At 64.6% G+C, this 52,593-nt stretch carries 42 protein-coding genes and 1 pseudogene (1 of these 43 cut by a window edge); 33 read left to right on the plus strand and 10 right to left on the minus strand.

Features of this window, described 5'->3' with window-relative positions; all coding sequences use genetic code 11:
• Nucleotides 1-450, plus strand: the 3' portion of a protein-coding gene (locus tag V8683_RS01565) for an SET domain-containing protein (RefSeq protein WP_411187960.1). Its footprint begins 60 nt before the window's first position; 450 of the gene's 510 nt are visible here — the last part of the coding sequence; its start codon lies beyond the left edge, outside the window; it ends in the stop codon at nucleotides 448-450.
• Nucleotides 451-557: 107 nt separating this feature from the next.
• Here the strand turns inward: V8683_RS01565 and V8683_RS01570 are convergent, their stop codons facing one another.
• Together V8683_RS01570 and V8683_RS01575 are read right to left on the minus strand one after the other, a co-directional pair.
• Nucleotides 558-2,093, minus strand: a complete 1,536-nt coding sequence (locus V8683_RS01570; RefSeq protein WP_411187962.1) for a sensor histidine kinase — start codon at nucleotides 2,091-2,093, stop codon at nucleotides 558-560.
• Nucleotides 2,094-2,296: 203 nt separating this feature from the next.
• Nucleotides 2,297-2,983, minus strand: a complete 687-nt coding sequence (locus tag V8683_RS01575; protein ID WP_027793094.1) for a response regulator transcription factor — start codon at nucleotides 2,981-2,983, stop codon at nucleotides 2,297-2,299.
• Nucleotides 2,984-3,110: 127 nt separating this feature from the next.
• On the opposite strand from V8683_RS01575, the gene V8683_RS01580 reads away from it, so the two are divergent.
• Nucleotides 3,111-3,341, plus strand: a complete 231-nt coding sequence (locus V8683_RS01580) for a DUF3717 domain-containing protein (RefSeq protein WP_411187964.1) — start codon at nucleotides 3,111-3,113, stop codon at nucleotides 3,339-3,341.
• Between the two features lie 73 nt (nucleotides 3,342-3,414).
• Here the strand turns inward: V8683_RS01580 and V8683_RS01585 are convergent, their stop codons facing one another.
• Together V8683_RS01585 and V8683_RS01590 are read right to left on the minus strand one after the other, a co-directional pair.
• On the minus strand, nucleotides 3,415-3,720 hold the full coding sequence (locus tag V8683_RS01585) for a 4a-hydroxytetrahydrobiopterin dehydratase (protein ID WP_027793092.1): 306 nt from the start codon (nucleotides 3,718-3,720) through the stop codon (nucleotides 3,415-3,417).
• Nucleotides 3,721-3,905: 185 nt separating this feature from the next.
• Nucleotides 3,906-4,403: pseudogene (locus V8683_RS01590) on the minus strand (phenylalanine 4-monooxygenase); the annotation flags it as partial.
• 119 nt (nucleotides 4,404-4,522) lie between these two features.
• Between V8683_RS01590 and V8683_RS01595 the strand changes: the two are divergent.
• A complete protein-coding gene (locus V8683_RS01595; RefSeq protein ID WP_411190467.1) occupies nucleotides 4,523-5,014 on the plus strand; it encodes an Lrp/AsnC family transcriptional regulator in 492 nt (163 codons plus the stop codon).
• A 54-nt stretch (nucleotides 5,015-5,068) separates the two neighbouring features.
• Here V8683_RS01595 and V8683_RS01600 read toward each other — a convergent pair whose 3' ends face one another.
• Both V8683_RS01600 and V8683_RS01605 read right to left on the minus strand, forming a co-directional pair.
• Entirely contained in the window at nucleotides 5,069-5,593 is a 525-nt protein-coding gene (locus V8683_RS01600) for a class IV adenylate cyclase (protein WP_411187966.1), read from the minus strand.
• Nucleotides 5,594-5,822: 229 nt separating this feature from the next.
• Nucleotides 5,823-6,710, minus strand: coding sequence for a LysR family transcriptional regulator (locus V8683_RS01605; protein WP_411187968.1), 888 nt, complete (start codon nucleotides 6,708-6,710; stop codon nucleotides 5,823-5,825).
• A gap of 148 nt (nucleotides 6,711-6,858) precedes the next feature.
• Here V8683_RS01605 and V8683_RS01610 point away from each other — a divergent pair, with 148 nt between their 5' ends.
• The 26 genes from V8683_RS01610 (at nucleotide 6,859) to V8683_RS01735 (ending at nucleotide 36,737) form a co-directional block, all read left to right on the plus strand.
• Complete coding sequence (locus V8683_RS01610) at nucleotides 6,859-8,379, plus strand: CoA-acylating methylmalonate-semialdehyde dehydrogenase (protein WP_411187970.1); 1,521 nt, start codon at nucleotides 6,859-6,861, stop codon at nucleotides 8,377-8,379.
• Between the two features lie 38 nt (nucleotides 8,380-8,417).
• On the plus strand, nucleotides 8,418-10,139 hold the full coding sequence (locus V8683_RS01615; protein ID WP_411187972.1) for a GMC family oxidoreductase: 1,722 nt from the start codon (nucleotides 8,418-8,420) through the stop codon (nucleotides 10,137-10,139).
• 385 nt (nucleotides 10,140-10,524) lie between these two features.
• Nucleotides 10,525-11,304, plus strand: coding sequence for an ABC transporter ATP-binding protein (locus tag V8683_RS01620; RefSeq protein ID WP_411187974.1), 780 nt, complete (start codon nucleotides 10,525-10,527; stop codon nucleotides 11,302-11,304).
• A complete protein-coding gene (locus tag V8683_RS01625) occupies nucleotides 11,301-12,059 on the plus strand; it encodes an ABC transporter ATP-binding protein (RefSeq protein ID WP_411187976.1) in 759 nt (252 codons plus the stop codon). The genes V8683_RS01620 and V8683_RS01625 overlap by 4 nt, the downstream gene beginning before the upstream one ends.
• Before the next feature lie 133 nt (nucleotides 12,060-12,192).
• Nucleotides 12,193-13,410 (plus strand): ABC transporter substrate-binding protein, encoded by a 1,218-nt coding sequence (locus V8683_RS01630; RefSeq protein WP_411187978.1) that lies wholly within the window; start codon nucleotides 12,193-12,195, stop codon nucleotides 13,408-13,410.
• 119 nt (nucleotides 13,411-13,529) lie between these two features.
• The gene (locus V8683_RS01635) at nucleotides 13,530-14,414 is read left to right on the plus strand and encodes a branched-chain amino acid ABC transporter permease (protein ID WP_411187980.1); all 885 of its coding nucleotides are present in this window, start codon (nucleotides 13,530-13,532) and stop codon (nucleotides 14,412-14,414) included.
• Complete coding sequence (locus V8683_RS01640; protein ID WP_411187982.1) at nucleotides 14,414-15,385, plus strand: branched-chain amino acid ABC transporter permease; 972 nt, start codon at nucleotides 14,414-14,416, stop codon at nucleotides 15,383-15,385. Before V8683_RS01635 ends, V8683_RS01640 begins: the two co-directional genes overlap by 1 nt.
• Nucleotides 15,386-15,975: 590 nt before the next feature.
• Nucleotides 15,976-17,142 carry an ABC transporter substrate-binding protein gene (locus tag V8683_RS01645; RefSeq protein WP_411187984.1) on the plus strand — a complete coding sequence of 389 codons (1,167 nt, stop codon included), beginning with the start codon at nucleotides 15,976-15,978 and terminating at the stop codon, nucleotides 17,140-17,142.
• Nucleotides 17,143-17,316: 174 nt separating this feature from the next.
• Nucleotides 17,317-18,372: a branched-chain amino acid ABC transporter permease gene (locus V8683_RS01650; protein ID WP_411187986.1), complete on the plus strand. Its 1,056-nt coding sequence runs from the start codon at nucleotides 17,317-17,319 to the stop codon at nucleotides 18,370-18,372.
• Nucleotides 18,373-18,376: 4 nt separating this feature from the next.
• Nucleotides 18,377-20,164, plus strand: coding sequence for a branched-chain amino acid ABC transporter ATP-binding protein/permease (locus tag V8683_RS01655; RefSeq protein ID WP_411187988.1), 1,788 nt, complete (start codon nucleotides 18,377-18,379; stop codon nucleotides 20,162-20,164).
• The gene (locus V8683_RS01660; protein ID WP_411187990.1) at nucleotides 20,164-20,919 is read left to right on the plus strand and encodes an ABC transporter ATP-binding protein; all 756 of its coding nucleotides are present in this window, start codon (nucleotides 20,164-20,166) and stop codon (nucleotides 20,917-20,919) included. Before V8683_RS01655 ends, V8683_RS01660 begins: the two co-directional genes overlap by 1 nt.
• A gap of 219 nt (nucleotides 20,920-21,138) precedes the next feature.
• On the plus strand, nucleotides 21,139-23,097 hold the full coding sequence (mnmG, locus tag V8683_RS01665) for a tRNA uridine-5-carboxymethylaminomethyl(34) synthesis enzyme MnmG (protein ID WP_411187992.1): 1,959 nt from the start codon (nucleotides 21,139-21,141) through the stop codon (nucleotides 23,095-23,097).
• The gene (rsmG, locus tag V8683_RS01670; protein ID WP_411187994.1) at nucleotides 23,094-23,783 is read left to right on the plus strand and encodes a 16S rRNA (guanine(527)-N(7))-methyltransferase RsmG; all 690 of its coding nucleotides are present in this window, start codon (nucleotides 23,094-23,096) and stop codon (nucleotides 23,781-23,783) included. Before mnmG ends, rsmG begins: the two co-directional genes overlap by 4 nt.
• 65 nt (nucleotides 23,784-23,848) lie before the next feature.
• Nucleotides 23,849-24,619: a ParA family protein gene (locus V8683_RS01675; RefSeq protein WP_411187996.1), complete on the plus strand. Its 771-nt coding sequence runs from the start codon at nucleotides 23,849-23,851 to the stop codon at nucleotides 24,617-24,619.
• A 59-nt stretch (nucleotides 24,620-24,678) separates the two neighbouring features.
• Nucleotides 24,679-25,566 (plus strand): ParB/RepB/Spo0J family partition protein, encoded by an 888-nt coding sequence (locus V8683_RS01680; protein WP_411187998.1) that lies wholly within the window; start codon nucleotides 24,679-24,681, stop codon nucleotides 25,564-25,566.
• A gap of 34 nt (nucleotides 25,567-25,600) precedes the next feature.
• Nucleotides 25,601-26,740: an SLC13 family permease gene (locus V8683_RS01685; RefSeq protein ID WP_411188000.1), complete on the plus strand. Its 1,140-nt coding sequence runs from the start codon at nucleotides 25,601-25,603 to the stop codon at nucleotides 26,738-26,740.
• A 328-nt stretch (nucleotides 26,741-27,068) separates the two neighbouring features.
• Nucleotides 27,069-27,593, plus strand: coding sequence for an ATP synthase subunit I (locus V8683_RS01690; protein ID WP_411188002.1), 525 nt, complete (start codon nucleotides 27,069-27,071; stop codon nucleotides 27,591-27,593).
• Nucleotides 27,594-27,703: 110 nt separating this feature from the next.
• Nucleotides 27,704-28,552: a F0F1 ATP synthase subunit A gene (gene atpB, locus V8683_RS01695; RefSeq protein WP_411188004.1), complete on the plus strand. Its 849-nt coding sequence runs from the start codon at nucleotides 27,704-27,706 to the stop codon at nucleotides 28,550-28,552.
• Between the two features lie 114 nt (nucleotides 28,553-28,666).
• Nucleotides 28,667-28,957 carry a F0F1 ATP synthase subunit C gene (atpE, locus tag V8683_RS01700; protein ID WP_156954257.1) on the plus strand — a complete coding sequence of 97 codons (291 nt, stop codon included), beginning with the start codon at nucleotides 28,667-28,669 and terminating at the stop codon, nucleotides 28,955-28,957.
• Between the two features lie 195 nt (nucleotides 28,958-29,152).
• On the plus strand, nucleotides 29,153-29,623 hold the full coding sequence (locus tag V8683_RS01705) for a F0F1 ATP synthase subunit B (RefSeq protein ID WP_411188006.1): 471 nt from the start codon (nucleotides 29,153-29,155) through the stop codon (nucleotides 29,621-29,623).
• Between the two features lie 2 nt (nucleotides 29,624-29,625).
• Nucleotides 29,626-30,165 (plus strand): F0F1 ATP synthase subunit delta, encoded by a 540-nt coding sequence (locus V8683_RS01710; RefSeq protein WP_411188008.1) that lies wholly within the window; start codon nucleotides 29,626-29,628, stop codon nucleotides 30,163-30,165.
• A 59-nt stretch (nucleotides 30,166-30,224) separates the two neighbouring features.
• On the plus strand, nucleotides 30,225-31,766 hold the full coding sequence (gene atpA / locus V8683_RS01715) for a F0F1 ATP synthase subunit alpha (protein ID WP_411188010.1): 1,542 nt from the start codon (nucleotides 30,225-30,227) through the stop codon (nucleotides 31,764-31,766).
• An 84-nt stretch (nucleotides 31,767-31,850) separates the two neighbouring features.
• Nucleotides 31,851-32,732 (plus strand): F0F1 ATP synthase subunit gamma, encoded by an 882-nt coding sequence (gene atpG / locus V8683_RS01720; protein ID WP_411188012.1) that lies wholly within the window; start codon nucleotides 31,851-31,853, stop codon nucleotides 32,730-32,732.
• 70 nt (nucleotides 32,733-32,802) lie between these two features.
• On the plus strand, nucleotides 32,803-34,197 hold the full coding sequence (gene atpD, locus V8683_RS01725) for a F0F1 ATP synthase subunit beta (RefSeq protein ID WP_411188013.1): 1,395 nt from the start codon (nucleotides 32,803-32,805) through the stop codon (nucleotides 34,195-34,197).
• Between the two features lie 87 nt (nucleotides 34,198-34,284).
• A complete protein-coding gene (locus tag V8683_RS01730; protein WP_027793064.1) occupies nucleotides 34,285-34,710 on the plus strand; it encodes a F0F1 ATP synthase subunit epsilon in 426 nt (141 codons plus the stop codon).
• Between the two features lie 284 nt (nucleotides 34,711-34,994).
• Nucleotides 34,995-36,737 (plus strand): AMP-binding protein, encoded by a 1,743-nt coding sequence (locus V8683_RS01735; protein ID WP_411188015.1) that lies wholly within the window; start codon nucleotides 34,995-34,997, stop codon nucleotides 36,735-36,737.
• Between the two features lie 756 nt (nucleotides 36,738-37,493).
• On the opposite strand, the gene V8683_RS01740 is transcribed toward V8683_RS01735, so the two are convergent.
• Nucleotides 37,494-38,261 (minus strand): transporter substrate-binding domain-containing protein, encoded by a 768-nt coding sequence (locus tag V8683_RS01740; RefSeq protein WP_411190468.1) that lies wholly within the window; start codon nucleotides 38,259-38,261, stop codon nucleotides 37,494-37,496.
• A gap of 241 nt (nucleotides 38,262-38,502) precedes the next feature.
• On the opposite strand from V8683_RS01740, the gene hemE reads away from it, so the two are divergent.
• The 4 genes from hemE to V8683_RS01760 all read left to right on the plus strand — a co-directional run bounded on the left by hemE (nucleotide 38,503) and on the right by V8683_RS01760 (nucleotide 48,001).
• The gene (gene hemE, locus V8683_RS01745) at nucleotides 38,503-39,594 is read left to right on the plus strand and encodes a uroporphyrinogen decarboxylase (RefSeq protein ID WP_411188017.1); all 1,092 of its coding nucleotides are present in this window, start codon (nucleotides 38,503-38,505) and stop codon (nucleotides 39,592-39,594) included.
• Between the two features lie 478 nt (nucleotides 39,595-40,072).
• Nucleotides 40,073-42,361: a primosomal protein N' gene (locus tag V8683_RS01750; RefSeq protein ID WP_411188019.1), complete on the plus strand. Its 2,289-nt coding sequence runs from the start codon at nucleotides 40,073-40,075 to the stop codon at nucleotides 42,359-42,361.
• Nucleotides 42,362-42,795: 434 nt separating this feature from the next.
• Nucleotides 42,796-46,752: a trifunctional transcriptional regulator/proline dehydrogenase/L-glutamate gamma-semialdehyde dehydrogenase gene (putA, locus tag V8683_RS01755; protein ID WP_411188021.1), complete on the plus strand. Its 3,957-nt coding sequence runs from the start codon at nucleotides 42,796-42,798 to the stop codon at nucleotides 46,750-46,752.
• Nucleotides 46,753-46,852: 100 nt separating this feature from the next.
• Nucleotides 46,853-48,001, plus strand: a complete 1,149-nt coding sequence (locus tag V8683_RS01760; RefSeq protein WP_411188023.1) for a branched-chain amino acid ABC transporter substrate-binding protein — start codon at nucleotides 46,853-46,855, stop codon at nucleotides 47,999-48,001.
• Between the two features lie 157 nt (nucleotides 48,002-48,158).
• Here the strand turns inward: V8683_RS01760 and V8683_RS01765 are convergent, their stop codons facing one another.
• The 3 genes from V8683_RS01765 to V8683_RS01775 all read right to left on the minus strand — a co-directional run bounded on the left by V8683_RS01765 (nucleotide 48,159) and on the right by V8683_RS01775 (nucleotide 52,462).
• Nucleotides 48,159-49,871 (minus strand): thiamine pyrophosphate-binding protein, encoded by a 1,713-nt coding sequence (locus V8683_RS01765; protein ID WP_411190470.1) that lies wholly within the window; start codon nucleotides 49,869-49,871, stop codon nucleotides 48,159-48,161.
• Nucleotides 49,872-49,926: 55 nt separating this feature from the next.
• A complete protein-coding gene (locus V8683_RS01770) occupies nucleotides 49,927-51,315 on the minus strand; it encodes an L-serine ammonia-lyase (RefSeq protein ID WP_411188025.1) in 1,389 nt (462 codons plus the stop codon).
• A gap of 91 nt (nucleotides 51,316-51,406) precedes the next feature.
• Complete coding sequence (locus tag V8683_RS01775) at nucleotides 51,407-52,462, minus strand: alginate lyase family protein (RefSeq protein WP_411188027.1); 1,056 nt, start codon at nucleotides 52,460-52,462, stop codon at nucleotides 51,407-51,409.
• Nucleotides 52,463-52,593 lie beyond the last annotated feature (131 nt).

Raw genomic sequence — 52,593 nt, forward strand, 5'->3', positions numbered from 1 at the left:
GCGGTGTCGCTCGAAGCGGGCACGCGCCTGATCGAATACAAGGGCGAGCGCATCTCCTGGAAGGAAGCGTTGCGGCGTCATCCGCACAATCCGGACGAGCCGAATCACACGTTCTATTTCGCGCTCGACGAGGGCGGCGTGATCGACGGCAAGGTGGACGGCAACAACGCACGCTGGATCAATCACTCGTGCGCGCCGAACTGCGAAGCGGAAGAAATCGAGGGGCACGTGTATATCCACGCGCTGCGCGATATCGAAGCCGGCGAGGAGCTGTTCTACGATTACGGCCTCGTGATCGACGCCAGACAGACCAACAAGCTCAAGCGCGAATACGAATGCCGCTGCGGCGCACGCAAGTGCCGCGGCACGATGCTCGCGCCGCCCGAGAAAGACAAGGACAAGAAATCCGGTAAGTCCGGCAAGGCCGCGAAGGGCAAAAAGAAGAAATAAGCGCGGGCGTCAAGCCCGTTAAGCCTGTTGAGCCTGAAACGAACAAGGGCCGCATAAGCGGCCCTTGTTGCATTCGCGTGATGCGCGAGCGGCGCCAGGAGCATGCGTCAGGAGTCGACAGGCGCCTGGTTCGTGGTCCTCTTCGATGACGCGGCCGTCCGCTGTTCGTGTTTTTCGACCGCGGGCGCAACCGGGTTCGTTTCGGCATTCGGGCCTGGGCGGCCCGAGAGCGGTACACGCACGATGAAACGTGCACCGCCTTCCGCAGCGTCTTCGTAATGCACGCTGCCGCGATGGAGCGCCATGATGTCGTGGACGATCGCGAGACCGAGACCCGCGCCGCTATCGACGCCGCTTTCGGTTTGACCGTCGCCGCGGAAGAAGCGCTTGAACAGATCGGCCTGCTGCGCGAGCGGCACACCGCCCCCGTTGTCCTCGACGATGATCTCGGCCATCGACACGTCGTCGTCGACGGTCTGCGTCACCGTCACCGTGATGCGGCCGCCGTCGAGACGGGCGGGCGGTACGTATTTGAGCGCATTGTCGAGCAGGTTCGCGATGACCTCGTGCAGCAGCACCGGGTTGCCGCGCACCATCAACGGCCGGTCGTTCTCGGGCGCATCGAGTCGCTGGAAGCCGAGGTCGACGTGGCTCGCGAGCGCGCGCGGTACCCATTCCGCACCGGTCTCGAACGCGAGCGCGGCCATGTCGATATCGACGAAGCGCGCCGCCTGCTCGCCCGGTTCGGCACGCGCGAGCGAAAGTAGCTGATTCGACAAGCGCACGGCGCGATCGGCGGCCGCGCGCAACTCACGGACCGCATTGTTGACCTGCTGGGGTTCGCGCGCGTTGGCGGCCTGCTCCGCGTGCAGCTTCACGGCCGTGAGCGGCGTACGGAGCTGATGCGCGGCATCGGCGATGAATTTGCGCTGGGCGTCGAGCGCGGTCTTCAGGCGCCCGAGCAGCGCGTTCAGCGCGCCGGTGAGCGGGCGGATTTCGACGGGCACATAGGTCTCGTCCACGGGCTCGAGCGAAGTGTGGGTCTGGCGATTCAGCGAATCGGCGAGGTCCGTGAGCGGGTTGAGCTGCTGGTTCACGACGCGCCACACGATGACCCAGCCCGCGAGCAGCAGGAGCAAAAGCGGCATCATGATCGCGACGAGAAATTCGGCGGCGATCCGCAGGCGGTGATGCACCGGCTGACCGACTTCGATGACGATCGGATTGCCCGAGGGCTGCGGCACGCGCACCTGGGCCACGCGCACCGTTACGCCCTTGTACACGGTTTCGAACACGTAGGCGTAGTGCATGCGGCGCACGTTCGTGCCCTGCAGCGGCAGGTCGTGGTCGCCGGCAATCTCCGCATCTCCGTTGCTGATGCGATAGATGAGGTCCTCGACCGGGTCGGAGAACATGGCTTGCGCAAGCGGCGGCACGGTGATGGGCGCGTCGGGGCCGGCGATCTGGATCTGCTTGGAGATGGCCGTGGCGAGGTCGGCAAGCGAGCGGTCCACGACGTGCTGGGTGTACTGCCACGCGAGCCAGTAGGCGATCAGGCCGCTCATCAGCGCGAGCAGCGACAGCGGGGCGGCCAGGCGGCGCAGCAGCGTACGGCGCAGACTGTTAGCGGCCGGATGAGGCATGGTGGATTCGGGTCATGAATGAATCGAGTGCGCCGGGGTAAACGACACGGCACACCGCACGGCATGCCGTGCGGTAAGAATCCATTCATTGTACGCGGGCGGCCACCCGCGCGGCAGAGGAGGAGGGATTGGGCTGCGCCGCGCCGCAGCATGGCGGCGCGGTGGGGGCAGAGTAGTGGAGCGACAACCCCGCAGCCGCCGCGTCAGGCTGCCTGGCGGATTTCCTGCAGCAGGTAGCCGAAGCCGCGCACCGTGACGATTTCGACACGGCAGTTTTCGAGCTTCTTGCGCACGCGGTGCACATAGACTTCGATCGCCGTGTCGCCGAGATCTCCGCCGAAGTGCGTGAGGTGGTCTTGCAACTGCGCCTTGCTGACGACGCGGCCATGACGCAGCAGCAGCATTTCGAGCACCGCGAATTCGCGCGGCGAGAGCTCGAGCGGCTTGTCGTCGTTGAAGATGCGGCGGTCGACGCCCGAGAGGCGCACGCCGCCCAGCGAGACTTCGGGGCGCGGCACGTCGCCGTGCGGGCCGCTGCGGCGCATCACGGCACGGATGCGCGCTTCGAGTTCGGCAGGCTCGAACGGTTTGAGCATGTAGTCGTCGGCGCCCGAATTCAGGCCCTGAACACGGTCGTTCAGTTCGTCGCGTGCGGTGAGCACGATGACGGGGGTGTGGCGGTTGCTTTGACGGAAGCGCGACAGCAGCGTCATACCGTCGATGCCCGGCAGGCCGAGGTCGAGAATCACGAGTTCATGGCGGTTCTGCGCGAGGGCTTGCTCGGCGAAAATACCGTCGTGGACCATGTCGACCGTAAAGCCGGCTTGTTCGAGGCTGGACTGGATGCCGCGTGCGATGGGGCGGTCGTCTTCGATCAGAAGGAGTCGCATGGGATTCGCTCAAGTACAATGGGTTTAGCGTTTCAGGCACGCAGTTCGCGAAGCGCCGCTCATCTCACCTGATTCGCACAGCGGCTAAACGGCGCCGCGTGCGAGGGTTGCGCGAGTCACGACCAACATGTCCGATATTTCGATTACCGAACTCGAAGCCGCGATCAACTTCTGGCGCAACCGCTCGCCATCGAGCGGCGACGAACTCGCGTTGTGCAAGGAGGCTAGCGCGCTCTCCAAGCCGTATGCGCTGCTGATTGTACAGCGTCAGAACGCCATATCACCTGAACGTTTGGACACGTTGGCGCGAGCGGCCTGGGAATCTTACGTATCCCTCAAGAACGGCCTTCAGCCCTGAAGGTTTGAGCGACTGACGTCCTTCATTATGCTTTCATTTCCGGCTTTTCGCCGCGTTCTTGCCGCGTATTCATTCAAACGCTGAGCGGCCCGGGGGCGATCGAGTCGATAAAACGCGCGAGTGCGATATCGCGCGACGTGAGGCCATTGGCCTCGTGGGTGGAAAGCGTGATCTCGACGCGGTTGTAGACGTTGAACCACTCGGGATGGTGGTCCATCTCCTGGGCCTTGATGGCCACACGCGTCATGAAGCCGAAGGCTTCGTTGAAATCGGCGAAACGGAAAGTGCGCTGGATTGCGTCGCGGCCGGCCACGGCCTGCCAGCCATGCAGTTCGGCGAGCTGCGAGACGCGTTCTTCGGATGTGAGTCGATTGATCATTTCTGCACCTGTCATGAAGCGGGCCCGGCGCGCGCGCGGCGCGGCGGCCGGTCAGGAAGCCGCGGAAACCGGCGTGACGAGTCTGCACGCGGCGCTGTCATCGGCGGCTAATCAGACATTCTTTCACGGATGGCCGTAGGGTGCGAGCTATCCGGGCGGCGCTATTGACGTGAGGGCGAGGCGCTTCAGACGTCGCCTTCGTCGAGCCAGCCCGCGCCCGTGCCGCGCGTGAGGACGGGGTCTTCCGCGAGTACTTCGCTCGCGCCGAACGGCTTGGCGTCCAGCAGCGACGCCGGATCGGCGAGGCGCGCTGCGACGCCCGCGCCTGGCGCGTCGAATAGTTGCTCGAACGAATCGATCACGAAATAGGTCTTCTGGAACGTATCGATGCGGTAGCGCGTGCGCAGTACCCGGTCGAGATCGAAGGCGACGCGATTAGGCGCCGCGCTCTCTACGCTGTAGATCGACTCGCCCCTGCTCGACACGATGCCCGCGCCGTAGATCGTTACGCCGCCGGGCGCGCCGGCATCACGCATCAGCCCGAACTCCACCGTGTACCAGTAGAGGCGCGCAAGCGGCGTGAGCGCGCGCGGATCGCGTGCGTGCGCGGCCAGCGCTGTCTGGCCATAGGCCTCGATGGCATCGGCGAACACGGCGTTGGTGAGCAGCGGCACATGGCCGTACGGTTGCGAAGACGCAAGTGTAGAGCGAGCCGCACGCGGAATGCGCGCGTATTGGGCGTTATATCTTATGAATATGCAATAATCGCGCATCGATTAACGAATCAATGCGAAATCCCTTCATGCTCGAACTCGATCACTTCGATCTCGCGCTGCTCGACGTGTTGCAGCGCTATGGCCGCGCCACCCACCAGCAACTCGGCGAGCAGGTGCCCCTGTCGCCTTCGCAGATCGGCAGGCGGCTGCAGCGCCTCGAAGCGTCGGAGGTGATCGACGGCTATCGCGTCGTGCTGCGGCCCGAGAAGCTGGGCCTTGGTGTCACGGCGTTCACGAGCCTGAAGCTCAAACATCATGGCGATTCGATCATCGAGCAGTTCCAGCAGCAGATCGACGTGCTGCCCGAAGTGCTCGAATGCCATGCGGTGGTGGGCGACGCCGATTATCTGCTGCGGATCGTGGCGCCGGATCTGAACGCGCTGTCGTCGTTCGTGATGAAGAAGCTGATGCGCGTGCCCGGCGTGGACAGCGTGCGCTCGAACATCGTGCTCACGACGTTCAAGCGCAACGGGCCGCTGCCGCTCTCTCACCTGGAGCCGGGCGCGGGTTCGCCCTGACTCCGCGCTTCGATTTCGCGCTTTGGCCCCGAGTCTGGGGCCAAAGCACGCGGCTTACGCGCTAACCGGCGCGTTCAGCAGATCGACGTAGGCCACGGCCACGAGATCGCTTTCATCCACGCCGAGCTTCTTGAACATCGCGTGGGCTTCGGCTTCGCCACCCTGTTCGTCGTCTTCCGGGCCGAGCACGACCTCGAGCTCGACGAAATCGCCCAGGCCGTCCACGCGGTCCAGATGAATGCGCGTGCGGCCCGCCAGATAAACGTGGCGCTCCTTCGAGACGATGCCGCGCGTGGTCAGCGCCGTCGCCAGCAGCGAGTGCATGGCTTCCGCATTGGTGACCGGGCTGCGCGTGTAATACGAGGCCTTCGGGCCGTCGCGGTCGTCGCGCTGATAGAAGATCAGCTCGGGCGGCGTGCCGTCGTCGAACTGGCGCAGCTTCAGGCGCCCGCGCGGGACGTCGTAGAAGAAGTCCTGCTGGCGAAAGATCAGCGGAGCGTCGGTGGCGATCTGGGCGGCGCGCTCGCGCAGCGCGTCGAATTCGCGGGCACGGGCTTTGATTTCGATGTTGCGGGCCATGCAAAGCTCCTGTCGAACGAGAAAAAACGGGAAAAAAACAGGGGAAACGATGAGCGAGAGTCCAGGCTCGCCGCGCGGCTCGCGCGAGGTCGGCAGCGTAGCCGACTGTACGGTGCCAGGCTGGTTTCGCGTGGGCGAAAGCTCAATCTAGCAAATCTTGTGTGACGCTGCTGTTACACCGTGCCACCAGAAGGGACGTTGTGTGCGGCGGCGCCCTCATGAGCGGCGCTCATATCGCCCACTGCGTTTCGATCGCCTTGAGCGCGGCGGCAATGGCGGGCTCGTCGCGGCGCGAGGCGAGGGTGATGAACGTGAGCTCGGTGGGCACCGTCACGCCTTCGACGATGGTGAGCGCGTGGGCGTGCGCCTCCGCAAGGGCGATGGAGTCGCGCGCCAGCGTGAGCCCGACCCCCGACTTCACGAGGTCGAGCATCGACGGTTCCTGGTCCACTTCGGCAACCTTCACCGGTCTCGCGTCCGCGGCTTCGAACAGGCGCGTGAGCAGCCGGTTGTGGGCGGAAGCGGGCGGCGTCCAGATCCACGGGAAGGCGGCCAGCGCGCGCCAGTCGCCGGCGCCTTTCATGCGGTCTTTCCAGCCGGGGGGCGCGAGCACGCGGTACTGGAAGCGCGTGAGGGTGATCGCGTGGAAGCTGGCCGCATCCGGGCCGGGCTGGCCGATGTAATAACCCACGTCGAGTTCGCTCGCACGCACCTGATCGAGTACCCAGCCCGACATGCCATGGCGCAGCGCCGTTTCGATCTGCGGCCAGGTCTCCACGAGCTGCCGCAGAAAGCCGCCCAGGCGCAGGAACGCGGGATCGAGAATCGTGCCGATGCGCAGCCGGCCGCGCACTTCGTGACGCAATGCAGCAGCGGCGCGCTGCACGTCGCCCGCGGCCGCTAGCGCGCGCTCGGCGTGCGGCAGCAGCGCCTGGCCGTCGCGCGTGAGCGCAAGGCCGTGCGAGGCGCGCGTGAAGAGCGTCACGCCCAGCGCTTCCTGCAGATGCTTGATCTGCAGGCTCACGGCGGGCTGCGTCAGATGCAGGTGCCCGGCCGCGCGCGTCAGGTTGCCCTCGCGCGCGACCGTGACGAAGGCGCGGAGCAGGGTCAGGTCCATATCCTGATATTAACGCGTCTTATATCGCAATTGAGCATTAATCATTGGATCGCGATGCGCCCTCGCGATTACGCTTCCTGAATATCCCCGCGGGGCCGCGTGTTCGTAGCTTGCCGGCGCCGCCCACTCATCGACGGCAGAGGGACACATGGGCGAGACACATCTGAACGAAGCGGGCGTCCGCACGCTGACGCACTATGTCAATGGCAAGCCGCAAGGCGGCGCGAGCGAGCGCTACGGCGACGTCTTCAACCCGGCAACCGGCAAGGTCGCCGCGCGCGTGCCCCTCGCGACCGTGGCCGAGGTGGATGCGGCCGTCGTCGCGGCGAACGCCGCATTCTTGGCATGGAGCGAGATGGCGCCCATCAAGCGCGCGCGCATTCTGTTCAAGTTCAAGGATCTGCTCGACCAGCATCACGACGAACTGGCCGAACTCATCACGCGCGAGCACGGCAAGGTGTTTTCGGACGCGAAGGGCGAGGTGATGCGCGGCATCGAGATCGTCGAATTCGCGTGCGGCATTCCGAATCTGCTGAAAACCGACTTCACCGACCAGATCGGCGGCGGCATCGACAACTGGAACCTGCGCCAGCCGCTCGGCGTCGTGGCCGGCATCACGCCGTTCAACTTCCCGATGATGGTGCCGTGCTGGATGTTTCCGGTTGCGCTGGCTTGCGGCAACACGTTCGTGCTGAAGCCTTCCGAACGCGATCCGTCCGCGTCGCTGCGCCTCGCTGAACTGCTCAAAGAGGCCGGCCTGCCCGACGGCGTCTTCAACGTCGTGCACGGCGACAAGGTGGCGGTGGATGCGCTGCTCGCGCATCCCGACGTCACGGCGCTCTCGTTCGTCGGCTCGACGCCGATTGCCGAATACATCTACACGGAAGGCACGAAGCACGGCAAGCGCGTGCAGGCGCTGGGCGGGGCGAAGAATCATCTCGTCGTGATGCCCGACGCCGACCTCGACCAGGCCGTCGACGCGCTGATCGGCGCGGCTTACGGTTCGGCGGGCGAGCGCTGCATGGCGATTTCGGTGGCGGTGGCCGTGGGACACATCGCCGACGAGCTCGTCGAGCGCCTCACGCCGCGCGTGAAAGCGCTGAAGATCGGCAACGGCATGGACAGTGCGTCCGAGATGGGGCCGCTCGTCACGGGCGCGCATCGCACGAAAGTGAGGGGCTATATCGACGCCGGCGTGGCCGCGGGCGCGAAGCTCGTGGTCGACGGCCGCACGCACGCGGTCGATGGCCAGGACGGCTTCTTCCTCGGCGGCACGCTGTTCGACAACGTGCAGACCGACATGACGATCTACAAGGAAGAGATCTTCGGCCCCGTGCTTTCGGTGGTGCGCGTGCCCGATTTCGCGAGCGCGGTGGCGCTCATCAACCGTCACGAGTTCGCGAACGGCGTGTCGCTCTTCACGTCCGACGGCGGTGTGGCGCGTGCCTTCTCGCGGCAGATCAAGGTGGGCATGGTGGGCATCAACGTGCCGATTCCGGTGCCCATGGCGTGGCATTCGTTCGGCGGCTGGAAGCGTTCGCTGTTCGGCGATCATCATGCTTACGGCGAAGAGGGCGTGCGTTTCTACACGCGCTACAAGAGCATCATGCAGCGCTGGCCGGACAGCATCGCGAAGGGTGCCGAATTCACGATGCCGGTCGCGAAGTAGGTTCGCGTGCCGCATCGGACAAGAACCGGGAGACACAGATGCCCACCACGATGGAATCCTCAGGAGGACGTACGTCCTCGCGTCGCCTCGAAGGCGATTTCGACTATGTGATCGTCGGCGCCGGCACGGCGGGCTGCGTGCTCGCCAATCGCCTCACCGAAGATCCGGATGTTTCGGTGCTGCTCCTCGAAGCGGGCGGCCAGGACGATTACCACTGGATTCACATTCCCGTCGGCTATCTGTACTGCATCGGCAATCCGCGTACCGACTGGCTCTACAAGACCGAGGCCGAAGCGGGCCTGAATGGCCGCGCACTGTCGTATCCGCGCGGGCGCGTGCTGGGCGGATCGTCGTCGATCAACGGCATGATCTATATGCGCGGCCAACGTGAGGACTACGATGAGTGGGCGCGCGTGACCGGCGACGCGGCGTGGTCGTGGGACGCCGTGCTGCCCGTGTTCCGGCGCAGCGAGGACTATCACGGCGGCGCGAACGCGTTTCACGGCGCCGGCGGCGAATGGCGCGTCGAGAAGCAGCGGCTCAGCTGGAAGATTCTCGAAACGTTCGCGCAGGCGGCGCAAGAGCAGGGCATCGCCGCCACCGACGACTTCAATCGCGGCGACAACAGCGGCGTGGGCTACTTCGACGTGAACCAGAAGCGCGGCGTGCGATGGAATGCGTCGAAGGCGTTTCTGCGCGCGGCGATGAAGCGGCCGAATCTCACCACCATTACCGGCGCGCTCACGCAACGCGTGATCCTCGAAGGCAAGCGCTGCGTGGGCGTGGAGTATCGCGGCGGCGACGTCGACTACGTGGCGCGCGCGCGCGGCGAAGTGATCCTCAGCGCGGGCGCGGTGAATTCGCCGCAACTGCTGGAGCTATCCGGCATTGGCGACGCGCGCAGGCTCGCGAATCTCGGCATCGGCGTCGTGCAGGATTTGCGCGGCGTGGGCGAGAACCTCCAGGACCATCTGCAACTGCGCATGGCGTATCGCGTGAGCGGCGTGCGCACGCTCAATACGGCCTCCGCGCACTGGTGGGGCAAGCTCATGATCGGCCTGCAATATGCGCTTCTCCAGAGCGGGCCGATGTCGATGGCACCTTCGCAGCTTGGCGCTTTCGCGAAGTCCGATCCGAACGATCCCGCGCTCACGCGGCCCGACCTCCAGTATCACGTGCAGCCACTCTCGCTCGATCGGTTCGGCGAGCCGCTGCATCGCTTCAATGCCTTCACGGCGTCGGTGTGCAATTTGCGGCCGACTTCGCGCGGCAGCATTCATATCGTTTCCGGCGATCCCGCGGCGGCGCCTTCGATCGCGCCCAACTATCTGTCGACCGAGCACGATCGCCGCGTGGCCGCAAACGCCCTGCGCCTCACGCGGCGCATTGCGGCGTCGCAGGCGCTGGCACGCTACCGGCCCGAAGAGATCCTGCCGGGCACGGCGTTCCAGACCGAGGCGCAACTGCACGAAGCGGCGGGCAACGTCGGCACGACGATCTTCCATCCGGTGGGCACCTGCCGCATGGGCCGCGCCGACGACCCCGATGCCGTGGTCGATGCGCGCCTGCGCGTGCGTGGGGTAGAGGGACTGCGCGTGGTCGACGCTTCGGTGATGCCGTTCATCACCTCGGGCAATACGAACTCGCCGACGCTCATGATTGCGGAGCGTGCCGCCGCGATGATGCGCGCGGATCGTCGCGAGGGCGCCGGCGCGCGCACCAATGTGGAGGCCTCCGCACCGCTGACGACGACAGCCTGAGCGCCTGCGCGGTGCACTATCCAGGACGTACACCGGAATGTTCCGGTGCGCGCGCCGCTGCCTGTCCTGACTACCTGGGTGCGTTTTTTCGCATCGCGAATTCGCATGAAATGTGTCGCGATCATGAGGTCATCGTGCGCGTATCTCGCGTCATTCTTGCAAAGTCGATCCGGTCTGGCGGCACGCTTTACCCTAAGTGCAAATCCCAATGATTGCGCTGCATCATTGGCGAGACAATGCGCGAGAACGGGGGCGCGCAACATGCGCCGGTAGCGGACTTCAAGCGCCTTACAACTGGCGCGGCTTCATTGCTTCATCGGCATTCGTGCGGCGGCTCGCGCGAACAACGTGCAGAGTTACGCCATTACTTCGCGTGGAAGGGGACATGATTCTCGGCGACACGATTCTGGAGACGCGCGGTCTCACGCGTCAATTCAAAGGCTTCACCGCCGTGAACGGCGTCAACTTGCGCGTGTGCCGCGGCACGATCCACGCGCTGATCGGGCCCAATGGCGCGGGCAAGACCACCTGCTTCAATCTGCTAACCAAATTTCTCGAACCGAGCGCCGGGCGCATCGTGTTCAACGGCGTGGACATCACGCACGAGCGGCCCGCGCAGATCGCGCGGCGCGGCATCATCCGTTCGTTCCAGATCTCGGCGGTGTTTCCGCATCTCACGGCGCTGCAGAACGTGCGCATCGGCTTGCAGCGCTCGCTCGGCACCGCGTATCACTTCTGGAAGAGCGAACGCACGCTCGCCGAACTCGATGATCGCGCGATGGATCTGCTCACGCAGGTTGGTCTCACCGACTTCGCGGACGTGCCGACCGTCGAGCTCGCATACGGGCGCAAGCGCGCGCTCGAGATCGCGACCACGTTGTCGATGGAACCCGAACTGATGCTGCTCGACGAGCCGACCCAGGGGATGGGCCACGAGGACGTGGACCGCGTGACGGCGCTCATCAAGAAAGTGTCGAGCGGGCGCACGATCCTGATGGTCGAACACAACATGAACGTCATTGCGGGCATTTCCGACACGATCACGGTCCTGCAGCGCGGCGAGGTGCTCGCCGAAGGCAGCTACGCGGAAGTGTCGAAGAATCCGCTCGTGGCCGAGGCTTACATGGGCAGTGCGGACGCGGCCCTTGCCGGAGCCCACCCATGAACACGGTGACGGAAGTCGAACGCGCGGCGGCGGGCGCCGCGGCGCAGGGCGAGCCTGCGCTGGAGATCGCGGGTCTGCAGACGTGGTATGGCGAGTCGCACATTCTGCACGGCGTCGATCTCACGGTCGCGCGCGGCGAAGTCGTCACACTGCTGGGGCGCAACGGCGCGGGACGCACCACGACGCTGCGCGCCATCATGGGTCTCACGGGACGCCGCACGGGATCGATCCGCATTGGCGGGTGCGAGACCATCCAGATGCCCACGTACCGCATCGCGCATTGCGGCGTCGGCTACTGCCCCGAAGAGCGCGGCATCTTCGCGAGCCTGTCCTGCGAGGAAAACCTGCTGCTGCCGCCGTCGGTGAACCCGAACGCCGAGAGCATGTCGCTCGACGAAATCTATGCCATGTTCCCGAATCTCGCGGAGCGCCGCCACAGCCAGGGCACGCGCCTCTCCGGCGGCGAGCAGCAGATGCTGGCCGTCGCGCGCATCCTGCGCACGGGCGCTAACCTGCTGCTGCTCGACGAGATCTCCGAAGGCCTTGCGCCCGTGATCGTGCAGGCGCTCGCACGCATGATCGTCACGCTCAAGTCGCGCGGCTACACGATCGTCATGGTGGAGCAGAACTTCCGCTTCGCCGCGCCGCTTGCCGACCGGTTCTACGTCATGGAGCACGGCCACATCGTCGAGCATTTCGGCGTGGCCGAACTCGATGCCAAGATGCCCGTGCTTCACGATCTGCTTGGCGTTTAGCTTCATTAGCCTGCATGTTGGGGCCGGCCCGGCCGGAGGTGACTTGCCGTGCCGCTCGCAACGTGTCTGCCGTGAATTGTTGTCTCGCCGTATTGCTTCGATAACAACGCAACCAGAAAAGAAGGAGACTGTCATGAAGAAAACGACGTTCGCGCGGCTCGCCACCCTCGTTGCCGCAGTGGCCGCAGCGACGGCGCTCGGCGCGGGGAATGCGCAGGCCGCCGACGATGCGGTGAAGATCGGTTTCATCACCGATATGTCGGGCCTCTATGCCGACGACGACGGCCAGGGCGGCCTCGTCGCCGTCAAGATGGCGGTGGCGGACTTTGGCGGCAAGGTGCTCGGCAAGCCGATCGAGGTCATGTATGCCGACCACCAGAATAAAGCCGACATCGCGGCTTCGAAGGCACGCGAGTGGATGGACCGCGACGGGCTCGACATGCTGCTCGGCGGCACGAACTCGGCCACCGCGCTCTCCATGAATCAGGTCGCGCTCGAGAAGAAGCGCGTGTACTTCAACACCGGCGCGGGCACGGATGCGCTGACGAACGAGCAGTGCACGCCGTACACGGTCCACTACGGTTACGACACGGTTGCGCTGGCGAAGGGCACGGGCCTCGCCGTGGTCAAGCAGGGCGGCAAGACGTGGTTCTTCCTGACCGCCGACTACGCATTCGGCAAATCGCTCGAAAAGAACACCGCCGACGTCGTGAAGGCGAACGGCGGCCAGGTGCTCGGCGAAGTCCGGCATCCGCTTTCGGCTTCGGACTTCTCGTCGTTCCTGCTGCAGGCGCAGGCGTCGAAGGCACAGATCCTCGGCCTCGCGAACGCGGGCGGCGACACGGTCAATTCGATCAAGGCCGCGAAGGAATTCGGCATCACGAAGACGATGAAGATCGCGGCGCTGCTGATGTTCCTGCCGGACGTGAACAGCCTCGGGCTCGAAACGACGCAGGGCCTCGAGCTGACGACCGGCTGGTACTGGGATCAGAACGACGCGTCGCGCAAGTGGGCGCAGCGCTATTACGACCAGACGAAGAAGATGCCGTCCGAACTGCAGGCCGCCGACTATTCGTCGGTGATGACGTATCTGAAAGCGGTGCAGGCGGCCGGTACGACCGATTCGGACAAGGTGATGGCCGAGCTCAAGAAGACGAAGATCGACGACTTCTACACGAAGGGCGGCTATATCCGCGCGGACGGCGTGCTGATTCACGACATGTACCTGGTCGAGGTGAAGAAGCCGTCCGAGTCGAAGCGGCCGTGGGACTACTACAAGGTGCTGGAGACGATCCCGGGCGAGCAGGCGTACACGACGAAGCAGGAATCGCGCTGCGCCTTGTGGAAGTAAGCGTACCAGGTGCAATTGAGCGCAACTGAGCGCGGCGGTGTTTTCGTGGCGCGCGGTACGGCTTTGCCGTGCCGCGTCGCGTACCGCACGAATGCGATCTTGAGGAGATGGCGGCTTTCATGACGATCTTTGGCATTCCGCTGCCGGCTGTGCTGAGCCAGTTGCTGCTCGGGCTCGTGAACGGCTCGTTCTATGCGATTCTGAGTCTTGGCCTCGCGGTGATTTTCGGCATGCTCAACGTGATCAATTTCACGCACGGCGCGTTGTTCATGCTGGGTGCGATGCTCACGTGGATGGGGCTTGCCTACTTCGGCCTGCCGTACTGGGCGATGCTCGTCATCGCGCCGGTGGTGGTGGGGCTGTTCGGCATGGTGATCGAGCGCACGATGCTGCGCTGGATTTACCGGCTCGACCATCTGTACGGACTCCTGTTGACTTTCGGTTTGACGCTCACGATCGAGGGGGTGTTCCGCGCGATCTACGGTTCGTCGGGGCAGCCCTACGACGTCCCCGAGGCGCTTTCGGGCGCGACCGATCTCGGCTTCATGTATCTGCCTAACTATCGCGCATGGGTGGTGGTCGCGTCGCTGGTCGTGTGCTTCGCAACCTGGTTCGTGATCGAGAAGACGCGCATTGGCGCCTATCTGCGTGCCGGTACCGAGAACCCCAAGCTCGTCGAGGCGTTCGGCATCAACGTGCCGCTCATGGTCACGCTGACCTATGGCTTTGGCGTTGCGCTCGCGGCATTCGCGGGCGTGCTGGCCGCGCCCGTGATCCAGGTCTCGCCCCTCATGGGCCAGCCCCTCATCATCACGGTGTTCGCCGTGGTCGTGATCGGCGGCATGGGGTCGATCATGGGGTCGATCGTGACCGGCCTCGTACTGGGCGTGATCGAGGGCTTTACGCGCGTGTTCTGGCCCGAGGCGTCGGCCACGGTGGTGTTCGTGATCATGGCGATCGTGCTGCTGATTCGCCCCGCAGGCCTCTTCGGCAAGGAAAGGTGATGCAAAGAAAAGCGCTTTATGGACTGCTGCTGGTCGCCCTGCTGCTCGCGCCGCTCGCAGGGGTGTATCCGCTCTTCGTGATGAAGGTGCTGTGCTTCGGGCTTTTCGCCGTGGCGTTCAACCTGCTGATCGGTTACACGGGGCTGCTCTCGTTCGGGCACGCGATGTTTCTCTCGACGGCCGGCTACCTCACCGGCTACACGATGCAGTCGCTCAACTTCACGCCCGAGCTCGGCGTGCTGACGGGCACTCTGGCGGCGACGCTGCTGGGTCTCGTAACCGGCATCTTCGCGATCCGCCGCCAGGGCATCTACTTCGCGATGGTGACGCTCGCGCTCGCGCAGATGATCTACTTCGTCTACCTGCAGGCGCCGTTCACGCATGGCGAAGACGGATTGCAGGCGGTGCCGCGCGGCAAGCTGTTCGGCCTCGTGTCGCTTTCGTCGGATCTCGTGCTGTATTACGTCGTGCTTTTCGTCATGGCGCTCGCGTTCCTGTTCATCGTTCGGGTCGTGCACTCGCCGTTCGGACAGGTGCTTGCCGCGATCAAGGAGAACGAGCCGCGCGCCATTTCTCTCGGCTACGACACCGACCGCTTCAAGCTGCTCGCGTACGTGCTCTCCGCAGGCCTCGCGGGCCTTGCGGGGTCGCTCAAGGTGCTCGTGCTCGGCTTCGAGACGCTGGGCGACGCCTACTGGACCATGTCCGGCCTCGTGATCCTGATGACGCTCGTGGGCGGCATGGGCACGCTGTTCGGGCCACTGCTGGGCGCGGCGCTGATCGTTTCGCTCGAGGACCGGCTGGGCGATATCGGCGGCGCGCTGGCCTCGCTGACGGGCGTGAGCTGGTTCAACTCGCTCGGTGAGTCCGCAACGATCGTCACGGGCCTCATCTTCATTGCGTGCGTGCTGGCCTTCCGGCGCGGCATCGTGGGCGAGATCGTCGCGCGCGTGAAGCCCTTGCGAGCGTGACGTGGCGGGCCTGAGCGGCGGACCTGATGGCGGACGCGACGACTGCGGGCTGCGCTGCAGACGAGCGAATTCTCGTGTACGCTTGCGGCCGTTCATCAGCGCTTTTTCCCTAAGACAAAATGGTGTCGGCGCGCCCCAATTCGGTGCTGCGCTGCACCACTAGGGTAAATGCTAGTTGTAGGCCAGGGGCCCGAAGTTTAAAGTCTCTCCTAGTTCTGATGCACCTAATTTGCAGGTGGAGAACGAGGAGACAACTGAGGCACAAAGTGCCCGGACAAGGAAGCGCTGTTGGACAGGAGTCCAACAGCGCTTTTTATTTTAGCCGACGATTTTCCATCCCGGCGGCACTGCGAAACAGCAGTACCCGCGATCGCGAATCCGGCCCGCAGCAGCATCGCCAGAAAGGCACGATGGTTTTCCGTCGTGCCTTTTTTGTTGCGTGCGCAAGCAAGACGCGCACAGGCAGGGAAAACCATGCGTTACACGCGCGATGCCGGTTACTACACTCAAGGGCCGACGCCAATTTACGAAGATATTAGTGATTGGCGCGGGGTCAATCGACACGCAAACCAGGCGTTTGGAGACGCGTAATGAAAACGAAGTGGGCATTGAAGGCGATGAGCGCCGGACTCGCAATGGCGCTGATGGGGAGCGCCGGCGTGGCGCTTGCGCAGGTGAAGATCGGGGTGACGCTTTCGGCAACGGGGCCGGCGGCGTCGCTCGGCATTCCCGAGAAGAACACGATTGCGCTGCTGCCGAAGGAGATCGCGGGCAAGAGCGTGCAATACATTGTGCTCGACGACGCGTCGGACACGAGCAAGGCCGTGCAGAACACGCACAAGCTGATCGACGATGATCACGTGGACGCGATCATCGGTTCGTCGGTGACGCCGAATTCGCTGGCGATGCTCGACGTGGTCGCGCAGGGCAAGACGCCGATGATTTCGCTCGCGGCTTCGACGGCGATCATCCAGCCGATGGACGACAAGCGCAAATGGGCCTTCAAGCCGCCGCAGAACGACAGCCTGATGGCGGATGCGATTGCCGGCTACATGCAGAAGCACGGCGTGAAGACGGTGGGCTTCATCGGCTTCACGGACGCCTACGGCGATAGCTGGCTCAAGGAATTCAGCGCGGCGGCGGCGAAGCACAACCTCAAGATCGTCGAGACCGAGCGCTTCAACCGCACCGATTCGTCGGTGACGGGGCAGGCGCTCAAGCTCATGTCGGCGAATCCGGACGCGGTGCTGATCGCCGGGTCGGGCACGCCTTCGGCGCTGCCCGCGACGACGCTGAAAGACCGCGGCTACAAGGGCAAGATCTATCAGACGCATGGTGTAGCGAACAACGACTTCCTGCGCGTCTGCGGCAAGGACTGCGACGGCGAATTGCTGCCCGCCGGCCCGATCCTGGTGGCCGACCAGTTGCCGGATTCGAATCCGGTCAAAAAGTCGGCGTTGGCCTACAAGGCGGCCTACGAGAAGGCCTACGGCGCCGGTTCCGTCGCGACCTTCGGCGGTCACGCGTGGGATGCCGGGCAGATGCTCGAACGCGCGATTCCGGTTGCGCTGAAATCGGGTCAGCCCGGCACCGAAGCGTTCCGCGTCGCGCTGCGCGATGCGCTCGAAAACATCAAGGAACTGCCGCTCTCGCACGGCATCATGAACACGACGCCTACCGATCACAACGGTCTCGACGACCGCGCCCGCGTGATCGTCGAGGTCGTCGACGGCAAGTGGAAGCTGCAGGGCGACTGATGTCGCTTCCCGCGTGAAAAAGGGGCCGCCCGCGAAGCGGACGGCCCGCCGTGAACGCGCGTTTGCCGCCGCAGGCTGCCGCATCCCGCCGGATGGCGCGTTCGTGCCGTCCTGTTGTTTCGCCTGTCCGTTGCTCGACGTTCCAGGCTGACTGGGTTCCAGGAAGAGGGGTGTATGGATTTATCGATCGCCGCGATCCTCGCGCAGGACGGCATCACCACGGGCGCCATCTACGCGCTGCTCGCGCTTGCGCTGGTGCTGGTGTTTTCCGTTACGCGGGTGATCTTCATTCCGCAAGGCGAGTTCGTCTCCTATGGCGCACTCACGCTCGCGGCATTGCAGTCGCAGAAGTTTCCGGCCACTTGCTGGCTGCTCGTGGCGCTTGGCGCGGCCTGCTTCGTCGTGGAAGCCGCGGGGCTCGTGCGGCACGCCGAGCGGCGGCGGTACGCGGCGCGCACGCTCGTGACGCTCGCGGGCAAGTACCTGCTGTTTCCCATCGCGCTCTACGCGCTGACGCGCAGCGTGGCTGCCGGGCCGCTGCCGATGCTCGTGCAGATCGCGCTCACGCTCGCGATCGTCGTGCCGATGGGGCCGTTCATTTACCGGCTGGCCTACGAGCCCATCGCGGAGGCGACCACGCTGCTGCTGCTCATCGTCGCGGTGGCGGTGCACTTCGTCATGGTCGGGCTCGGCCTCGTGATGTTCGGGGCCGAAGGCTCGCGCACCAATGCGTTTTCCGACGCCACGTTCAACATCGGCAGTCTTTCGATCTCGGGGCAAAGCCTCTGGGTGATCGGCACGGCCGCCGTACTGATCGTTGCGCTGTACGTCTACTTCGACCGCACGATTTCGGGCAAGGCGCTGCGCGCCACGGCCGTGAACCGGCTTGGCGCGCGGCTTGTCGGCATCGGCACGACGCAGGCCGGGCGGCTTGCGTTCACCCTTGCTGCGGGGCTGGGCGCGCTGTGCGGCATTCTCGTCGCGCCGCTCACCACGATCTATTACGACTCAGGCTTCCTGATCGGCCTGAAGGGCTTCGTGGGCGCGATCATCGGCGGGCTCGTGAGCTATCCGCTGGCCGCCGCGGGGTCTGTGTTCGTCGGTCTGCTCGAATCGTATTCGTCGTTCTGGGCCAGCTCCTGGAAGGAAGTGATCGTGTTCACGCTCATCATCCCCGTGCTGCTGTGGCGCAGTTTCGCGACGCCGCACACCGAAGAAGAGGAGGAGTGAGGCGATGAAACGAATCATTCTGCGCAACCGCTTCTTCTGGCTGTTTCTGATCGTCATGTTCGCGCTGCCGGTGCTGCCTGGTCCCGTGCACATGCCGGAATACTGGATCACGCTGCTGAACTACATCGGCCTCTATGCGATCGTCGCTATCGGGCTTGTGCTCCTGACCGGCATCGGCGGGATGACGAGCTTCGGGCAAGCCGCGTTTGTCGGAATCGGCGCTTATGCAACGGCGTATCTCACGACCCAGTACGGCATCTCGCCGTGGTTCGCACTGATCGCGGGCGTAGTGCTGACGGCGCTCGTGGCGCTCGTGCTGGGACTCGTGACGATGCGGCTCTCCGGGCACTTCCTGCCGCTCGGGACGATCGCCTGGGGTCTGGCGCTGTACTTCCTGTTCGGCAATCTCGACGCGCTCGGCAAGTACGACGGCATCAACGGCATTCCGGCGCTCAATGTGTTCGGCATCGAGCTCGATTCGGGGCGCCATATCTATTACCTGATCTGGGTTGTCGTGCTGCTGTCGGTCGTCTCGGTTCAAAATCTGCTGAATAGCCGCGCCGGGCGGGCCATTCGCGCGCTGCGCGGCGGCGGCCTGATGGCCGAGGCGATGGGCGTCAACACGGCGTGGATGCGCGTCGTCATCTTCGTCTATGCGGCCGTGCTCGCGGCCGTTTCCGGCTTCCTGTACGCCCATTTGCAGCGAGCCGTGAACCCGACGCCGTTCGGCCTGAACCACGGCATCGAGTATCTGTTCATGGCGGTGGTGGGCGGCGTGGCGCACGTTTGGGGTGCGGTGCTGGGCGCGGCGATTCTGACCGTGCTGCAGGACTGGCTGCAGACCATCCTGCCGAAACTGCTGGGCGAGAACGGCAACTTCGAGATCATCGTGTTCGGCATTCTGATGGTGCTGCTGCTGCAATATGCGCGACGCGGTGTCTGGCCATTCGTCGCACGATTCTTTCCGCGCGGCTCGCAGGCCCATGTGCCCGATCATGCCGATCCTTTGCCGCAGCGCAGCAAACCCGCCGCCGGCGAGTTGCTGCTCACGGTCGACAAGGCGCGCAAGCAGTTCGGCGGTCTGGTCGCCGTCAACGACGTGAGCTTCGAGGTGCGCGCCGGCCAGATCATCGGCCTGATCGGCCCGAACGGGGCAGGCAAATCGACCACGTTCAACCTGGTGACCGGCGTGCTGCAGCCGACGAGCGGCGAGATCACGTTCCGCGGCGAGCGCATCGACCGGCTGACTTCACGTGAAATCGTCGCGCGCGGAATCGGCCGTACGTTTCAGCACGTCAAGCTGCTACCGACGATGACGGTGCTGGAGAACGTCGCGATCGGTGCGCATCTGCGCGGCCACGCGGGCGTGCTGCGCAGCGTCGCGAAGCTCAACGCTGCGGAGGAAGGGCGGCTCATGGGCGAGGCGGCGAGGCAGCTCCGTCGCGTTGGCCTCGATCAGCATATGTACGAAGAGGCCGGCAGTCTCGCGCTTGGCCAGCAGCGAATTCTGGAGATCGCGCGCGCACTCTGCTGCGACCCGACCTTGCTGCTGCTCGATGAACCGGCGGCCGGCCTGCGTTACCAGGAGAAGCAGCAACTGGCCGTACTGCTGCGCAAGCTGAAAGAAGAGGGGATGAGCGTGCTGCTGGTGGAACACGATATGGATTTCGTGATGAACCTCACCGACCGGCTGGTCGTGATGGAGTTTGGCACGCGGATCGCGGAGGGGCTGCCTGAGGAAGTGCAGAAGGACCCGGCGGTGCTCGAAGCTTACCTGGGCGGGGTGGAGTGATGAAAGCGCCAGTGACTCCTGTACTGGAAGTCTCCCGCCTCTCGGTTCGCTACGGCAAGATCGAGGCGCTGCACCAGGCCGCGATCACGGTGGGCGCCGGGCAGATCGTCTCCGTGATCGGGCCGAACGGCGCCGGCAAGTCCACCTTGCTCAACGCCATCATGGGCGCGCTGCCCGCCACCGGTCATGCGGGCGGGCGGATCGCTTATCTGGGCGAAGAGGTGGGCGCGCTACCGATCGAGGAGCGCGTTGCCCGCGGCATGTGTCTCGTGCCGGAAAAGCGCGAACTGTTCGCGACGATGACCGTCGAGGACAATCTCGTGCTGGGCGCGTATCGGCGCAAGCGGGCGGGCGAGCGCAACTTCCTCGATCAACTCGATCACGTATTCGATCTGTTTCCGCGGCTCAAGGAACGGCGAGCTCAGGCGGCCGGGACGCTCTCGGGCGGCGAACGGCAGATGCTGGCCGTCGGCCGGGCGCTCATGGGCAAGCCCGATCTGCTCATGCTCGACGAGCCGAGCCTCGGCCTGGCGCCGCTGATCGTGAAGGAGATCTTCCATATCATCAGTGCGCTGCGGCAGACCGGCGTGGCGACCTTGCTGATCGAGCAGAACGCGCGCGCGGCGCTGCAGATTTCGGACTACGGCTACGTGCTGGAGACCGGCGATCTGGCACTGGAAGGGCCGGCGAACGAGCTGGCGCAGAATCCCCGCGTTATCGAAACGTATCTCGGCCTGGCGAAAAAGACGGCCTGACGACTCTGTATGTTGTTCACGAAGCGGTGTGTTTCACGTGAAACACACCGTTTTTTTTCGCCCTGGCCTTGCTTGGGCCAGAAGTAAGAGGGCCGAGGCCTTAACTCAGGCCGACAAAAATTCGGGCGTGAGCGGCTCAAAACGCTAAACCGTTATAATTCGCCCATCCCACTTTTTCTGAGAAGGCTCACGCAGGTTCGCCGTGCGTGAGGTCCGGCCATGTTTTATCCCACAGAGTTTGACATAATCGTCGTCGGCGGCGGTCACGCCGGCACCGAGGCCGCGCTTGCCGCCGCCCGCATGGGCGTCAAGACGCTCCTGCTCACGCACAACATCGAGACGCTTGGCCAGATGAGCTGCAATCCGTCGATTGGCGGTATTGGCAAAGGCCATCTGGTGAAGGAAGTCGATGCCCTGGGCGGCGCGATGGCGGCTGCTACCGACGAAGGCGGCATTCAATTCCGTATCCTGAATTCGTCGAAGGGGCCGGCAGTGCGCGCGACGCGCGCGCAGGCCGATCGCATCCTGTACAAGGCCGCGATCCGTCGGCGCCTGGAAAACCAGCCGAATCTCTGGCTGTTCCAGCAGGCGGTCGAAGACCTGATGGTCGAGGGCGACCGCGTGGTCGGAGCGGTGACGCAGGTTGGCATCCGCTTCCGCAGCCGGGCAGTCGTGCTGACGGCGGGGACGTTCCTCGACGGCAAGATTCACGTGGGTCTCAACAACTACACGGGCGGCCGCGCCGGCGATCCGGCAGCGGTGACGCTGTCGGCGCGCCTGAAGGAATTGAAGCTCCCGCAGGGCCGCCTGAAGACGGGTACACCGCCGCGCATCGACGGCCGCACGATCGATTTTTCGGTACTGGAAGAGCAGCCGGGCGACCTTGATCCGGTGCCGGTGTTCTCGTTCCTGGGCCGCGCCGAACAGCATCCGCGCCAGATTCCGTGCTGGGTCACGCATACGAATGAGCGTACGCACGACATCATTCGCGGCGGTCTCGATCGCTCGCCGATGTATACGGGCGTGATCGAAGGGGTGGGGCCGCGCTACTGCCCGTCGATCGAGGACAAGATTCACCGCTTCGCCTCGAAGGAATCGCACCAGATTTTCCTTGAGCCGGAAGGACTGACGACCAACGAGTTCTACCCGAACGGAATCTCGACGAGCCTGCCGTTCGACGTCCAACTGGAGCTTGTGCATTCGATGCGCGGCCTTGAGCACGCGCATATCCTGCGTCCGGGTTACGCAATCGAGTACGACTATTTCGATCCTCGCGGCCTGAAGGCGTCGCTGGAGGCGAAGGTGATCCAGGGTCTGTTTTTTGCGGGCCAGATCAATGGCACGACCGGCTATGAAGAAGCCGCGGCACAGGGTCTGCTCGCCGGGATCAACGCGGGTCTGCAGGTGCAGGGCAAGGACGCGTGGTGCCCGCGCCGCGACGAAGCCTACTTGGGGGTGCTGGTCGACGATCTGGTAACGCGCGGTGTTTCGGAGCCGTATCGCATGTTCACGAGCCGTGCCGAGTACCGCTTGAGCCTTCGCGAAGACAATGCGGATATGCGCCTGACGGAGATTGGCCGCGAGCTGGGCGTCGTCGACGATGTGCGCTGGGAAGCATTCAGCCGCAAGCGCGACGCTGTTTCACGTGAAACAGAGCGCCTGAAGTCGACGTGGGTGAATCCGAAAAGCCTGCCGGCCGAAGAGGCGACGGCGCTGCTCGGCAAGCCGATCGATCGCGAGTACAACCTCGCGGATCTGCTGCGCCGCCCGGGCGTTAGCTACGACGGCGTGTGCGGTTTGCGCGAAGGTGCATGCAGCCCCGAAACGCCGCTGGCCGGCGACGAGATCCTGCTCGCGCAGATCAAGGAACAGATCGAGATTGGCATCAAATATCAGGGTTATATCGATCGTCAGGCCGACGAAATCGAGCGCAACGGCGCGCAGGAGAACACGCGCCTGCCGGAGGGTATCGACTACGCCGAGGTGCGAGGCCTCTCGTTCGAAGTGCGCCAGAAGCTGACGCAGCATCGACCCGAAACTATTGGCCAGGCGTCGCGTATCCAGGGCGTGACGCCGGCCGCGATCTCGCTGTTGATGGTGCACCTCAAGCGCGGCCTTGGCCGTCGGCGTCAGAATCCGGCCGATTCCGGCTCGGACAACACGCCGGTGGCGCAATGACGGGCCGCGCGCGGCAACCCGGCGTCGCGGATCGCGAGGCCTTGGCCCGAATGCTGGAGGAGGGCGTCCAGACGCTTGGCATCGAACTGAGCGAGCGGCAGCATGGGCAATTGCTCGACTACGTTGCGCTACTGGCGAAATGGAACGCGGTCTACAACCTGACCGCGATCCGCGACCCGCGCCAGATGCTGATTCAGCACATTCTCGATTCCCTCTCGATCCTGCCGCATTTGCCTTTGCGCGAGAGTGCCGCGGTGCTGGATGTGGGCTCCGGCGGCGGCTTGCCGGGTATCGTGCTGGCGATCGCGCGGCCGGGCTGGTCCGTGACGCTGAACGACATTGTCCACAAGAAGACAGCATTCCAGTCTCAGGCGAAGGCCGAACTGGGTCTCGCGAACCTGTCCGTGATCACCGGGCGTGTCGAGTCGCTGCGCCCTGGGGTCGAAGTGCCGAAAAAATTCGATCTGATCGTGTCGCGGGCATTCGCGGAGCTCGCCGATTTCGTTACACTGGCCCGGCATCTGGTTGCCGATGGCGGCGCGATCTGGGCGATGAAGGGCGTGCGCCCGGACGGCGAAGTCGAGCGCTTGCCGGACGGTGCGCAAGTGGTGCAGACGATTCGCCTCGATGTACCGATGCTGGACGCCGAGCGGCATCTCCTCGAAGTGACGGTCGAACCGGCGTGACAGCGGCAGTGCAGGCGCGATAACGTAAGCAAACTATCCAAGGCAGTAAAAGGGACACTCGAAAGATGGCAAAAATCTTCTGCGTTGCGAACCAGAAGGGCGGCGTCGGCAAGACGACGACAACGGTCAATCTCGCCGCGAGCCTCGCATCGCAGGGACAGCGTGTCCTTCTCATCGATCTCGACCCGCAAGGCAACGCCACGATGGGCAGCGGCATCAACAAGGCCGCGTGCGAGAACACGGTGTATGAAGTACTGGTCGACGGCGTGACGGTGCTCGATGCGCGCACGCGCCCCGAAGCCGTGGGCTACGACGTGCTGCCGGCCAATCGCGAACTGGCCGGCGCCGAAGTCGAGCTCGTCTCCATGGAGCAGCGCGAGCGCCGCTTGAGGAACGCGCTCGAGCAGGTCGAGGCCGAGTACGACTTTGTGCTGATCGATTGCCCCCCGGCGCTCTCGCTGCTCACGCTCAACGGGCTGTGCGCGGCGCATGGCGTCGTGATCCCGATGCAGTGCGAGTACTTCGCGCTCGAAGGGCTGTCCGATCTCGTCAACACGATCAAGCAGGTCCACGCGAACATGAACCGCGACCTGAAGGTGATCGGCCTTTTGCGCGTGATGTTCGATCCGCGCATCACGTTGCAGCAGCAGGTGTCGGAGCAGTTGAAGGAGCACTTCGGCGACAAGGTGTTCGACGCGGTGATCCCGCGCAACGTGCGCCTCGCGGAGGCGCCCAGCTATGGGCTGCCGGGCGTGGTGTTCGATCGCGCGTCGCGCGGCGCCCAGGCGTATGTGCAGTTCGGTGCGGAAATGATCGAGCGGGTGCGCGCGCTTTGACGCCGTTTTTGACATCGCTTTTGACACACCTCGCGGTCAATGCAGACTGAGGGAGCACGATGAACGCAGTAGCACGGAAGAAAGGACTGGGCCGCGGACTGGAGGCGCTGCTTGGCGGCAGCGCGGACATTACCGAGGCGGTGAAGATCGACAGCGCGCCCAACACGCTGCCGCTTACGAAGATGCAGGCGGGCAAATACCAGCCGCGTACGCGCATGGACGAAGGCGCCTTGCAGGAACTGGCGGCGAGCATTCGCGCGCAGGGCCTGATGCAGCCCATCCTCGTGCGCCCGATCGACACCGACCGTTACGAGATCATCGCGGGCGAGCGGCGATTCCGCGCGGCGCACATTGCGGGTCTGACCGAGGTGCCGGTGCTCGTGAAGGACGTTCCGGATCAGGCCGCGGCCGCCATGGCGCTGATCGAGAATATCCAGCGCGAAGACCTCAATCCGCTCGAAGAGGCGCAGGGCATCCAGCGCCTGCTCGACGAGTTTCGTTTCACGCACGAGCAGGCGGCGGAATCCGTCGGCCGTTCGCGCAGCGCCGTGTCCAACTTGCTGCGTCTCCTGAATCTGGCCGCGCCGGTGCAGACCATGCTGCTCGCGGGCGACCTCGACATGGGCCACGCCCGCGCGCTGCTCGCCGTGGACGCGGCGACGCAGATCACGCTCGCCAACCAGGTCGTCAACAAACGGATGTCGGTGCGCGAGACCGAGAAGCTCGTGACGGCCACGACGAAGGCCACGCCCGTGCTGAAGGCGAAGGCGCCCCATGACGGCGGCCGCGATACCCGGCGCCTCGAAGAGGAGCTCTCCGACCTGCTGTCCGCCACGGTGAAGATCAAGCTGGGCAGGCGAGGGCGCGGGCAGTTGACAGTCGACTTCGGCGACCTCGACGCGCTCGACGGCATCCTGCTGCGCCTGCGCGGCGAAACGGCGGCCTGAGTTCGCTGCCGCAGACGTGCGCGACGGCCAACCCTTGCCTGAAACCCGGCACGCTGCGCGCGGACTCCTGCGCCGTATCGGCGCGCTCGCCGTTTCGGAGCCGGTGCTCGCCATCCTGGTTGCGGCATTCGTGCTGCTCCAGGTGTTCGCCCCGCGCGCCTGGGCCTCGCTGCCCGCGCTGGTCGACTGGCAGACGGTCATGACGCTCGCGGGCCTGCTGATTCTGACGAAGGCGATCGAATATTCAGGATTGCTGACGTGGATGGCCCACCGCCTCGTGCGGCGCATTCATTCCGAGCGCGCGCTGGCCCTGTTCCTGATCGCCCTGGCCGCGGCGCTCGCAACGATCGTGACGAATGACGTAGCGCTGTTCGTGGTCGTGCCGCTCATGCTCTCGCTGCACCGGCTCACCCCGTTGCCTCTCAGACAGCTCGTGATCATGGTTGCGCTCGCGGTGAACGCGGGCTCGGTGCTGACACCGCTCGGCAATCCGCAGAACCTGTTTCTCTGGCAACTGAGCGGCGTTTCGTTCGGCCGCTTCGTTGCGGCTTTGGCGCCGCTATGCGCCATGCTGATGACGATGCTGCTCGTCCTCGCCGTGTTCTCTTTCAAATCCCGGCCGCTCGATCTTTCGACCGACACCGATCCGCACCCGGTCGATCGCCCGCTTGCGAGTGTTGCCGGGGTGCTCTTCGTCGCGTTCGTGCTGCTAGCCGATGCGCATCACGCCGGCATCGCGCTCGCGGGCGTTGCCGCAGGCTTTCTGGTGTGGCGCCCGCGCATCGTGTTGAAGATCGACTGGCTGCTGCTCTGCATCTTCGTGCTGATGTTCATTGTCTTGCGCAGTGCGGCCGCGCTACCGTGGATTCACGGTTTGCTCGGCAGTCTCGCTTTGGAGGCTCCGCTGCGCGGATATGTCGCAGGAGCCGTGCTGTCGCAGATCATCAGTAATGTTCCGGCCGCCATCGTGCTCGCAGGGTTCACGCACGACTGGCGCGCATTGGCTTTCGGGGTGAGCGTCGGCGGCTTCGGATTCGCGATCGGTTCGCTCGCCAACCTGATTGCGGTGCGCCTCGCCGGAGAGCGTGGCATGTGGCTGCCGTTTCACCTTTATTCCATCCCGTTCTGGCTGCTCGCCGGCGCAACGGGCGGCTGGCTGCTGCTGCATCTTTGATCCGGTGTTCCGGGGCGTTGCTCCAGCGTTTTTCCGCCGAGTGGATGAGTGTCGCGCTCTGCGGCAATAGCCACCTCGACGTCCGCTTTAACAATTCGCCTCGCCATTGATCCGCGTCGCATTTTCAGGCGCACGCGAGAACCTTACAGTCGTCGTTTATTCCCCTCGAAAAGGCCGCTTTTTCGCATCATGATGCGCTGTTTCACAGGCGTTACAGAGCGACCTAAAATCTTGAATCACCTGCCACTATCGCTTACAATCTGGCCGGATTGACAGTTTGATGCGCCTGAAGGCCTTGTGTAAGGCGTAGGCCGGACCAAGGATCTGCATGATGCGCAAATCGCCTGACCTGTCGCCGTCTGAGGCGTCAGCTCCGCGGGGGGCGCAGCAGCGCTCCAACGATCGGACATCATCCCCTCGGGATGATTGGGACATCGAGCAAGAAAATACAATTACTCCACTTACGCGGGATGAAGCCAGGAAGTTGTTCGGCCCGAAAGTGGATCGTCCGTCGCGTGTAACGCCGCTGCGGGTCGTGGCAGCACAAATAGCTTTGTCGTTGTTGGTGGCGCTAATTGTCTGGCTGTTTTTTGACCGGTCCATGCATGCCGTCCTGTCGGCCTTGCTTGGCGGCGCCGTGTGCTGGGTTCCGGGCGGCCTGTTCGCGCTGTACCTGAAGCGCTCAGGAGGCCGCTCCAGGATGGCATTGGTGGCGGGCGAAGCGTTCAAGGCCGGCATCACGCTGGCGCTCTTCGTCGCTATCGGCGAGACGTATCATGAGGTGCGCTGGCTGCCGATGTTGGCGGCCTACCTGGTGGGGCTCAAGGCGTATTGGGTCGCACTGGCGTTTTGATCAGTGTCTGTCGAGTTCGGTAATCGTGCGCGCGCCCTGGCGGCCGGCGTGCCGATGAACCGAGGGCGGCAGGCCGAACGTATTTTAATATTGCTAAGGTGTCTGAAAAAATGGCAGCAAGCGAATCGCACCTGCTCGAACCTGCGGAATACATCACGCACCACCTGACGTTCTTCTCGAGCAAGCCGCAATCGAGCGTCGTCGACTTCTCCATCATCAATTACGACACGCTGTTCTGGTCGATCCTGACTGGCCTGGCGACCATTCTCATTCTGTGGCTGGCCGCACGCAAGGCTACGTCGGGCGTGCCGTCGCGCTTTCAATGCGCGATCGAGTGGCTGGTCGAGATGGTCGAGGATCAGGCCAAGAGCATGATCCACGGCAGCCGCACCTTTATTGCACCGCTGGCATTGACCGTGTTCATCTGGGTTGCCCTGATGAATTCGCTCGACCTCTTGCCGGTCGATCTGGCCGGCCGTGTCATTGGTCTGCTTGGCCTTTCCTCGGCGATTCCGCACCAGCGGATCGTGCCGACCGCCGACGTCAACGCGACCTTCGGGATGGCGCTCGGCATCTTCATTCTGATGCTCTACTACAGCATCAAGATCAAGGGCCTGGGCGGCTGGCTGCACGAGCTGATCACGGCGCCGTTCGGCGCCCATCCGCTGCTCTGGATTCCCAATCTCGCGCTGAACATTATCGAATACGTGGCCAAGACGGTTTCGCTCGGGATGCGGTTGTTCGGCAACATGTATGCGGGCGAACTGCTGTTCCTGCTGATCGCGCTTCTGGGCGGCATGTGGGGCTTCGGCCTGGATTTCGGTGTGCTTGGCTTTATCGGGCACGTGATCGCGGGCAGCGTCTGGGCAATCTTCCACATCCTGATCGTGCTGCTGCAGGCGTTCATTTTCATGATGCTGACGCTGGTTTATCTCGGCCAGGCGCACGACAAGCACTAAGGCCGCGCTGCCCGTAGCATCAGGTTGTGGTTTGGGTCTCGCTTTACCGGTTTCTTTAACTGGCTTTCCGGTTTTTTTAAATCAAGTAATCAAGTCTTTTTCAGAGGAATAATCATGCAAGATTTGCTCGCCAACATCCACGCTCTGACCGCTCTCATTCAAGGGCCGACCGCCATCGGTATCGGCATCATCATCGGTCTGGGCGCTTGTGGCGCATGTATCGGTATCGGCATGATGGGCGGCAAGTACATCGAGGCCTGCGCACGTCAGCCCGAATTGATGAACCCGCTGCAAACGAAGATGTTCCTGCTGGTTGGCCTGATCGACGCTGCATTCCTGATCGGTGTGGGTATCGCCATGCTGTTCGCGTTCGCCAACCCGCTGTTGTCGAAGATCGCGGGATAAGTTTCCCTGGATGACCGCGTCTCGCCCATACTGAGATTGGCCGCGAATATTGCACGCGACTCCGGCGTGGAGTTTGCCAAACTGAGTCGGGCCCGGCGCGGGGCCAGTGACGGGATGCCCGGCCGGGGTGGCGATCCACTGGATCCGGCCACCGGTTGCCGGGCATCTCTATAGCAACGTTTGGAAGGAAACACCGTGAATCTCAACGCAACCCTGTTTGCGCAATTGATCGTGTTCCTGATCCTCGCGTGGTTCACGATGAAGTTCGTGTGGCCGCCGATGGTCAACGCCCTCGATGAGCGCTCGAAGAAGATTGCCGACGGTCTGTCGGCAGCCGAAAAGGGGCAAGAGGAACTGGCGGCGGCGCACAAGCGCGTCGAGCAGGATCTCGCGCAGGCCCGTGTTGAAGGCCAGCACCGGATCGCCGAAGCCGAAAAGCGCGCGCAGGCGCTCGCCGAAGAAATCAAGGGCCAGGCGCACGCGGAAGCGGCGCGCATCGTCGCCCAGGCGAAAGCCGACGCCGAGCAGCAGGTCATCAAGGCGCGTGAAGGACTGCGCGCGGAAGTCGCCGCACTCGCCGTCCACGGTGCCGAGCAGATCCTGAAGCGCGAAGTCGACCAGACGGCTCATGCCGACCTGCTGAATCAACTGAAAGCCGAGCTCTGATCATGGCCGAACTTGCAACCATCGCCCGCCCGTACGCAGAAGCCCTGTTCGCCGTGGCCGAAGCGGGTGACGTCGCAGCCTGGTCCTCGCTCGTCGCCGAGCTGGCGCAGGTTGCGGCTTTGCCCGAGGTGCTGTCGATCGCGTCGAGCCCGAAAGTGAGCCACGCCCAGGTCGTCGATCTGCTGCTGTCGGCGGTGAAGTCGCCGCTCAAGGACAGCGCCGAGGCGAAGAACCTCGTGCAGATGCTGGTTGCGGGCCATCGCCTGGAACTGCTGCCGCAAATTCACGAGCAGTTCGAATCGCTCAAGAACGCCAAAGAGGGCGCAGCCGACGCGTTGATCGTCAGCGCGTTTCCGCTCGAAGGCGCACAGTTGAACGACCTCGTCGCCAGTCTCGAACACAAGTTCAAACGCAAGCTGAAGCCTTCCGTCGAAGTCGACGAGTCGCTCATCGGTGGCGTGCGCGTCACGGTCGGCGACGAAGTGCTCGATACCTCGGTCCGCGCGCGGCTCGCCAGGATGCAAGCGGTACTGGCCGCCTGAGCATCGATTGCACGCAGCAGCGGCTGGCACGCAACAGAATTGAACATCAGGAGCGAATAATGCAACTCAATCCCTCTGAGATCAGCGAGCTGATCAAGAGCCGGATCCAGGGCCTTGAAGCGAGCGCAGACGTTCGCAACCAGGGCACCGTGATCTCCGTGACCGACGGTATCGTGCGCATCCACGGCCTTTCGGACGTGATGCAGGGTGAAATGCTCGAATTTCCGGGCAACACCTTCGGCCTCGCGCTGAACCTCGAGCGCGACTCGGTCGGCGCGGTGATTCTGGGCGAGTGGGAACACATCTCGGAAGGCAACATCGTCAAGACGACGGGTCGCATTCTGGAAGTGCCGGTGGGCCCGGAACTGATCGGCCGCGTGGTCGATCCTCTCGGCAACCCGATCGACGGCAAGGGCCCGGTCAACGCGAAGTTGACCGACGCGGTCGAAAAGATCGCCCCGGGCGTGATCTGGCGTGAAGGCGTGTCGCAGCCGGTGCAGACGGGCCTCAAGTCGATCGACTCGATGGTGCCGATCGGCCGTGGCCAGCGCGAGCTGATCATCGGCGACCGTCAGTGCGGCAAGACCGCGGTGGCCGTCGACACGATCATCAACCAGAAGGGCAAGAACCTCATCTGTATCTACGTCGCGATCGGCCAGAAGGCTTCGTCGATCCAGAACGTGGTGCGCAAGCTCGAAGAAACGGGCGCGATGGAGTACACGATCGTCGTGGCCGCCTCGGCTTCGGAATCGGCCGCGCTGCAGTATCTCGCGCCGTACTCGGGCTGCACGATGGGCGAATACTTCCGTGACCGCGGCCAGGACGCGCTGATCATTTATGACGATCTGACCAAGCAAGCCTGGGCCTATCGCCAGATCTCGCTGCTGCTGCGCCGCCCGCCGGGCCGTGAAGCTTACCCCGGCGACGTGTTCTATCTGCACTCGCGTCTGCTCGAGCGCGCCGCGCGCGTTTCGGCCGACTACGTCGAGAAGTTCACGAACGGCGAAGTGAAGGGCAAGACGGGTTCGCTCACCGCCCTGCCGATCATCGAAACGCAGGCCGGCGACGTGACCGCGTTCGTTCCGACGAACGTGATCTCGATTACCGACGGCCAGATCTTCCTCGAAACCGACCTCTTCAACGCGGGTATCCGCCCGGCTATCAACGCCGGCGTGTCGGTGTCGCGCGTCGGTGGCGCAGCGCAGACGAAGATCGTCAAGAAGCTGTCGGGCGGTATCCGTACCGACCTCGCGCAGTATCGCGAACTGGCCGCATTCGCCCAGTTCGCCTCGGATCTCGACGAAGCCACCCGCAAGCAGCTCGAGCGCGGCCGCCGCGTGACGGAACTGCTCAAGCAGCCGCAATACCAGCCGCTGCAGGTGTGGGAGCTGGCTGTCGCGCTCTTCTCGGCGAACAACGGCTACCTCGACGACCTCGAGGTGAAGGACGTTCTGCCGTTCGAAAAGGGCCTGCGCGAGTACCTGAAGACGAGCCACGCCGACCTCGTGAAGCGTATCGAGGACACGAAGGATCTGTCGAAGGACGACGAGAACGCGCTGCATGCGGCTATCAAGGACTTCAAGAAGTCCGGCGCATACTGATCCGTCCGGGAATCAAACACGATAAACGGACTGGGACCCGAGTAAGCGCTAAAGCGCTAACTTGGGTCGACAAAGGAGCAAGTTATGGCTGGAATGAAGGAAATTCGCGGCAAGATCAAGAGCGTGCAGAACACGCGCAAGATCACCAAGGCGATGGAGATGGTGGCCGCATCGAAGATGCGCCGCGCCCAGGAGCGCATGCGCGCGGCTCGCCCGTATGCCGACAAGGTCCGTGCCATCGCCGCGCACATGAGCCGTGCAAACCTGGAGTACCGCCATCCGTTCATGATGGTGAACGAAGGCGCCGGGGCTGCGGGTCTCATCCTCGTTACGACCGACAAGGGTCTGTGCGGCGGTATGAATACCAACGTGCTGCGCGCGACACTGCAGAAGTTCAAGGAGCTGGACGAGAAGGGCGTGAAGATCGAAGCCACCGCAATCGGTAGCAAGGGTCTCGGTTTCCTGAATCGTTTCGGCGCGAAGGTGGTGTCGCAGTCGGTGCAGCTCGGCGACACGCCGCACCTCGAAAAGCTGATCGGTGCCGTGAAGGCGCAGCTCGACATGTATTCGGAAGGCAAGCTGTCGGCCGTCTATCTCGCCTACACGCGCTTCGTCAACACGATGAAGCAGGAGGCGGTGATCGAGCAGCTACTGCCGCTGTCGGCGGAGGACTTCGACGCCAGCGCCGACGACGGCACGCCGAAAGCGTCGTGGGATTACATCTACGAGCCGGATGCGCAGTTGGTCGTGGACGAGTTGCTCGTGCGTTACGTTGAAGCGCTGGTGTACCAGGCGGTCGCGGAAAACATGGCGTCGGAACAGTCGGCGCGCATGGTTGCGATGAAGGCCGCCTCGGACAACGCGAAGACGGTGATCAGCGAACTGCAGCTGTCGTACAACAAGAGCCGGCAGGCCGCGATCACGAAGGAATTGTCGGAGATCGTCAGCGGCGCCGCCGCTGTGTAAGCGGACCGGAACTTGGCTCGAGAGTGCGCCTTTGCGCGACTGAAGAATTCAGGTATTGAAAGGAAAATCGATGAGTACAACTGCTTTGCCGGAAGGCAAGATCGTACAGTGCATCGGCGCCGTGATCGACGTGGAGTTCCCGCGTGAGCACATGCCGAAGATCTACGACGCACTGATTCTCGAAGGCACGGAACTGACCCTCGAAGTGCAGCAGCAGCTTGGCGACGGCGTCGTGCGCACCATTTGTCTGGGTGCGTCGGACGGTCTGCGCCGCGGCACCGTGGTGAAGAACACGGGCAAGCCCATTAGCGTGCCGGTCGGCAAGCCGACGCTCGGCCGCATCATGGACGTGCTCGGCCGCCCGATCGACGAAGCGGGCCCGATCGTCAGCGAAACGACGCGCGCGATCCACCAGAACGCCCCGGCGTTCGACGAGCTCTCGCCTTCGGCGGAACTGCTCGAAACCGGCATCAAGGTGATCGACCTGATCTGCCCGTTCGCCAAGGGCGGCAAGGTGGGTCTGTTCGGTGGCGCGGGCGTGGGCAAGACCGTCAACATGATGGAGCTCATCAACAACATCGCGAAGGAGCACGGCGGTTACTCCGTGTTCGCGGGCGTGGGCGAGCGTACCCGTGAGGGCAACGACTTCTACCACGAAATGAAGGACTCGAACGTTCTGGACAAGGTCGCGCTGGTGTACGGCCAGATGAACGAGCCGCCGGGCAACCGTCTGCGCGTCGCGCTGACCGGTCTGACGATGGCCGAGTACTTCCGTGACGAAGGCCTCGACGTGCTGTTCTTCGTCGACAACATCTACCGTTTCACGCTGGCCGGTACCGAAGTGTCGGCACTGCTCGGCCGGATGCCGTCGGCAGTGGGTTATCAGCCGACGCTGGCTGAAGAAATGGGCAAGCTGCAAGAGCGCATCACGTCGACCAAGAAGGGCTCGATTACCTCGGTTCAGGCCGTGTACGTCCCTGCGGACGACTTGACGGACCCGTCACCGGCCACGACCTTCGGCCACCTCGACGCAACCGTCGTGCTCTCGCGTGACATCGCTTCGCTCGGCATCTACCCCGCCGTGGACCCGCTCGATTCGACCTCGCGTCAGATCGACCCGAACGTGATTGGCGAAGAGCACTACTCGATCACGCGTGGCGTGCAGCAGACGCTCCAGCGCTACAAGGAACTGCGCGACATCATCGCGATTCTGGGCATGGACGAACTGTCGCCGGAAGACAAGCTGGCCGTCGCCCGCGCACGCAAGATCCAGCGTTTCCTCTCGCAGCCGTTCCATGTCGCGGAAGTCTTCACGGGCTCGCCGGGCAAGTACGTGCCGCTCAAGGAAACCATCCGCGGCTTCAAGATGATCGTCGACGGCGAGTGCGATCATCTGCCGGAGCAGGCGTTCTACATGGTCGGCACGATCGACGAAGCCTTCGAGAAGGCCAAGAAGATCCAGTAAAGGTTGAGTTGCTGAAAAAGGGGCGCGGTGCTTCGTTCGCGAGGCGCCACGCCCACGCAACTTACTCAGGATCAGGAGTCGACATATATGGCAGCAACCATCAAGGTAGACGTCGTCAGCGCCGAAGAGAGCATCTTCGCGGGCCGGGCGAAGTTCATCGCGCTACCGGGCGAGGCGGGCGAGTTGGGCATTCTGCCGGGTCATACGCCGCTCATCACGCGTATCCGTCCGGGTGCCGTGCGCATCGTCGCTGAAAACGACGAGGAAGAGTTCGTGTTCGTCGCCGGTGGCATTCTCGAAATCCAGCCGGGCGTCGTGACGGTGCTGGCCGACACGGCGATCCGCGGCGCGGATCTCGACGAAGCGAAGGCCGACGAAGCGCGTAAGCGCGCTGAAGAGGTACTGCAGAACGCCGGCTCGAACCTCGAGTACGCGACGGCGCAGGCTGAACTGGCCTACGCGGTGGCGCAGCTCGCGGCGATCCAGCGCCTGCGCAAGATGAACCAGCATTGAGCTGGCGTACGCGCGCATCAGGCTGGTGCCATCAGGTACCGCGTAGTGCGAAGTGAAATGGGCTCCCAACGGGGCCCATTTTTTTTGCTCGTACTCCCCACTTGACGTTTACGGAAAGGTAATGCGAAATCATGCCTTCGGGAGCGGCGAGGGTGCGTGCCTCGGGACCCGGACGCAGCGTATGCGCTGCGGGTAAAACTTGATGCCGGCGCCTGCGGGCCCGGCGCACAATGTTTTTCAAACGGATTTCAATCGGGATCGAGACTCCCGGGGAGACGGCCATCATGGCAATCGACGCACCCGATGCGCGCGAAGCGCTCATCGCGCCGAAAGACGGGCTTTCCTATGTACGCGGCACGACCGCCGTACCGCTTTCCAATGCCACCCTCGGGGCCTTTCTGCAGGACACCGCGGCGCGGGTACCGGAGCGGCCCGCGGTCGTGTTTCGCGAGCAGGGCATCCGCTGGAACTGGCGTGAATTTGCCGAAGAGGTCGACGTGCTCGCTGCGGGTTTGCTCGCGATCGGCATTCGTAAGGGCGACCGTGTCGGCATCTGGTCGCCCAACCGCGTCGAGTGGCTTCTCACCCAGTTCGCCACCGCGCGCGTTGGCGCCGTGCTCGTCAACATCAATCCGGCTTACCGCCTGGCCGAGCTCGAATACGCGCTGAACAAGGTGGGCTGCAAGGCGATTGTCGCCGCCGAGAGCTTCAAGACATCGAAGTACCTCGACATGCTGCAAACGCTTGCGCCCGAGCTCGCGAGCGCGACCCCGGGCGATCTGCATGCGGCGAAGCTGCCGGAACTGCGCGCGGTGATCCGCATGGGCGACACCGAAACGCCGGGGATGCTGAATTTTAGCGAATTGATCGAAGACGGCCGCGAGCGGCTCGAACGGGGTGGCAAGGTCGAGCTCGATGCGATCGGCGCCACGCTGAATGCCGACGATCCCATCAACATCCAGTTCACGAGCGGTACGACCGGCAATCCGAAGGGCGCGACGCTCACGCATCGCAACGTTGTGAATAACGGCCGCTTCATCGCCATGGCGATGCGTCTTACCGAGGCGGATTCGCTTTGCATCCCGGTGCCGCTCTATCACTGCTTCGGCATGGTGCTCGCGGTGCTCGCCTGCGTTTCGGTGGGGGCGAACATGGTGTTCCCCGGCGAAGCGTTCGATCCGCGCGCGACGCTCGAAGCCGTTTCAGAGGAGCAATGCACGGCCCTGCATGGCGTTCCCACGATGTTCATTGCCGAACTCGATCACCCGGACTTTGCGCGCTTCGACCTCTCGCGCCTGCGCACCGGCATCATGGCCGGCTCGCCTTGCCCGATCGAGACAATGAAGCGCGTGGTCTCGCAAATGCATCTGGCGGAGATCACGATCGCTTACGGCATGACGGAGACGAGCCCGGTGTCGTTCCAGAGTTCGACCACGGATCCGCTCGACAAGCGCACGACGACGGTGGGGCAGATCCAGCCTCATCTCGAGGTGAAGATCGTGGATCCGTTCGGTAGCGTCGTGCCCGTCGGCGAGACGGGCGAGCTGTGCACGAAGGGTTATTCGGTGATGCTCGGCTACTGGGGCGACGAGGCGAAGACGGCCGAAGCGATCGTCGACGGCTGGATGCACACGGGGGATCTGGCGACGCTCGACGCCGACGGTTATTGCAACATCGTCGGGCGTCTGAAAGACATGCTGATTCGCGGCGGGGAAAACATCTATCCACGCGAGATCGAAGAATTCCTGTTTCGGCATCCGAAGGTGCAAACCGTGCAGGTGTTCGGCGTGCCCGACGCGAAATACGGCGAGGAGGTATGTGCCTGGATCGTGCTGCGTTCGGGCGAAGCGGTCAGCGCCGAAGAGATTCAGGCATTCTGCCAGGGGCAGATTGCGCACTACAAGATCCCGAAGTACATCCGCTTCGTGGACGAGTTGCCGATGACCGTGACGGGCAAGGCGCAGAAGTTCGTGATGCGCGCACGCATGATCGAAGAGCTGAAACTCGACGAGCAGAAGACGGCGTGAGCGCCCGCCATATCAATTTGCGACACATGGCCCGCGTTAAAATAGCGAGCCGCGTAGCGGGCCATTGTGTGGCAATGATCGGGAAACCGAAGGATGGGTAACGAACGGAAGCCGTCGGCAACACGCGTCGATCCGGAATGGATGAGAAAAGCGCAGACGAAAAAAAAGCGGGCCTGGAGCCCGCTAAAAACCACACGCTACGGGGTTAGCGCGAGGAGACCAAAGAAGGAGCCGGATAGCTACGTACCGCTGGTGTAACGCCGGTACGGCTCCAACAAGGATGCCCCTTGGAAGGGCTTCGGCAAACTGCCGACCGGCTGGTGGTTCATGTCCGCTCACACTGACACCAAGCCACATCCGTGTTGAAACCGTTGAAGGCATTGTGGGCGAATTGATGGGGGTTCGCGGTAACAAAGTGTTTCAGGTTGTAACGCCCGCCAGGTAAGGCTTCGAGGGATTTTTTGCCATCCTGAATGTTTTTTCGAAGTCATTTTTACCGGCGTGTAGTGTGGCGCACAGACACTCAAATGGGCCGTCGATCTCCTGAATTCACGGTGCATAGACAAACGTCCGTCCCGTGGACATTTGGATGCATTGATCTAAGCAAAGCATGCATGCCATGCACGGATGCGAACCGCATCGCCGTCTTTCGACAACTTTCCATCGACTCGGCACACGCCGTGCTCTGCAATGGTCCGTTGCAACTCTTCGTGCGATTTAATGCCCGGTGAGTCGCGCATCAGAGGGCAAAGCGGCTTACTTGAGCCACTTGTCGTAGATAACCTGGTATTCGCCGCTCGCGCGCAGCAGATGCAGCCACTGATCGACGTACTGCTGGAAGATCACGTCGCCGCGCGGCACCATCCATGCCTTTTCGCCGTACTGGAACGGCTGGTCCGGATGCACGGAGCACAGTCCCGGATTCAGCTTTTGCTGCAGCAATGTCTCCGATGCGTCGGTGACCATCACGTCGGCCTTGCCCGCCAGGATCTGCTTGAAGATCGTCACGTTGTCCGGGTAGACCGTCAGCGTCGCATGCGGGAAGAACTGCCGTGCGAAGCGCTCGTTCGTGCCGCCAGGGTTCACGATCACGCGCGTCGACGCCTGGTCGATCTGCGCCACCGTCTGATACCTGGCAACGTCGCCGCAGCGGACGATCGGTGTCTTGCCGTCCACCTGATACGGCTCGGTGAAGAAGGCGCGCTTCTGGCGTTCGAGCGAGGTCGAAACGCCGCCCACTGCCACGTCGCACTTCGCGAGAAAGTCGCTCGTCAGGTTAGACCACGTTGTCCTGACGAACTCGGTTTTCACACCCAGCGATTTCGCCAGCGACTCCGTCATGTCGATGTCGATGCCTTCGAACGCGCCGTCCGGCCGATAGTACGAATAAGGCTTGTAGTCGCCGGTCGTGCAGGCGCGCAGCGTGCCGCGCGCGATCACTTCGTCGAGCCGGGAGGGCGCGGCGGCGCTTTGCGCCCATGCGGGCACGGCGCAGGCGTTGGTGCAAAGGAGGGTGAACGTCACGAACGTGCGGATAACGGCTCCTTTCTTCTTCACGGAGTCTCCTCGATAGCAATAGGGCGAATGGCCAGCGGGTTCGGAAAGCCGCTCGATGATAGCCCGCGCGTGCGCCACGGGTAAGCGTTGGCCGATCCGAGCGCGCCGGTGTCCCGGTTATGCCGCCCATCACCGCCATCCCGGCACGGCCGCTCCGGTAAAATGACCGCTTGCTCCTGAATCCTGAAGCGCACCAGCGCCCCCGCCCGTGGCTCATACCCTTCTGAACGACACCTTTCTGCGCGCGCTGTTGCGGCAGCCGACCGAGTACACACCGATCTGGCTGATGCGCCAGGCGGGCCGTTATCTGCCGGAGTACAACGCCACGCGCAGCCGCGCCGGCAGTTTTCTGGGCCTCGCCAAGAACCCGGACTACGCAACCGAAGTCACGCTGCAGCCGCTCGAACGCTTTCCGCTCGACGCCGCCATCCTGTTTTCCGACATCCTGACGATTCCCGACGCGATGGGCCTCGGCCTCGACTTCCAGGCGGGCGAGGGGCCGAAGTTCGCGCATCCGGTGCGAACGGAAGCCGATGTCGCGAAGCTCGCGGTGCCGGACATCGGCGCGACGCTCGGCTATGTCACGGACGCCGTGCGCGAGATCCGCCGAGCGCTCACCGACGCACAGGGGCGCCAGCGCGTGCCGCTGATCGGCTTTTCGGGCAGCCCGTGGACGCTCGCGTGCTACATGGTCGAAGGCGGCGGTTCGGACGACTTCCGCACGGTCAAGTCGATGCTGTACGCGAGGCCCGATCTGATGCAGCGCATTCTCGAAGTGAATGCGCAGGCGGTCGCCGCTTATCTGAATGCGCAGATCGAGGCAGGCGCACAGGCCGTCATGATCTTCGACACCTGGGGCGGTGCATTGGCGGACGGCACCTACCAGCGTTTCTCGCTGAACTACATCGCTCAGGTGGTGGCGGCGCTCAAGCGCGAGCATGACGGCGAGCGCGTGCCCGTCATCACGTTCACGAAGGGAGGCGGTCTCTGGCTGGACGAGATTGCGGCGACCGGCGTGGATGCCGTCGGTGTCGACTGGACGGTGAATCTCGGCCGCGCGCGCGAACGCGTGGGCGGGCGCGTCGCGTTACAGGGCAATCTCGATCCGACGGTGCTGTTTGCTCCGCCCGCGGCGATACGCGAGCAGGCGCGCGCAGTCCTCGACAGCTTCGGCCCCCATCCGGGCCACGTCTTCAATCTCGGCCACGGCATTTCGCAATTCACGCCGCCCGAGCATGTCGCCGAACTGGTGGACGAGGTGCATCGTCATAGCCGGACGATTCATACTGGCGCGCATTGACCGTGTATTGACCACGCATTGACCATGGATTGGCCGATTTATTGCCACGGATTCGGTGCGGCGAATTTGATGCAGCGCAATGTACTGGGCTCTGGGCGTCAGGGTGCGGATGGGCCTAAACGGCCAGCGGGAAGCGCTTCCGCCGAAGTCAAGACTTGACTTATGCACACTTTTCTCGTTGCGGCGCGCAAGAGGTAGAAATTGCCGCAGCCGCGCATCCTGACCAGCATCTGGACAATCAGACCCTTGACAGACAAGGCTTTCGCCGCTCCACGGCGATTTGTGCGCTGTCCCACGTAATGGCCCGGCGACGGCCTTTCCGGTGTGCGAGCGGTGAGTTCTCAACAAAGTTATCCACAGGCACAGGGATGAGGGCATGATTGTTCTGCGGAATCCAAAACTTAGCGCTGAATGTGAAGTTTTACTTTAAGTGCGGCCGAATATGCGGTGGCGCACAGATAGCTCTTGGGAGAAACCCGTGACGGCCCGCTTCGTGCGCGTGGCGCTCGATCATCCGTTGCAGGTGCTCTACGACTATCGCTATCCCGAACACGCCCCCGAGCCGCAGCCGGGCATGCTGGTGCGCGTGCCGTTCGGCCGCCGCGACGTCGTGGGTCTCGTCTGTGAAGTGAGCGCTCACAGCGAGGTTCCGCCCGAGAAGCTCCGCGACGTCGGTGCCGTGTGTGCCGCCTGTCCGCCGCTTTCCGCGCCGTGGATCGAGCTGGCGGAGTTCGCTGCCGATTATTACCAGCGTGGGTTGGGCGAGGTCGCGCTACCCGCGTTGCCGCAGGCGTTGCGTGATCCTTCGCGCTGGGACCGCCTGCTGGCGCCGGAGGAGCGCTACCGGCTGCTGCCGGCGGGCCGCGAGGCGCTGCCCGAGGCGCTGCCAGCACGGGCGCAGGCGTTACGGCGGCTGGCGCAGGCGCTCGCCGAACGGGGCGAGCTCGACTTTGCCGATGCACGCGCGCTTCACCCGAAGGCCGCGGCGGCGCTGGAAGGCTGGCGCGAGGCGGGCTGGGTGGAATACGAGCGCGTCGAGTTCGGCATGCGGTCCGCCGGGGGCGCTGCGGTCGCTGCCGTCGATCGAGACCGTACGGCCAGCGTCGCCGCCGAACTGGCCGTACCGGTTCCGACGCTCAGCGACGAGCAGTCGGAGGCCGTCGAAGCGATCGCGGCCGCCCGTGGCTTCACGCCGTTTTTGCTGTTCGGCGTGACGGGCAGCGGCAAAACCGAGGTCTACCTGCGCGCGCTCGCGGCGCTGCTCGAACGCGAGCCCGCCGCCCAGGCGCTCGTGCTCGTCCCCGAGATCAATCTCACGCCGCAGTTCGAGGCGGCATTCCGCACGCGCTTCGCGGCCACGCTCGCCGACGACGCCATCGTCACGCTCCACAGCGGTCTGGCCGAAGGCGAGCGCGCGCGCAACTGGCTCGCCGCGCATGCGGGCCGCGCGCGCATCGTGCTCGGCACGCGCCTCGCGGTGCTGGCTTCGCTGCCGCGTCTCGCGATGGTGGTCGTGGACGAGGAGCACGAGCCCGCCTACAAGCAGCAGGAGGGCCTGCGCTACTCGGCGCGCGACCTCGCCGTATGGCGCGCGAAGCAGCTTGGCGTGCCGGTGGTGCTCGGCTCGGCGACCCCGTCGCTGGAAAGCTGGTGGCAGGCGGAGCGGGGCCGCTATACGCGCCTGACGCTCGCGCGGCGCGCGGTGGCCGACGCTGCGTTGCCCGCCGTGCGCCTGATCGATCTGGAAGAGGAACGGCGGCGCGGGAGAGCGTCGTTCGAAGGGCTCTCGGGGCCGCTGGTCGCAGCCATGAAGGCGCGGCTCGAGCGCGGCGAGCAAAGTCTCGTATTCCTGAACCGGCGCGGCTATGCCCCGGTGCTCTCGTGCGACGCCTGCGGCTGGGTTGCCGGCTGTCCGCGCTGCAGCGCCTACGTCGTGCTGCACAAGCCCGAGCACGCGCTGCGCTGCCACCACTGCGGCTGGGAGTCGCGCATCCCGCGTTCGTGCCCGGAGTGCGGCAACGTCGACATCGCGCCGATGGGGCGCGGCACGCAACGCATCGAGGAAGCACTGGCGAGCGCGGTGCCGGGCGCGCGGGTGCTGCGCATCGACGCCGACAGCACGCGCCGCAAGGGCAGCGCGCAGGCGCTCTTGTCGGACGTGCATGCGGGCGACGTCGACATCCTCGTCGGCACGCAGATGATCGCGAAGGGGCACGACTTCCAGCGCGTTTCCCTGGTGGGCGTGCTGAACGCCGACAATGCGCTTTTCTCGCACGACTTCCGCGCGAGCGAGCGCCTCTTCGCCCAGCTCATGCAGGTGAGCGGCCGCGCCGGCCGCGGGGGCTTGCCCGGCGAGGTGCTGGTGCAGACGCGCTATCCGCGCCATGCGCTTTATCACGCGCTGGCGCGTCATGACTACGTGGGATTTGCGAACGCGCAGCTCGCGGAACGGCGCGACGCGCACCTGCCGCCGTTCGTCTACCAGGCGCTGCTGCGTGCCGAGGGCCGCACGCTGGAGGCGGCGCTTGCATTTCTCGGCGAGGCCGCCGGCGCGCTGTCCGCCATCCCGGACGCGGAACGCGTGACCATCTACGATGCCGTGCCGATGACCATCGTGAAGGTCATGAACGTCCACCGTGCGCAACTGCTCGTCGAGAGCCAGTCGCGCGCGGCGCTTCAGGCCACGCTGCGCGCATGGCTACCGGTGCTGAGGTCGCTGCGCGGCGTCCTGCGCTGGAATCTGGAAGTCGATCCGCTCGATATCTAGCCGCGGTGCCTGGCGCGAGCGCGTCTATCGCTTTCTTTCATATCGCACTCGCTGCATTGCAGGCGCCGACGCGCCTCGAATGAACAGCACTGCGCAAAACGCACACATGATCCAGATTCCCGCCACCACCATGAACTTTTCCATTCCAGGCCTCAACGCTTCCAGTACTTGTTGCTTTCCCCCGTCTTGCTACCTGTATAACGGCGGGAATGCGTTTCGGTGAAGGGCGTCAAAAAAAGTTTGGGTCAGGGAAAATACTGAGTACTACCGGCTTGCCCCGGCTGGCGGGCATTTGCCGCAAACCCAGGCGCTACAAGGGATCGCGAGCGGTGCAACCATCTCTTTGGATGGTTGCACCTTTTTATTTGGAAGGTTACGATGCGCCAACTTTTTGGTCATTGGCCGGTGCGGGTCAGCCGGCAAACGAAGGAATCATGGCTAGCACCACTCTTGGCGTCAAAGTCGACGACCTCCTGCGCTCCCGTCTGAAAGACGCCGCCACGCGCCTCGAGCGCACGCCCCACTGGCTCATCAAGCAAGCCATCTTCGCCTACCTCGAAAAGATCGAGCACGGTCAACTGCCGCCCGAGCTGAACGGGCACGTGGGCGCCACCGATCTGGCGGACGGCGCCACCACCGACGCCGAAGACGACGCGGCGTCGCACCCGTTCCTCGAATTCGCGCAAAACGTGCAACCGCAGTCGGTGCTGCGCGCGGCGATTACGGCCGCGTACCGCCGTCCCGAGCCGGAATGCGTGCCGTTCCTGATCGGCGAGGCGCGTCTGCCCGCCAATCTCACGGGCGACGTCACGAAGCTCGCCACGCGCCTCGTCGAGACGCTGCGCGCGAAGCGCACGGGCGGCGGCGTAGAAGGGCTAATCCACGAGTTCTCACTGTCCAGCCAGGAAGGCGTGGCGCTCATGTGTCTGGCCGAAGCGCTCCTGCGCATTCCCGACCGCGCCACGCGCGACGCGCTGATCCGCGACAAGATCAGCAAGGGCGACTGGAAATCCCACGTGGGCCACGCGCCGTCGCTGTTCGTGAACGCGGCCACCTGGGGCCTCATGATCACCGGCAAGCTTGTCACGACGAACAGCGAGACAGGCCTTTCGTCGGCGCTCACGCGCATGATCGGCAAGGGCGGCGAGCCGCTGATCCGCAAGGGCGTGGACATGGCGATGCGCCTGATGGGCGAGCAGTTCGTCACGGGCGAGAACATCTCCGAGGCGCTCGCCAACAGCCGCAAGTACGAGGCGCGCGGCTTCCGCTACTCGTACGACATGCTCGGCGAAGCGGCCACGACCGAAGCCGACGCGCAGCGCTACTACGCTTCCTATGAGCAGGCGATCCACGCGATAGGCAAGGCGGCGGGCGGCCGCGGCATCTACGAAGGCCCGGGCATTTCGATCAAGCTCTCGGCACTGCATGCCCGCTACTCGCGCGCGCAGCAGGAACGCACGATGAGCGAGCTGCTGCCGCGCGTGCGTGCGCTCGCCGTGCTCGCGCGCCGCTACGACATCGGTCTGAACATCGACGCCGAAGAAGCCGACCGCCTCGAAATTTCGCTCGACCTGCTCGAAGCGCTGTGCTTCGATCCCGAGCTGGCGGGCTGGAACGGCATCGGCTTCGTGGTGCAGGCGTACCAGAAGCGCTGCCCGTTCGTGATCGACTACATCGTCGATCTCGCGCGCCGCAGCCGTCACCGCATCATGGTGCGCCTCGTGAAAGGCGCGTACTGGGACACGGAAATCAAGCGCGCCCAGGTGGACGGCCTCGAAGGCTATCCGGTCTACACGCGCAAGATCTACACCGACGTTTCGTACCTCGCGTGCGCGAAGAAGCTGCTCGGCGCGCCCGACGCCGTGTATCCGCAATTCGCCACGCACAACGCGCACACGCTGTCGGCGATCTATCACCTTGCAGGCAACAACTACTATCCCGGCCAGTACGAGTTCCAGTGCCTGCACGGCATGGGCGAGCCGCTCTACGAAGAGGTCACGGGGCCGCTTGCGGCCGGCAAGCTCAACCGTCCGTGCCGCGTCTACGCGCCGGTCGGCACGCACGAGACGCTGCTCGCGTACCTCGTGCGCCGCCTGCTGGAGAACGGCGCGAACACGTCGTTCGTGAACCGCATTGCCGACGAAACGGTGCCGGTGAGCGAGCTCGTGGCGAACCCCGTCGACGAAGCCGCCAGAGTCGTGCCGCCCGGCGCGCCGCACACGAAGATCCCGCTGCCGCGCGATCTCTACGGCGGCGAGCGCCTCAATTCGATGGGCCTCGATCTTTCGAACGAGCATCGCCTTGCGTCGCTCTCTTCGGCGCTGCTCGCGAGCGCGCATCATCACTGGCGCGCGATGCCCATGCTCGAAGGCAACGAGATTGCCGTGGGCGAGGCGCGCGAAGTGCGCAACCCGGCCGATCATCGCGACCTCGTGGGCACCGTGGTCGAGGCGACGCCGGCGCACGTGAGCGCCGCGCTCGCGCACGCCGTGGCCGCCGCGCCGATCTGGCAGGCCACGCCCGCGGAGGAGCGCGCGGACTGTCTCGCGCGCGCCGCCGACCTGCTCGAAGCGCAGATGCACACGCTCATGGGCCTGATCGTGCGCGAGGCGGGCAAGTCGCTGCCGAACGCCGTGTCGGAAATCCGCGAGGCCGTCGATTTTCTGCGCTACTACTCCACGCAGATCCGCGAGGAGTTCTCGAACGACACGCATCGCCCGCTCGGCCCCGTGGTCTGCATCAGCCCGTGGAACTTCCCGCTCGCGATCTTCATGGGCCAGGTGGCCGCGGCGCTGGCCGCCGGCAACACGGTGCTCGCGAAGCCCGCCGAGCAGACGCCGCTGATCGCCGCCCAGGCCGTGCGCATTCTGCGCGAGGCCGGCGTGCCGGCCGGTGCCGTGCAACTGCTGCCGGGCGACGGCGAGACCGTGGGCGCGGCGCTCGTTGCCGATGCACGCACGAGCGCCGTGATGTTCACGGGCTCGACCGAAGTCGCGCGCCTCATCAACAAGAAGCTCGCGGAGCGCCTCGATTCCGACGGCCGCCCGATCCCGCTGATAGCCGAAACCGGCGGCCAGAACGCGATGATCGTCGATTCGTCGGCGCTCGCGGAGCAGGTGGTGGCCGACGTGCTGCAAAGCGCGTTCGATTCGGCGGGCCAGCGCTGCTCGGCGCTGCGCGTGCTGTGCCTGCAGGACGACGTGGCGGAACGCACGCTCGAAATGCTCACAGGCGCGATGAAGGAGCTTTCGATTGGCAATCCTGATCGTCTCTCGGCCGACGTCGGCCCCGTGATCGACATGGAGGCGCGGCGCGGCATCGACGGGCATATCGCCGCGATGCGCGAAAAGGGCCGCAAGGTCACGCAGATGCCGCTGCCCGAAGGCTGCGCCGCGGGCACCTTCGTGCCGCCGACGCTCATCGAGATCGACAGCCTGGACGAGCTCAAGCGCGAAGTGTTCGGCCCGGTCCTGCACGTGATCCGCTATCGCCGCAGCCAGCTCGACCGTCTGCTCGAACAGATTCGCGCCACCGGTTATGGGCTCACGCTCGGGATCCATACGCGCATCGACGAAACCATCGCGCACGTGGTCGGCCGCGCGCATGTGGGCAACATCTACGTGAACCGCAACGTGATCGGCGCTGTGGTGGGCGTGCAGCCGTTCGGCGGCGAAGGCCTTTCGGGCACCGGTCCGAAGGCGGGCGGCGCGCTCTATCTCTCGCGTCTGCTGGCCAAGCGTCCGGCCGGTCTGCCGCAGTCGCTCGTCCGCTCGCTGGTGGTCGACGCGCCGCAAAGCGAGAGCGGCGAGCGTCCGCAGTCGGCGCCGCAGTCCGCACATTCGGCGCTCGCCGCGCTGCGCGACTGGCTCATCGCCGAGCGCGAGCCGGCACTGGCCGCCCGCTGCGACGGCTACCTCGAATACGTGCTGGCGGGAGCGACCGCCGTGCTGCCGGGGCCGACGGGCGAGCGCAACACCTACACGCTTTCGGCGCGCGGCACGGTGCTGTGCGTGCCTTCCACGGCGACGGGCGCCCGCGCGCAGCTCGCCGTGGTGCTGGCGACGGGCAACCGTGCGCTCTTCGCGGGCGCGGCGGGCGAGGCGCTCGCGAATGCGCTGCCGGCGTCGCTCAAAGCGCATGTGGGAGTACAAAAGGGTGCCGACGCGCAGTACGATGCCGTCCTCTTCGAAGGCGACAGCGACGAACTGCTCGCCCTCGTGAAGGAAGTGGCCAAGCGTGGCGGGCCGATCGTTTCGGTGCAGGGCGTCGCGGCCCACGCGCTGGCGAACGGCGACGAAGACTACGCCCTCGAGCGTCTCCTCACGGAGCGTTCGGTGAGCGTGAACACGGCCGCGGCGGGCGGCAATGCAAATCTGATGACGATCGGTTAAGCAGAGATCGCTATACTCTGCATCGGTCGTCACAGGACAAGGAAGCGGCAAAGCCTTGGGCCCAAGCCGCTCCATCCATACCTGGTACCAAGGAGAAGCTATGCAACACACCATGAAGCAGCTGGCAGGCGCCGCGATCGTCGCGGGCATGTCGCTGGCGGGGACCGCGCACGCGCAGCAAGTCGAGGACGTGAAGATCGGTTTCGCCGGCCCGATGACGGGCGCCCAAGCCCACTACGGCAAGGACTTCCAGAACGGCATCGTGCTCGCCGTGGAAGACATGAACGCCACGAAGCCCGTGATCGGCGGTAAGGCGGTCCATTTCGTGCTGGATTCGGCCGATGACCAGGCCGACCCGCGCACCGGCACGACCGTCGCGCAGAAGCTCGTCGACGACGGCATCAAGGGCATGCTCGGCCACTTCAACTCGGGTACGACGATTCCCGCTTCGCGCATCTACGCGAACGCCGGCATTCCCGAAATCGCCATGGCCACGGCGCCGGAGTACACGCAGCAAGGTTTCAACACCACGTTCCGCATGATGACCTCGGACACGCAGCAGGGTTCGGTGGCCGGCACGTTCGCGGTGAAGAACCTCGGCATGAAGAAGATCGCCGTGGTTGACGATCGCACGGCCTACGGCCAGGGTCTTGCCGACCAGTTCTCGAAGGCGGCGAAGGCGTCGGGCGGCACGATCATCGACCGCGAGTACACGAACGACAAGGCCGTGGACTTCAAGTCGATCCTGACCAAGATCAAGGCCGAGAACCCGGACCTGATCTATTACGGTGGCGCCGACGCGCAAGCCGCGCCGATGGTCAAGCAGATGAAGTCGCTTGGCATCAAGGCCCCGCTGATGGGCGGCGAGATGGTTCACACGCCGACCTTCCTGCAAATCGCGGGCGACGCCGCGAATGGCACGGTGGCATCGCTCGCGGGCCTGCCGCTCGACCAAATGCCGGGCGGCAACGCTTACGTCGAGAAGTACAAGAAGCGCTTTGGCGAGGACGTCCAGACCTACTCGCCGTATGCGTATGACGGCGCGATGGCGATGTTCGCGGCAATGAAGGCGGCGAATTCGACGGATCCGGCGAAGTACCTGCCGTACCTAGCGAAGACCAGCATGCCGGCCGTGACGACGAAGGATCTCGCGTACGACTCGCACGGCGACCTGAAGAACGGTGGCATCACGCTGTACAAGGTCGTGGACGGCAAGTGGACGACGCTGCAAAGCGTGGGCGGCAAGTAATGCGCCTCGCGGCGTGAAGCGCGGGCGGTTTTTGCCGTCTGCCTTTTGCGCCACTGGAAGTCATAAAAAAGCCCTGCAGGGATGTGTTCCTGCAGGGCTTTGTTTTGTCTGGCCGCAACCGTGGCCGTTCGTGGCCTCGAACCCAGATGAAGCGCGCCTAGCCTTGCGCCTTCAAGGCCGTCTCGCGAATTTGCTCAAGCGTCGCGGCGGGCGTGCTCGCATCCTTCGGAATGCGAATTTCGATCAGCGCCGGACCGCCCGCATTGAGGGCTCGCTCCAGCGCGGGCAGAAACGCACCCGTCGATTCGACCGTCTCGCCGTGCGCGCCGAACGATTTCGCGAAGGCCGCGAAATCCGGATTCGTGAGCTGCGTACCATGCACGCGCCCCGGATAGTGGCGCTCCTGATGCATGCGAATCGTGCCGTAATGCCCGTTGTTCACGACGATGAACACCACGGCGAGCCCGTACTGCATTGCGGTCGCGAGTTCTTGCGCGGACATCATGAAGCAGCCGTCCCCGGCGAGCGCGACCACCGTGCGCGACGGATAGAGCGACTTCGCGGCGATGGCAGCAGGCACGCCGTAGCCCATCGCGCCGCTCGTGGGCGCAAGCTGCGAGCGGAAGTGGCGGTACGCGTAGTGCCGGTGCAGCCACGTTGCGTAATTGCCCGCGCCGTTCGTGACGATCGCATCGTCGGGCAGACGCGCGCGCAACTGCTGCATCACTTCGCCCAACTGAACATCGCCAGGCATCGGGCGCGGCTCGCGCCACGCGAGATATGCGTGGTGGGCCTCTTCGGCGGCGCCGTCCCATACGGGCTGCGCCGGTGCTTCGAGCGCCGCGAGCATCGACACGATCTCGGGCAGGCCCGAAACGATCGGCAGATCGGCCGCATAGACGCGTCCCAGTTCCTCTGCGCCCTGGTGCACGTGGATCAGCGTCTGCTTCGTCTTCGGGATGTCGAGCAGCGCGTAGCCGCCTGTTGTCGCTTCGCCAAGACGTGGCCCGAGTACGAGCAGCACGTCCGCTTCGCGGATGCGCTGCCCAAGCGCCGGATTCACGCCGAGGCCCACGTCGCCCGCGTAGTTCGGGTGATCGTTGTTCAGCGTGTCCTGGAAGCGGAATGCGAGGCTGATGGGCAGGCGCCAGTTCTCGACGAAGCGCTGCAGATCGGCGCACGCAGCCGGCGTCCAGCCGTGGCCGCCCGCGATCACGAAGGGCTTCTTCGCATTCGCGAGCAGCGTGCGCAGCCGCTCGATCTGCGCGGCCGAAGGCGACGCCTGCACGCGCTGAGCGGCGGGTGCGACCGCTTGCGCCTGCGAGGCCGGGAACGGCTCGCTCAGCATGTCTTCGGGCAGCGCGAGCACAACCGGGCCGGGACGGCCCGACGTCGCGACGTGGAACGCGTGGCTCAGGTACTCGGGCACGCGGCGCGGATCGTCGATCTGCGCGACCCACTTTGCCATCTGGCCGAACATGCGCCGGTAGTCGATTTCCTGAAACGCTTCGCGGTCCATCTGCTCGCGTGCTACTTGACCGATCAGCAGGATCATCGGCGTCGAGTCCTGGAATGCCGTATGCACGCCGATCGACGCATGCGTCGCACCCGGTCCGCGCGTGACGAATGCGATGCCGGGCTTGCCGGTGAGCTTGCCGGCTGCCTCCGCCATATTGGCGGCGCCCGCTTCATGGCGGCACACGATCGTCTCGATCTGGCCGGTCACGTCGTGCAGCGCGTCGAGCACAGCGAGATAGCTTTCGCCGGGCACGCAGAACACGCGCGTCACATCGTTCGCGACGAGCGCGTCGACGAGCAGGCGCGCGCCCGTGGTGGTTGCGGAAGAAACGGTTTCGTTCGGCTGCGTCATCTCGATCATGTCTCCAGATGTGTGTCGCTATGAAAGGCGTGACGCGCGTAGCGCATCAGCACTCGACGATGTTCACCGCGAGTCCGCCGCGCGACGTCTCCTTGTACTTGGTCTTCATGTCGGCGCCGGTCTCGCGCATGGTCTTGATGACCGAGTCGAGCGAGACGTAATGGGCACCGTCGCCGCGCAGCGCCATGCGTGCGGCGTTCACGGCCTTCACCGAAGCCATGGCGTTGCGCTCGATGCAGGGGATTTGCACCATGCCGCCGACGGGGTCGCAGGTGAGGCCGAGGTTGTGTTCCATGCCGATTTCGGCGGCGTTCTCCACCTGCTGCGGCGTGCCGCCGAGGACGGCGGCGAGCGCGCCCGCGGCCATCGAGCACGCCACGCCCACTTCGCCTTGGCAACCGACTTCGGCGCCCGAGATCGAGGCATTGAGCTTGTAGAGGATGCCGATGGCGGCGGCCGTGAGCAGGAAGTCGATCACGCCCTGCTCGTTCGCGCCCGGCGTGAAGCGCACGTAGTAATGCAGCACGGCGGGGATGATGCCCGCGGCGCCATTGGTGGGTGCGGTGACGACGCGGCCGCCGGCCGCGTTCTCTTCGTTCACGGCGATCGCGTAGAGATTGATCCAGTCGATCATCGAGAGCGGGTCCTGCAGCGCGCGCTCGGGGTTGCCGGTGAGCGCGCGATAGAGCTGCGCGGCGCGGCGCTTCACGTTGAAGGGTCCCGGCAGCGTGCCGTCGGCGTCCGGATTGCCGATGCCGCAGCCGCGCGCCACGCACGACTGCATCACGCCCCAGATGCGCAGCAGGCCCGCGCGGATTTCTTCGTCGCTGCGCCAGACGCGCTCGTTTTCCAGCATCAGCTGCGCGACGCTCTTGCCGGTCGAGGCGCACAGTGCGAGCATCTCGGCGCCGGTGCGGAACATATGCGGCAGTTGCTCGACGGCGGCCAGCACCTTCGTGTTGGGGGCGCCGGCCGTCACGACGAAGCCGCCGCCCACGGACAGATACGTGCTCTCGCGCAGCGTCTCGCCGTTGGCGTCGAGCGCGCGCAGCTTCATGCCGTTCGGGTGCTCGGGCAGCGCCTGGCGATAGAACGCGATGTGCTCTTTCTGCACGAACGGGATCGTGTGGCGCCCGAGCAGCGCGAGCAGGCGCGAGGTGCGCACGGCTTCGAGACGCTCGACGATGGTGTCCGGGTCGACCGTGTCCGGGGCGTCGCCCATCAGGCCCAGCATTACGCCGCGGTCGGTGCCGTGGCCCTTGCCGGTCGCGCCAAGGGAGCCGTACAACTCGACCTTGACCGAGGCAGTGGACGCGAGCAGGCTGTCGCGCTCGAGTCCTTCGGCGAACATCAGCGCCGCGCGCATCGGTCCGACTGTGTGCGAACTGGACGGCCCGATGCCGATTTTGAAGAGATCGAAAACGCTGACTGCCATGATGAGTACTGCTCCTGCTTCAAAAGCTGAAAAACTGTTTCAAACGATCGCGCAATAACCGTGCGCGAGGCGCCGCGTCATCAACGCAACATCAACGCGCGGGCAGCGGCAGGCACACGGCTAGCCACGCGGGTGGCGTGGGCGCGAGCCTGAGCGCGATCGGCGTATAGCGGCCGTCCAGTCGGGCGGCCAGGTGATACAGCTCGGCGGCGTTCTGCGGGTCCCATGCGCCGGCATAGCCGGGCAGGCCCGCTTCGCGCCGCCGCGCGTCGAACGGCACCGTCGAGTGCACGAATTCCTCGTGGGTCTTCTCGCCGAGCGCATAGGGCGTGAGCCAGTCGAGCGCCTTCGCCAGCGTCGCGCCGTTGGCGGCCTTTTCCGGCAGCCAGTTGCGGTTGTGGCGGCGCGCGGCGAGCGCGGCCGTCACGAGCGGCTGCAGGTCGTAGGTCACGTAGTGCAGCGCGTCGCGCTCGCCGAAGTCGAGCGTCGAGCCGTCGGGCGCGACGTTGTCGCCGATGTGCTCGACGAACAGGCGCTGCGCCGCCGCGATCATCTTGCGGTTGTCGAGCGTGAACGCGATCATCGCAATCAGTTTGACCCGATGACTCTGCCAGTTGTTCGCGAACGTGCCTTTCAGCGGCCGCGGCTGCGCGTCCACCTGCGCGATATAGCCGCTGCCCATGCGGTTCAGGAACGCCATCGTCGCGTTGCGCGTCTTCACGGAAAGCGCGCTCGCGGTCATGTCGTACGCGAGGATCAGCGCTTCGAAGTGCGTTTCGTCGATGGGGTTGAAGCTCGGCTGGTAGGTGGCGACCCAGGCGGCGAGGAAACGGTCGACGAGCTTCAGATAGCGGTCGTTGCTCGTGGCTCGCCACGCGAGCGCGGCGTCGCGCATGAGGTCGAGCTCTTTCTCCGCCTCCACGCTCTGGTCGTAGATGCCCTCGTGCGGCAGCGTGCCTTCGGTGTGCAGTTTCGCGAGCGGATGGGGCGCGTCGTTCACGTGCGCCTGCACTTCGGCCACCAGCGCCTTGACGCCGGGATCCGCGCTCGTGCGCTCGCTCGTCTGCAGCGCGGGGGCCGCGCAGAAGTTCATCGCGGCGTGTGCGGTGGAGGTGGCGGCAAGCCAGCAGCATGCCGCAGCCAGCATGGCGGCCAGCCTCACTGGCCTCGCCGGTGGGCCGCCGCGCCCCCGGCCGGGCGCCCCCCCGGGGGCCCCACCCCTGGCGGGGCGGGGGTTCCAGGCTGACCCGGCCCTGATTTGACAGATAAATGAAAAAC

Source organism: Paraburkholderia sp. AV2 (assembly GCF_054968425.1).

What these genes read in the sequence shown, in the direction of transcription:
- V8683_RS01570 (WP_411187962.1), bottom strand. Translation starts at nt 2,093, where the DNA reads ATGCCTCATCCGGCCGCTAACAGTCTGCGCCGTACGCTGCTGCGCCGC.
- V8683_RS01575 (WP_027793094.1), bottom strand. Translation starts at nt 2,983, where the DNA reads ATGCGACTCCTTCTGATCGAAGACGACCGCCCCATCGCACGCGGCATC.
- V8683_RS01580 (WP_411187964.1), top strand. Translation starts at nt 3,111, where the DNA reads ATGTCCGATATTTCGATTACCGAACTCGAAGCCGCGATCAACTTCTGG.
- V8683_RS01585 (WP_027793092.1), bottom strand. Translation starts at nt 3,720, where the DNA reads ATGATCAATCGACTCACATCCGAAGAACGCGTCTCGCAGCTCGCCGAA.
- V8683_RS01595 (WP_411190467.1), top strand. Translation starts at nt 4,523, where the DNA reads ATGCTCGAACTCGATCACTTCGATCTCGCGCTGCTCGACGTGTTGCAG.
- V8683_RS01600 (WP_411187966.1), bottom strand. Translation starts at nt 5,593, where the DNA reads ATGGCCCGCAACATCGAAATCAAAGCCCGTGCCCGCGAATTCGACGCG.
- V8683_RS01605 (WP_411187968.1), bottom strand. Translation starts at nt 6,710, where the DNA reads ATGGACCTGACCCTGCTCCGCGCCTTCGTCACGGTCGCGCGCGAGGGC.
- V8683_RS01610 (WP_411187970.1), top strand. Translation starts at nt 6,859, where the DNA reads ATGGGCGAGACACATCTGAACGAAGCGGGCGTCCGCACGCTGACGCAC.
- V8683_RS01615 (WP_411187972.1), top strand. Translation starts at nt 8,418, where the DNA reads ATGCCCACCACGATGGAATCCTCAGGAGGACGTACGTCCTCGCGTCGC.
- V8683_RS01620 (WP_411187974.1), top strand. Translation starts at nt 10,525, where the DNA reads ATGATTCTCGGCGACACGATTCTGGAGACGCGCGGTCTCACGCGTCAA.
- V8683_RS01625 (WP_411187976.1), top strand. Translation starts at nt 11,301, where the DNA reads ATGAACACGGTGACGGAAGTCGAACGCGCGGCGGCGGGCGCCGCGGCG.
- V8683_RS01630 (WP_411187978.1), top strand. Translation starts at nt 12,193, where the DNA reads ATGAAGAAAACGACGTTCGCGCGGCTCGCCACCCTCGTTGCCGCAGTG.
- V8683_RS01635 (WP_411187980.1), top strand. Translation starts at nt 13,530, where the DNA reads ATGACGATCTTTGGCATTCCGCTGCCGGCTGTGCTGAGCCAGTTGCTG.
- V8683_RS01640 (WP_411187982.1), top strand. Translation starts at nt 14,414, where the DNA reads ATGCAAAGAAAAGCGCTTTATGGACTGCTGCTGGTCGCCCTGCTGCTC.
- V8683_RS01645 (WP_411187984.1), top strand. Translation starts at nt 15,976, where the DNA reads ATGAAAACGAAGTGGGCATTGAAGGCGATGAGCGCCGGACTCGCAATG.
- V8683_RS01650 (WP_411187986.1), top strand. Translation starts at nt 17,317, where the DNA reads ATGGATTTATCGATCGCCGCGATCCTCGCGCAGGACGGCATCACCACG.
- V8683_RS01655 (WP_411187988.1), top strand. Translation starts at nt 18,377, where the DNA reads ATGAAACGAATCATTCTGCGCAACCGCTTCTTCTGGCTGTTTCTGATC.
- V8683_RS01660 (WP_411187990.1), top strand. Translation starts at nt 20,164, where the DNA reads ATGAAAGCGCCAGTGACTCCTGTACTGGAAGTCTCCCGCCTCTCGGTT.
- mnmG (WP_411187992.1), top strand. Translation starts at nt 21,139, where the DNA reads ATGTTTTATCCCACAGAGTTTGACATAATCGTCGTCGGCGGCGGTCAC.
- rsmG (WP_411187994.1), top strand. Translation starts at nt 23,094, where the DNA reads ATGACGGGCCGCGCGCGGCAACCCGGCGTCGCGGATCGCGAGGCCTTG.
- V8683_RS01675 (WP_411187996.1), top strand. Translation starts at nt 23,849, where the DNA reads ATGGCAAAAATCTTCTGCGTTGCGAACCAGAAGGGCGGCGTCGGCAAG.
- V8683_RS01680 (WP_411187998.1), top strand. Translation starts at nt 24,679, where the DNA reads ATGAACGCAGTAGCACGGAAGAAAGGACTGGGCCGCGGACTGGAGGCG.
- V8683_RS01690 (WP_411188002.1), top strand. Translation starts at nt 27,069, where the DNA reads ATGATGCGCAAATCGCCTGACCTGTCGCCGTCTGAGGCGTCAGCTCCG.
- atpB (WP_411188004.1), top strand. Translation starts at nt 27,704, where the DNA reads ATGGCAGCAAGCGAATCGCACCTGCTCGAACCTGCGGAATACATCACG.
- atpE (WP_156954257.1), top strand. Translation starts at nt 28,667, where the DNA reads ATGCAAGATTTGCTCGCCAACATCCACGCTCTGACCGCTCTCATTCAA.
- V8683_RS01710 (WP_411188008.1), top strand. Translation starts at nt 29,626, where the DNA reads ATGGCCGAACTTGCAACCATCGCCCGCCCGTACGCAGAAGCCCTGTTC.
- atpA (WP_411188010.1), top strand. Translation starts at nt 30,225, where the DNA reads ATGCAACTCAATCCCTCTGAGATCAGCGAGCTGATCAAGAGCCGGATC.
- atpG (WP_411188012.1), top strand. Translation starts at nt 31,851, where the DNA reads ATGGCTGGAATGAAGGAAATTCGCGGCAAGATCAAGAGCGTGCAGAAC.
- atpD (WP_411188013.1), top strand. Translation starts at nt 32,803, where the DNA reads ATGAGTACAACTGCTTTGCCGGAAGGCAAGATCGTACAGTGCATCGGC.
- V8683_RS01730 (WP_027793064.1), top strand. Translation starts at nt 34,285, where the DNA reads ATGGCAGCAACCATCAAGGTAGACGTCGTCAGCGCCGAAGAGAGCATC.
- V8683_RS01735 (WP_411188015.1), top strand. Translation starts at nt 34,995, where the DNA reads ATGGCAATCGACGCACCCGATGCGCGCGAAGCGCTCATCGCGCCGAAA.
- putA (WP_411188021.1), top strand. Translation starts at nt 42,796, where the DNA reads ATGGCTAGCACCACTCTTGGCGTCAAAGTCGACGACCTCCTGCGCTCC.
- V8683_RS01760 (WP_411188023.1), top strand. Translation starts at nt 46,853, where the DNA reads ATGCAACACACCATGAAGCAGCTGGCAGGCGCCGCGATCGTCGCGGGC.
- V8683_RS01765 (WP_411190470.1), bottom strand. Translation starts at nt 49,871, where the DNA reads ATGACGCAGCCGAACGAAACCGTTTCTTCCGCAACCACCACGGGCGCG.
- V8683_RS01770 (WP_411188025.1), bottom strand. Translation starts at nt 51,315, where the DNA reads ATGGCAGTCAGCGTTTTCGATCTCTTCAAAATCGGCATCGGGCCGTCC.
- V8683_RS01775 (WP_411188027.1), bottom strand. Translation starts at nt 52,462, where the DNA reads ATGCTGGCTGCGGCATGCTGCTGGCTTGCCGCCACCTCCACCGCACAC.